General features: G+C 62.7%; 51 protein-coding genes and 2 pseudogenes (1 of these 53 cut by a window edge). 30 read left to right on the top strand and 23 right to left on the bottom strand.

What is annotated here, in order from left to right:
• On the top strand, positions 1-1,102 hold the 3' portion of the coding sequence (locus tag LHU53_RS01965; protein ID WP_227330399.1) for an OFA family MFS transporter. Its footprint begins 137 nt before the window's first position; the window shows 1,102 of its 1,239 coding nt (coding positions 138-1,239); the start codon falls outside the window, past its left edge; it ends in the stop codon at positions 1,100-1,102.
• Between the two features lie 111 nt (positions 1,103-1,213).
• Positions 1,214-2,044, top strand: coding sequence for a M90 family metallopeptidase (locus tag LHU53_RS01960; RefSeq protein WP_227330398.1), 831 nt, complete (start codon positions 1,214-1,216; stop codon positions 2,042-2,044).
• Between the two features lie 60 nt (positions 2,045-2,104).
• On the opposite strand, the gene ppk2 is transcribed toward LHU53_RS01960, so the two are convergent.
• Positions 2,105-2,905, bottom strand: coding sequence for a polyphosphate kinase 2 (gene ppk2, locus LHU53_RS01955; RefSeq protein ID WP_227330397.1), 801 nt, complete (start codon positions 2,903-2,905; stop codon positions 2,105-2,107).
• An 85-nt stretch (positions 2,906-2,990) separates the two neighbouring features.
• Between ppk2 and gpmI the strand changes: the two genes are divergently transcribed.
• Both gpmI and LHU53_RS01945 read left to right on the top strand, forming a co-directional pair.
• Positions 2,991-4,631, top strand: coding sequence for a 2,3-bisphosphoglycerate-independent phosphoglycerate mutase (gene gpmI / locus LHU53_RS01950; protein WP_227330396.1), 1,641 nt, complete (start codon positions 2,991-2,993; stop codon positions 4,629-4,631).
• Between the two features lie 215 nt (positions 4,632-4,846).
• Positions 4,847-5,938 carry a PHB depolymerase family esterase gene (locus LHU53_RS01945; protein ID WP_370632197.1) on the top strand — a complete coding sequence of 364 codons (1,092 nt, stop codon included), beginning with the start codon at positions 4,847-4,849 and terminating at the stop codon, positions 5,936-5,938.
• An 89-nt stretch (positions 5,939-6,027) separates the two neighbouring features.
• Here the strand turns inward: LHU53_RS01945 and LHU53_RS01940 are convergent, their stop codons facing one another.
• Positions 6,028-6,756: a Crp/Fnr family transcriptional regulator gene (locus LHU53_RS01940; protein ID WP_227330394.1), complete on the bottom strand. Its 729-nt coding sequence runs from the start codon at positions 6,754-6,756 to the stop codon at positions 6,028-6,030.
• 127 nt (positions 6,757-6,883) lie between these two features.
• Between LHU53_RS01940 and LHU53_RS01935 the strand changes: the two genes are divergently transcribed.
• Positions 6,884-7,771: a GGDEF domain-containing protein gene (locus tag LHU53_RS01935; protein ID WP_227330393.1), complete on the top strand. Its 888-nt coding sequence runs from the start codon at positions 6,884-6,886 to the stop codon at positions 7,769-7,771.
• Here LHU53_RS01935 and LHU53_RS01930 read toward each other — a convergent pair.
• The 3 genes from LHU53_RS01930 to LHU53_RS01920 form a co-directional block, all read right to left on the bottom strand.
• Positions 7,722-8,351 (bottom strand): alternative oxidase, encoded by a 630-nt coding sequence (locus LHU53_RS01930; protein ID WP_227330392.1) that lies wholly within the window; start codon positions 8,349-8,351, stop codon positions 7,722-7,724. The genes LHU53_RS01935 and LHU53_RS01930 overlap by 50 nt on opposite strands.
• Positions 8,352-8,426: 75 nt before the next feature.
• Positions 8,427-8,951: an Rrf2 family transcriptional regulator gene (locus LHU53_RS01925; RefSeq protein ID WP_227330391.1), complete on the bottom strand. Its 525-nt coding sequence runs from the start codon at positions 8,949-8,951 to the stop codon at positions 8,427-8,429.
• Positions 8,952-9,470: 519 nt separating this feature from the next.
• Positions 9,471-9,890 (bottom strand): response regulator, encoded by a 420-nt coding sequence (locus LHU53_RS01920; protein ID WP_227330390.1) that lies wholly within the window; start codon positions 9,888-9,890, stop codon positions 9,471-9,473.
• Between the two features lie 360 nt (positions 9,891-10,250).
• On the opposite strand from LHU53_RS01920, the gene LHU53_RS01915 reads away from it, so the two are divergent.
• Both LHU53_RS01915 and LHU53_RS01910 read left to right on the top strand, forming a co-directional pair.
• Positions 10,251-11,396, top strand: a complete 1,146-nt coding sequence (locus tag LHU53_RS01915; protein WP_227330389.1) for an alpha/beta fold hydrolase — start codon at positions 10,251-10,253, stop codon at positions 11,394-11,396.
• A 1,098-nt stretch (positions 11,397-12,494) separates the two neighbouring features.
• Entirely contained in the window at positions 12,495-14,699 is a 2,205-nt protein-coding gene (locus LHU53_RS01910) for an OsmC domain/YcaO domain-containing protein (protein WP_227330388.1), read from the top strand.
• Between the two features lie 121 nt (positions 14,700-14,820).
• On the opposite strand, the gene LHU53_RS01905 is transcribed toward LHU53_RS01910, so the two are convergent.
• Positions 14,821-15,870: an ABC transporter substrate-binding protein gene (locus tag LHU53_RS01905; RefSeq protein WP_227330637.1), complete on the bottom strand. Its 1,050-nt coding sequence runs from the start codon at positions 15,868-15,870 to the stop codon at positions 14,821-14,823.
• 15 nt (positions 15,871-15,885) lie between these two features.
• Here LHU53_RS01905 and istA point away from each other — a divergent pair.
• Positions 15,886-17,241 (top strand): annotated as a pseudogene (gene istA, locus LHU53_RS01900) (IS21 family transposase); the annotation flags it as partial.
• Positions 17,242-17,268: 27 nt separating this feature from the next.
• Here the strand turns inward: istA and LHU53_RS01895 are convergent.
• From LHU53_RS01895 to LHU53_RS01875, 5 genes and pseudogenes are all read right to left on the bottom strand, one after another.
• A pseudogene (locus LHU53_RS01895) lies at positions 17,269-17,379 on the bottom strand (transposase); the annotation flags it as partial.
• A 60-nt stretch (positions 17,380-17,439) separates the two neighbouring features.
• Positions 17,440-18,747, bottom strand: a complete 1,308-nt coding sequence (locus tag LHU53_RS01890; RefSeq protein ID WP_227330387.1) for a ferric reductase-like transmembrane domain-containing protein — start codon at positions 18,745-18,747, stop codon at positions 17,440-17,442.
• Between the two features lie 53 nt (positions 18,748-18,800).
• Entirely contained in the window at positions 18,801-19,241 is a 441-nt protein-coding gene (locus LHU53_RS01885; RefSeq protein WP_227330386.1) for a PepSY domain-containing protein, read from the bottom strand.
• A 54-nt stretch (positions 19,242-19,295) separates the two neighbouring features.
• Positions 19,296-19,787, bottom strand: a complete 492-nt coding sequence (locus LHU53_RS01880) for a diheme cytochrome c (protein ID WP_227330385.1) — start codon at positions 19,785-19,787, stop codon at positions 19,296-19,298.
• A gap of 31 nt (positions 19,788-19,818) precedes the next feature.
• Positions 19,819-20,241 (bottom strand): DUF1924 domain-containing protein, encoded by a 423-nt coding sequence (locus tag LHU53_RS01875; RefSeq protein WP_227330384.1) that lies wholly within the window; start codon positions 20,239-20,241, stop codon positions 19,819-19,821.
• A 143-nt stretch (positions 20,242-20,384) separates the two neighbouring features.
• Between LHU53_RS01875 and LHU53_RS01870 the strand changes: the two genes are divergently transcribed.
• The 6 genes from LHU53_RS01870 to fghA all read left to right on the top strand — a co-directional run bounded on the left by LHU53_RS01870 (position 20,385) and on the right by fghA (position 25,821).
• Entirely contained in the window at positions 20,385-20,765 is a 381-nt protein-coding gene (locus LHU53_RS01870) for a PepSY domain-containing protein (protein WP_227330383.1), read from the top strand.
• Positions 20,766-20,787: 22 nt separating this feature from the next.
• Positions 20,788-21,450 carry a response regulator transcription factor gene (locus tag LHU53_RS01865; RefSeq protein WP_227330382.1) on the top strand — a complete coding sequence of 221 codons (663 nt, stop codon included), beginning with the start codon at positions 20,788-20,790 and terminating at the stop codon, positions 21,448-21,450.
• Positions 21,447-22,856: a sensor histidine kinase gene (locus LHU53_RS01860; protein ID WP_227330381.1), complete on the top strand. Its 1,410-nt coding sequence runs from the start codon at positions 21,447-21,449 to the stop codon at positions 22,854-22,856. The genes LHU53_RS01865 and LHU53_RS01860 overlap by 4 nt, the downstream gene beginning before the upstream one ends.
• Positions 22,857-23,544: 688 nt before the next feature.
• Positions 23,545-23,799 (top strand): metal-sensing transcriptional repressor, encoded by a 255-nt coding sequence (locus tag LHU53_RS01855; protein WP_227330380.1) that lies wholly within the window; start codon positions 23,545-23,547, stop codon positions 23,797-23,799.
• Between the two features lie 56 nt (positions 23,800-23,855).
• Positions 23,856-24,965 carry an S-(hydroxymethyl)glutathione dehydrogenase/class III alcohol dehydrogenase gene (locus LHU53_RS01850; protein WP_227330379.1) on the top strand — a complete coding sequence of 370 codons (1,110 nt, stop codon included), beginning with the start codon at positions 23,856-23,858 and terminating at the stop codon, positions 24,963-24,965.
• A gap of 25 nt (positions 24,966-24,990) precedes the next feature.
• Positions 24,991-25,821: an S-formylglutathione hydrolase gene (fghA, locus tag LHU53_RS01845; protein ID WP_227330378.1), complete on the top strand. Its 831-nt coding sequence runs from the start codon at positions 24,991-24,993 to the stop codon at positions 25,819-25,821.
• Positions 25,822-26,237: 416 nt separating this feature from the next.
• Here fghA and glmS read toward each other — a convergent pair whose 3' ends face one another.
• Positions 26,238-28,103, bottom strand: a complete 1,866-nt coding sequence (glmS, locus tag LHU53_RS01840) for a glutamine--fructose-6-phosphate transaminase (isomerizing) (RefSeq protein WP_227330377.1) — start codon at positions 28,101-28,103, stop codon at positions 26,238-26,240.
• Positions 28,104-28,250: 147 nt separating this feature from the next.
• Between glmS and LHU53_RS01835 the strand changes: the two genes are divergently transcribed.
• On the top strand, positions 28,251-29,126 hold the full coding sequence (locus LHU53_RS01835; protein WP_227330636.1) for an EamA family transporter: 876 nt from the start codon (positions 28,251-28,253) through the stop codon (positions 29,124-29,126).
• Positions 29,127-29,183: 57 nt separating this feature from the next.
• Positions 29,184-29,675, top strand: a complete 492-nt coding sequence (locus LHU53_RS01830; RefSeq protein ID WP_227330376.1) for an Lrp/AsnC family transcriptional regulator — start codon at positions 29,184-29,186, stop codon at positions 29,673-29,675.
• A 17-nt stretch (positions 29,676-29,692) separates the two neighbouring features.
• On the opposite strand, the gene LHU53_RS01825 is transcribed toward LHU53_RS01830, so the two are convergent.
• Both LHU53_RS01825 and glmU read right to left on the bottom strand, forming a co-directional pair.
• The gene (locus LHU53_RS01825; RefSeq protein ID WP_227330375.1) at positions 29,693-30,469 is read right to left on the bottom strand and encodes an ATP-binding protein; all 777 of its coding nucleotides are present in this window, start codon (positions 30,467-30,469) and stop codon (positions 29,693-29,695) included.
• Positions 30,466-31,899 carry a bifunctional UDP-N-acetylglucosamine diphosphorylase/glucosamine-1-phosphate N-acetyltransferase GlmU gene (gene glmU, locus LHU53_RS01820; RefSeq protein WP_227330374.1) on the bottom strand — a complete coding sequence of 478 codons (1,434 nt, stop codon included), beginning with the start codon at positions 31,897-31,899 and terminating at the stop codon, positions 30,466-30,468. The genes LHU53_RS01825 and glmU overlap by 4 nt, the downstream gene beginning before the upstream one ends.
• Here glmU and LHU53_RS01815 point away from each other — a divergent pair.
• Together LHU53_RS01815 and LHU53_RS01810 are read left to right on the top strand one after the other, a co-directional pair.
• Positions 31,898-32,791, top strand: a complete 894-nt coding sequence (locus tag LHU53_RS01815; protein WP_227330373.1) for a DUF6279 family lipoprotein — start codon at positions 31,898-31,900, stop codon at positions 32,789-32,791. The genes glmU and LHU53_RS01815 overlap by 2 nt on opposite strands.
• A 33-nt stretch (positions 32,792-32,824) precedes the next feature.
• Complete coding sequence (locus LHU53_RS01810) at positions 32,825-34,225, top strand: L-serine ammonia-lyase (protein ID WP_227330372.1); 1,401 nt, start codon at positions 32,825-32,827, stop codon at positions 34,223-34,225.
• Positions 34,226-34,229: 4 nt separating this feature from the next.
• On the opposite strand, the gene LHU53_RS01805 is transcribed toward LHU53_RS01810, so the two are convergent.
• The 5 genes from LHU53_RS01805 to LHU53_RS01785 all read right to left on the bottom strand — a co-directional run bounded on the left by LHU53_RS01805 (position 34,230) and on the right by LHU53_RS01785 (position 37,695).
• Entirely contained in the window at positions 34,230-34,736 is a 507-nt protein-coding gene (locus tag LHU53_RS01805) for a GNAT family N-acetyltransferase (protein ID WP_227330371.1), read from the bottom strand.
• On the bottom strand, positions 34,733-35,011 hold the full coding sequence (locus tag LHU53_RS01800; protein WP_227330370.1) for a DUF1778 domain-containing protein: 279 nt from the start codon (positions 35,009-35,011) through the stop codon (positions 34,733-34,735). Before LHU53_RS01800 ends, LHU53_RS01805 begins: the two co-directional genes overlap by 4 nt.
• A gap of 131 nt (positions 35,012-35,142) precedes the next feature.
• Positions 35,143-35,601 carry a GNAT family acetyltransferase gene (locus tag LHU53_RS01795; RefSeq protein WP_227330369.1) on the bottom strand — a complete coding sequence of 153 codons (459 nt, stop codon included), beginning with the start codon at positions 35,599-35,601 and terminating at the stop codon, positions 35,143-35,145.
• A gap of 116 nt (positions 35,602-35,717) precedes the next feature.
• The gene (locus LHU53_RS01790; RefSeq protein WP_227330368.1) at positions 35,718-36,998 is read right to left on the bottom strand and encodes an amino acid deaminase; all 1,281 of its coding nucleotides are present in this window, start codon (positions 36,996-36,998) and stop codon (positions 35,718-35,720) included.
• A gap of 124 nt (positions 36,999-37,122) precedes the next feature.
• Complete coding sequence (locus LHU53_RS01785) at positions 37,123-37,695, bottom strand: 5-formyltetrahydrofolate cyclo-ligase (protein ID WP_227330635.1); 573 nt, start codon at positions 37,693-37,695, stop codon at positions 37,123-37,125.
• Positions 37,696-37,731: 36 nt separating this feature from the next.
• On the opposite strand from LHU53_RS01785, the gene LHU53_RS01780 reads away from it, so the two are divergent.
• Positions 37,732-39,705, top strand: a complete 1,974-nt coding sequence (locus LHU53_RS01780; RefSeq protein WP_227330367.1) for a lytic transglycosylase domain-containing protein — start codon at positions 37,732-37,734, stop codon at positions 39,703-39,705.
• On the top strand, positions 39,702-40,385 hold the full coding sequence (locus LHU53_RS01775; RefSeq protein ID WP_227330366.1) for a glutathione S-transferase family protein: 684 nt from the start codon (positions 39,702-39,704) through the stop codon (positions 40,383-40,385). The genes LHU53_RS01780 and LHU53_RS01775 overlap by 4 nt, the downstream gene beginning before the upstream one ends.
• Positions 40,386-40,406: 21 nt before the next feature.
• Here the strand turns inward: LHU53_RS01775 and LHU53_RS01770 are convergent, their stop codons facing one another.
• Positions 40,407-41,669, bottom strand: a complete 1,263-nt coding sequence (locus LHU53_RS01770) for a GGDEF domain-containing protein (RefSeq protein WP_227330365.1) — start codon at positions 41,667-41,669, stop codon at positions 40,407-40,409.
• 6 nt (positions 41,670-41,675) lie between these two features.
• Positions 41,676-42,305: a hypothetical protein gene (locus LHU53_RS01765; RefSeq protein WP_227330364.1), complete on the bottom strand. Its 630-nt coding sequence runs from the start codon at positions 42,303-42,305 to the stop codon at positions 41,676-41,678.
• Here LHU53_RS01765 and LHU53_RS01760 point away from each other — a divergent pair.
• The 4 genes from LHU53_RS01760 (at position 42,300) to LHU53_RS01745 (ending at position 48,538) form a co-directional block, all read left to right on the top strand.
• Positions 42,300-43,556: a multifunctional CCA addition/repair protein gene (locus tag LHU53_RS01760; protein ID WP_227330363.1), complete on the top strand. Its 1,257-nt coding sequence runs from the start codon at positions 42,300-42,302 to the stop codon at positions 43,554-43,556. The genes LHU53_RS01765 and LHU53_RS01760 overlap by 6 nt on opposite strands.
• Before the next feature lie 74 nt (positions 43,557-43,630).
• Positions 43,631-44,353: a response regulator transcription factor gene (locus LHU53_RS01755; protein ID WP_227330362.1), complete on the top strand. Its 723-nt coding sequence runs from the start codon at positions 43,631-43,633 to the stop codon at positions 44,351-44,353.
• A complete protein-coding gene (locus LHU53_RS01750) occupies positions 44,350-45,780 on the top strand; it encodes a sensor histidine kinase (protein WP_227330361.1) in 1,431 nt (476 codons plus the stop codon). The genes LHU53_RS01755 and LHU53_RS01750 overlap by 4 nt, the downstream gene beginning before the upstream one ends.
• Before the next feature lie 118 nt (positions 45,781-45,898).
• Positions 45,899-48,538, top strand: coding sequence for an EAL domain-containing protein (locus LHU53_RS01745; RefSeq protein WP_227330360.1), 2,640 nt, complete (start codon positions 45,899-45,901; stop codon positions 48,536-48,538).
• A gap of 24 nt (positions 48,539-48,562) precedes the next feature.
• Here LHU53_RS01745 and LHU53_RS01740 read toward each other — a convergent pair whose 3' ends face one another.
• Positions 48,563-49,813, bottom strand: a complete 1,251-nt coding sequence (locus tag LHU53_RS01740) for an ABC transporter substrate-binding protein (protein WP_227330359.1) — start codon at positions 49,811-49,813, stop codon at positions 48,563-48,565.
• A 105-nt stretch (positions 49,814-49,918) separates the two neighbouring features.
• On the bottom strand, positions 49,919-51,364 hold the full coding sequence (locus LHU53_RS01735; RefSeq protein WP_227330358.1) for a PLP-dependent aminotransferase family protein: 1,446 nt from the start codon (positions 51,362-51,364) through the stop codon (positions 49,919-49,921).
• 139 nt (positions 51,365-51,503) lie between these two features.
• On the opposite strand from LHU53_RS01735, the gene LHU53_RS01730 reads away from it, so the two are divergent.
• From LHU53_RS01730 to LHU53_RS01705, 6 genes are all read left to right on the top strand, one after another.
• Complete coding sequence (locus LHU53_RS01730) at positions 51,504-52,115, top strand: LysE family translocator (protein ID WP_227330357.1); 612 nt, start codon at positions 51,504-51,506, stop codon at positions 52,113-52,115.
• A gap of 262 nt (positions 52,116-52,377) precedes the next feature.
• Positions 52,378-53,094, top strand: coding sequence for an aspartate/glutamate racemase family protein (locus LHU53_RS01725; protein ID WP_227330356.1), 717 nt, complete (start codon positions 52,378-52,380; stop codon positions 53,092-53,094).
• Positions 53,095-53,161: 67 nt separating this feature from the next.
• Positions 53,162-54,088 (top strand): DMT family transporter, encoded by a 927-nt coding sequence (locus LHU53_RS01720; protein WP_227330355.1) that lies wholly within the window; start codon positions 53,162-53,164, stop codon positions 54,086-54,088.
• Complete coding sequence (locus LHU53_RS01715) at positions 54,085-55,356, top strand: PLP-dependent aminotransferase family protein (RefSeq protein WP_227330354.1); 1,272 nt, start codon at positions 54,085-54,087, stop codon at positions 55,354-55,356. The genes LHU53_RS01720 and LHU53_RS01715 overlap by 4 nt, the downstream gene beginning before the upstream one ends.
• Positions 55,357-55,403: 47 nt before the next feature.
• Positions 55,404-56,339, top strand: coding sequence for a PhzF family phenazine biosynthesis protein (locus tag LHU53_RS01710; RefSeq protein WP_227330353.1), 936 nt, complete (start codon positions 55,404-55,406; stop codon positions 56,337-56,339).
• A 37-nt stretch (positions 56,340-56,376) separates the two neighbouring features.
• A complete protein-coding gene (locus tag LHU53_RS01705) occupies positions 56,377-57,045 on the top strand; it encodes a histidine phosphatase family protein (RefSeq protein WP_227330352.1) in 669 nt (222 codons plus the stop codon).
• Positions 57,046-57,292 lie beyond the last annotated feature (247 nt).

Here is a 57,292-nt window from a genome sequence, read left to right as displayed (position 1 = left end):
CACCACCATCCTGTTTCTGAGCCTGGGCGCCGCCGTGGGCGGCACCAAGCTGCCCATTTATGGCCCGCGCAAACTGGCGGTGCTGGGCAGCGTGTTGTTTGGCAGCGGTTACCTGCTGGGCGCGCTGGCGCTGTATGTTGAGTCCTTGCCATTGCTGTATCTGGGTTACGGCGTGGTGGGTGGCACCGGCATCGGGCTGGCTTACGTGCCACCCGTGGCCACGGTCGCCAAATGGTTCCCTGACAAAAAGGGCCTGGCCACCGGCATGGTCATCATGGGCTTTGGCTTGGGCGCGATGGTGATGTCCAAACTGATCGCGCCGATGTTGTTGCAGGCCGCCGACCACCACTTTCCGAGCGTGTTTGCGGTGTTGGGTGTGATATTTTTGGTGTTGGCCACCCCGCTGGCCTGGGGTCTGCAAGACCCACCTAGCGGCAGCACCCAGGGTGGTGGCTACGGTTCGGGCGCGGGTGTCGTGCAGTACCCCAGCACACGTGCTTTGCTGACCTCCGGGCGCTTTGCCTTGATGTGGCTGGTGATGTTTTGCAACACGGTGGCGGGCATCATGTTCATCGGCTTTCAATCCCCCATGGTGCAGGAGTTGTGGCGCCGCCAGGACGCCAGCCTGACGGTGGAGCAACTGGCCAGTTATGGCGCCACGCTGATCGCTTTCAGCGCCTTGTTCAACGGGGTGGGCCGGTTTGCCTGGGGCAGCCTGTCGGACAAACTGGGGCGCGTTACCGTGTTTCGCATCATGTTGCTAAGCCAGTTTGCCGCGTTTGTGGGCCTGGGTTTTGTCGAGAGCCCGTGGGTGTTTGGCGTGCTGGTGTGTTACATCCTGCTGTGTTACGGCGGCGGTTTTGGCACCTTGCCTGCCTTTGTGTCGGACACCTTTGGCGCCAAGATGATGGCGGTGGCCTACGGCGCGCTGCTCACCACCTGGGGCTCGGCCGGTATTGTGGGGCCGCAATTGGTGGCCTGGCTGCGCGACAACTACCCGCAGAACGCCTCTACTTACGCGTTCTACGTCGGTGCGGCGTTTTTGCTGGCCGGTTTTCTGGTGTCATTGGGCCTGCGCAACCCAGCCACGCCAAAGGGTTGAGCGCCGCTGCACACGCTTTGTTGAAAGGGTTTCGCACCGCGCCGTATTGAAAAGCACGGAAACAGTCCCAGTTAGCGGGCTTGTGCATCAACCGGACCGGAAGGGAAACGCGTGGCCTTCGCTATCTTGTGCGCCGCGGCCTTGGGCCTGATTCTGGTGCTGCTGGTGCAACCGCACTGGCGCGCGTACCGCCAGCGTCGGGTCGCGATGCACCCCTTTCCCGCCGCTTGGCGCAAGGTGTTGCAGCGCCGTGTGCCCTTGCTGCGGCGTATGCCGGCAGATTTGCAGCTGCAGCTGAAAAAACGCATCCAGATCTTCATTGCTGAAAAAGCCTTCATCGGCTGCGCCGGTCTGCAAGTGACCGAAGAAATGCGTGTGGTCATCGCCGCGCAAGCCTGTTTGCTGGTGATGAACCGCTCCATGGCGCATTTCGCACATGTGCGCCAAATTTTGGTCTACCCCGGCACCTTCGTCACCCAGCGCACCGTCACCGATGAGTTGGGTTTGCAGCAGGACGAGCGGCAGGCCCTGTCGGGCGAATCCTGGGAGCAGGGGCAGGTGATCCTGTCATGGCAGGACGCACTGGAAGACGCGGCCTGGCCCGATGATGGGCATAACGTCGTGCTGCACGAGTTTGCCCACCAACTGGACCAGGAAAACGGCGCCGCCCAGGGCGCCCCGCCACCCGCCGCGGGCGACCGGCAACACAACCCCGAGCGCTGGAAACAAGTGTTCAGCCAGGCCTATCGCCAGTTGCAACGCCAGGCACGGCGCGGCGAACAGGGGTTGCTCAACCCCTACGGCGCCCAGAACCCGGCCGAGTTTTTTGCCGTGGCCACCGAGACATTTTTCGAGCGTGCCACCGAGATGGCAGAACACTACCCGGCGCTGTACCAGGAACTGTGTGGTTATTACAAGGTGGACCCGGCGAGCTGGCACTGAGCGGGCCACGACCCGCCAGCCATGTCCTCGAGTCCGGGATGACAGCCGAGGATCTTCCCGTTAAACCTGGGGCTTGATCGGCGCCAGCGCGGTGCCAAACTTCTCGCGCAGGGGGTCATGGCCCAGCGGCGGAAAGTCCAGCCGGGCCTCGGGCACCTTGCGGTCCGGGATGTGGTCCAGCAGGTGACGGATGAGCGTGAGGCGACCGGCGCGCTGGTCGTTGAAGTCGACCAGCGTCCAGGGGGCGTGTTTAGTGTGGGTGGCTTTGAGCATCGCGTCACGCGCCTGGCCGTACTCGGCGTATTTTTCCCGCGCTTGTCTGTCGATCGGGCTCAGTTTCCAGCGCTTGAGCGGGTCGGCCAGCCGTTCGGCAAAACGCTCTTCCTGCTGCGCCTGGTCCACCGTGAGCCAGTACTTGAAGAGCAAAATGCCGTCGTCCACCAGCATTTTTTCAAACACCGGCGCCTGCTTCAAAAAGGCTTGGGTCTGCGCCTCGGTGCAAAAGCCCATGACCCGCTCCACGCCCGCCCGGTTGTACCAACTGCGGTCAAACAGCACGATGTCACCTGCCGCTGGCAGGTGCGGCACGTAGCGCTGAAAGTACCACTGGCTCTGCTCGCGCTCGCCAGGTTTGCCCAGCGCCACCGTGCGGCATTGGCGCGGGTTCAAGGTGTCGGAGATGGCTGAAATCACGCCGCCCTTGCCGGCGGTGTCGCGCCCCTCGATCACCACCATCAGGCGCTTGCCGGTGTGCGCCAGCCAGCGCGCCAAGTCATTGAGCTCATGCTGCAGCGGCTCCAGCTTGTCAAAGTAATCACTTTTGCCCAAGGGACCGGGCTGGCCGTTTTTGGATTTTTTCATAACCCCATCGTAGCGCGACGCCAGCAGCTTGTGTGATATGGTGGAAAATCGAGTCTTACCCAACACTTACAAACCAGAACCCACCATGCTTCAAAAATCCCCTGCTTTTCCCGGTGTGCCCGGCCCGGTTGTTGTGATCGTCATGGACGGCTACGGCATTCCCAAGCTCGACGTGGGCAGCGCCATTGCCGCCGCGCGCAAACCGACGCTGGACCGCCTGTTTGCCGAGTGCCCGCACATCAGCCTGCGCGCCCACGGCACCGCGGTGGGCATGCCGTCAGATGACGACATGGGCAACTCCGAAGTCGGCCACAACGCCATTGGCGCCGGGCAGGTTTACAGCCAGGGCGCGGCACTGGTGGCCAACGCCATTGCCGACGGTTCCATCTGGCAGGGTGAAGCCTGGCAGCAGGTCGTGGCGGGTGCCAAAGCAGGCCGGGGTGTGGTGCACTTCATCGGCCTGTTTTCTGATGGCAACGTCCACAGCCACATTGACCACCTGAAAGCCATGGTGGCCCAGGCCAAGCTGGAGGGTGTGAAAACGGTGCGAGTCCACGCCCTGCTGGACGGCCGCGATGTGCCCGAAACCAGTGCGTTGGACTATGTGGTGCCTTTTGAGGCCTTTCTGACTGAGCTCAGCACCGACGGGTTCGATGCCCGCATCGCCTCGGGCGGTGGCCGCCAGAACATCACCATGGACCGTTACGACGCCAACTGGCCGATGGTCGAAAAGGGCTGGAAAACCCATGTGCTGGGCCAGGGCCCGCAGTTTGCCAACGCCACCGCCGCCGTGAATGGCCTGCGCGAGCGCCATCCGGGCACCATCGACCAGGATTTACCTGAATTTGTGATTGCCGAGAACGGCCAACCGATTGGCACCGTGGAGGACGGCGACTCGGTGGTGTTCTACAACTTCCGCGGTGACCGGGCCATCGAGATCACCCGCGCCTTTGTTGAGGCAGACTTCAGCCGCTTTGACCGGGTACGCACACCCCAAGTCACCTACGCCGGCATGCTGCAGTACGACGGTGACCTGCAACTGCCCAAGCGTTTTCTGGTGACACCTCCTGCCATCAAGGACACCTCGGGCGAGTGGTTCAGCAAGGCGGGATTAAGTCAGTTCGCCTGCTCAGAGACGCAGAAATTCGGTCACGTCACTTACTTCTGGAACGGCAACCGCTCCAACAAGTTTGAGGGTGAAAGCTGGCAAGAAGTGCCCAGCGATGTGGTGCCTTTTGAGCAGCGCCCCTGGATGAAGTCGGCTGAAATTGCCGACGCCATGATTGCCGCCATCCAAAGCGGCCAGTACAAGCTGCTTCGTTGCAACTTTGCCAACGGCGACATGGTCGGCCACACCGGCAACTTCCGCGCCGCCACCATGGCTGTGGAAGCCGTTGACCTGGCCCTGGCGCGCCTGCTGCCTGTCATTGAAGCCGCTGGCGGCGTCGCGCTGATCACCGCCGACCACGGCAACGCCGACGAGATGTACGAGCTGGACAAAAAAACCAAACAGCCTTCCCTGAACAAGGACGGTTCTTACAAGGCCAAAACCGCCCACACCCTGAACCCGGTGCCGCTGATCCTGTTTGACAAGGTCACGGGCGGCAAGCTGGGCTTGCAGCAAACCGCCACCGCCGGCCTGTCCAACATTGCCGCCACTGTGGCCAACCTGGCGGGGCTGGAGAAACACGCCAAGTGGGACGAGAGTCTGTTGCAGGTGGTGTGAGCTGACGCAGCCCGCCCGAAGCAACATCAGGGCGGGCTGGAACGTGAAGGTGCAAGAACGCACACGTTGGGCCTGAATGTGTGCCATCCAACGGACGCACAACCCACCCGGCCTGACACTTGACGGCACAAGCTGCCGGAGACCCCCTTGCCCATTTGTCATTCCCTTCACCCGCACACCCGCGGGCTGCGCTGGCCAGGCGTTCGTCCGCTGTCATGGTGAGCCGCACCCTCCAGCGCTCTTTCAATGCCATGGCGCGCTTGGCGCTTCGCAACGGCGCCAAAGCGATGAAGCTGGCCATGAAGCCCGCCAAAAAACAGCGCAAACCAGGCGTCATCAAGCCCAAGCTGTCTCGCCCCACCCCAACCAAGCGCGTTGCAACCGGCCGTGCGTCGGCTGCCGCGGCCCCCTCTGCCAGCAAGCTGGCGCGCACGTCACGGCTGCAGTGGACCACGGGCATGGCGACGGGTGCCGGTGGTGCCCGGCGCTACCGGCTTTTCAAACCAACGGGCGTGTTGCGTGGCGAACGCCTGCCGCTGGTGGTGATGCTGCATGGCTGTGCCCAGGACGCCCAGGCCATGGCAGCCAGCACCCAAATGAACCGGCTGGCGCAAGCTGAACGCTTCATGGTGCTGTACCCCGAGCAAGACCGGCTGGCCAATCTGCAAAACTGCTGGAACTGGTACGACACGCGCGCGGGCCGTGCGCAGCGCGAAGCCGACTCGGTGGCGTCTGCCGTTGACCAACTCTGTCTGACGCAGCCGGTGGACCCGCAGCGCGTGGCGGTGGTGGGCCTGTCAGCCGGGGCCGGTCTGGCCAGCTTGCTGGCGGTGCGCCAACCCGGGCGCTTTCAGGCGGTGGTGATGCACTCCGGTGTCGCTCCAGGCCTGGCCAGCTCGTCGGCTACCGCACTGGCGGCGATGCGCGGACGCCGGGTGGCGGTGCCGCTGGCGCCGCTGGCGGCGGGCTTGCACCTGCCCGCCCTGCTGGTGATCCAAGGCAGCGCCGACCCCATCGTGGCAGCGTCCAACGGCGCCCAGGCGGCCAAGCTGTGGGCAGATCGGGAAGGCGCGCAGGCGCGTTTGCCACGCACCGTGCAACGTGGCAAACGTTATTCGGCCACCGTCACGGACTACCGCCACCGGGGCCGGCTGGTGGCCACCCTGTGTTCGATCAGCGGGTTGGGTCACGCCTGGAGCGGTGGCGCACCGGGCGCGGCTTACAGCGACCCCAAGGGCCCCGATGCCTCGCGCATGGCCTGGTCATTCATGAAAAAACAGTTTGCCAACCGTACCGGCCTGGGTTAACGGGAAAGAAAAGAATTGTCATGCCGGGCTACGACCCGGCATCCAGGCGTTCGGGGAATGGATTGCGGGTCGTGGCCCGCAAAGACATCTTATTTGGGTTGTGGCAGCAGGCGCTCGCATTCCTCTTTGACCGCGGCATAACACTCGCAGGCGCGCTCCTCCAATTTGGCGCGGTCCAGCACGGTGATGCTGCCGCGCGCCTTGGCGATCAAGCCTTCTTTTTGCAGCTTGCCGGCCGTTTGGGTGACGCTTTCGCGGCGAACGCCCAGCAAGTGCGAAATCTGCTCCTGGGTGATGGTCATCTTGTCGCTGTGCAGACGGTCAAAACTCATCAGCAGCCAGCGGCAAAACTGTTGCTCCACGGCATGGTGCTGGTTGCACACGGCGGTCTGCGATGTCTGGCAAATCAGCGCCTGGGTGTAGAGCAGCGCCAGGTGCTGCAGCTTGCCACCCAGTTCAAACTCGCGCTTCATGATTTTGCGGCTGAGCCGATAGGCTTGGCCCGCGCTTTGCACCTCGGTGGCGCTGGGCATGCTTTCGCCCCCCATGTAAATCGAGATGCCGACCAGGCCTTCGTTGCCGACCAGGGCAATTTCGCTCGACGAGCCGTCTTCCAGGGCGTAGATCAGCGAGACGATGCCGGAAATCGGGAAATGCAGAAATTTGACATGGTCGCCAGACTCCGACAGGGTCCAGCCCAGCGGCATGGCCACCAGTTCCAGGTCGGGCAGCAGGCGTTCAAACTCCGTTTTGGGCAGCGCGGCCAGAATCTGGTTTTGCCTCGGGTCGGGCACGGAGGGCTTGGATGATTTCGGCATGGAACCTTATGGAGAATCTGGACGGGCCAAATGTAAGCTACCGCACAGAGCTTTTCCGGTGGAACGCCCAGAATAAGTGGATGGCTCGCGGCACGCGATCAGCACAACAGCGCCCTGGCGCCTCGTCATGACACATGAACCTCTCTCGACATTGCCCGAAGGCCCCCCCGCAGCCAAGTCCTTGAAAGGGGTGTTGAACGACAGCGAGCACGCCTGGGGCATGGTCAAAGAATCTGCCGAGGAACTGGCGTCCGTCAACCAGGTCCTCAGTGATGGATTGTCAGACGGGATCAGCCCGCATGAAATGGGGTCCGCCCTGGCCAAAAGCGAAGCCGTTGAGGTCAAAGTGCAAGACGCGTCAGAAAAACTGTCGCAGGTGAATCTGGCGTTGGAGAACGAGGTGCAAGAACGACACCTGCTGGAACAGGAACTGGCCCGCGTCACCGACCAACAACAGCAGGCGCATCATGCCTCGCTGCATGATGCGTTGACCGGCCTGCCCAATCGCGTGCTGTTCAACGATCGGCTGGAACATGGCATCGAGCAGGCCAAACGACAAGGCTGGACGCTGGCCGTGATGTTTCTGGACCTCGATCAATTCAAGGTCATCAACGACGCCCACGGCCACGACGTGGGTGATGCGGTGCTGCTGTCGATTGCCCAGCGGCTGACCGACACCACCCGTACGGACGACACGATCAGCCGCCATGGTGGCGACGAATTTTTGTACCTGCTGATGGACGTCAACGACAGGCAGGATGCCGCCATCGTGGCAGAAAAAATCATCCAGGCGGTGCACCTGCCTTGTGCCACCAGCGTCGGGGAGCTCAGCGTCAGCACCAGTGTTGGCATTGCGTTGTATCCCACCCATGGCAACACGGCAGCAGCCTTGATCGCCCATGCCGACGCTGCGATGTACCAGGCCAAGCAAACCCGCAGCGGTTATGCCTTTGCCAATGACAACGCTAAGTTGCCGCCGGCGCGTGGGTCAGCTCATCGGCAAACTGGTGGTTGACTTCGCGGTGGCGCGCCTCATCGGCGCGGATCACGACGATGACATCGCGCAGCAAGCTGCCAGGCGGCAACTGCCAGTAGTCCAGCGCGACCTGCGGTGCCGGCACATTCGCATAGGTGCCACGGTCGACGCCGGCCAAGTACTCGGTGTAACTGTAAACCGCCTCTTCTTCCAGGTAGCCCACCATCCGGTGCGCCGATTTGGGTGACAGCAGGTACAGCAGAAAAAACAGGTTGTAAAAAACCCCTTGCGCGAGAACGATCAGCAGCCGCTCCAGCCGCGACGGCTGCGCAATGGCGATGAAGGTCATCAAATGCATGCGTTCATTTTCAGCCTCGTCCAGCAGCACGCGGATCCAGCCCCCATCACTTTCCATACGGCGCAGTGCGCGCAAATGTTGCAGCGCACCCGCCACCATGCCCGGCACCGCTGCCACGGTTTCCAGCACCACCGCGCGATGGCCATACCGATTGGCAAACAATGTGTCGGCAAAAAATCGCATGAGCTTGACCAGCCGGTAGGCAAACCAATCACCCCAACCCGCAGGTTGCCGGTGTGGGCTGCGCTCAGCGTTGGTCACAGGGGGAGCGGTGAGGTGGGCTGCCCGGCACGGTCCACCGCGGCGCATCCCGTGCACCAGCCGCTGTGGCCAGGCTCAACCATAGGTTCTTGATATGTGCCCCAGAGCAAACACCGAATTGGGCACATTGGGCCGGGTGGACAAGGCCACCGGTTTCTTGAACACGCCGCGGTGGGGTGCCGTTTTTTGCTCAATCTTGAGCCCCAAGGCCAACTGGCCAAGCACCAGACTCTTCAAGGTGACAGAGTGGGTGAAGTCCAGCACGGTGGCATTCATGGCATCCCACAGGTCTTGCGTCATGTCATGCACCGGGGACGCGTCTTTCGGCCGGGCTTTGGGTGGGGCATCTTCGACCGCGCAGATGATGTCTGCCACTGTGATGCCCTCCACCTCACGGCTGATAGCGTAGCCGCCACCGGGTCCGCGCACACTGGTGACCAGCCCGTGCTGGCGCAGCTTGCTGAACAACTGCTCCAGGTAAGACATCGAGATGTGCTGGCGCGATGCGATGTCGACCAGCGATACCGGTCCGAGACCTTCACGCAAGGCGACGTCGATCATCGCGGTCACGGCAAAGCGGCTTTTGGTACTTAAACGCATGTTGAATACTCCTGCCAGGGCAACCAACCTCGATGGGATAAAGGCACATCCAGCCAGGCCAGCGTGACGAACCCGCTTGCCGGACACCCGCACCGTGCTACCGCTTTAACGCAAGCCAAAAAAAGACAAGACCGCAAGAATGATCACAACGGCGCCGACCAGATAAACGATGCTGCTCATAAGTTACCTCTTTGGTTGGAGATGAAAAATTTCAGGGTCGAATGGGTTACCTGAATCCATCCAGGCCATCCGGGTTGCCATTTCACCGCGCCAGGCAAGGGCTGTCGGTATGCCAACGAACATAAGAGGCAAATACAAAAAAGGCCCAGCACAAGGGCTGGGCCAAGTCTCTTTCGAGCCGTGAGTGAAGGGAGGAATTTCAGTCACGGGGGCGGTTGATGCCCGGTTGCACTTTAGGGGTTGCCACCCGCGTGGTTTGTTCGGTGTCGCACGAACGGGCGGAGGGGACTGTTACCAATCGCAACAAACTGACAAGTGCCGTGGACACCTGGGTCAGGGTCAGCAGGCGCCCACTTTTGTCTGGCGGTCACTCAGCAAACGGTCAATGGCCTCCAGCAGATCGGTCAATTTGTAGGGTTTGGTCAGGTACCGGGCAAACCCCGCTTGCAGCCCCGCCTGGATATGGGCCGCACAGGCGTCCGCCGACACGGCGATGACCGGGATATGGGATGTGTGCGGGTTGCGACGCAACCCCTTCAAGACCTCACTGGCGCGAAGGTCTGACAGCGAGGTGTCCAGAACAACCACCCCGGGCAAAGAGGTTTCCGCCAGGTTCAAGCCGTCCTGGCCGTTGTCGGCCGTCAACAGCGTCAAGTCATCGCGCCGGGAAATCAATTGCGTCATCAGCTGCATGTTGGCAGGGTCGCTGCCAATGACCAACAAAGTGTGCTCGGGGGAGGATGTTGAAATTTCGTGCACGGAATCTCCCTTTTTAACGTGACATTCATCGGCTGTCATCTATTCGGCGGTGGGGTGGCTCGGCCGCCAAGGAGGTCAGACCGGCTTCACGCCTTGCGCTGCAGACCATTATGTGCGGTACCGCACCGGCCCCGGGCAAGTCGGGGCCAAAAATGTAACCGTTTGTGACCGTCAACCTGCAACGTTTCACGCCCCGCCACAGCGCACGCGGCACGCCTTCATTTCCGGTGCGGCATCCCCAATGGGCCAAACGTACGCTGTCACACGGACACAGCAGTCATGGCGGGCCTATCGTCATTCGTCCCCTGACCGGCTGAGCAGCGGCTCATGCCATCTTTACACCTGCACCTGGAGAAGTTTATGAACCCATTGATCACCCCGCCGTCCCACACCGAACCGGTTGACGACGACATGGCCGAGCAGGCCAACCCCGGCCACGGAATTCCGTCACAAGACCCGGATGCCGCCGCGCAGACGCTGCTGGCCCCCGAGGACGCCGAACGCGAGGCCAACTCGGTGCTGATCGGCGGCGGCGTGATGGCGGGCGCTGCTGCAGGGGCAGCCGTTGGCATGGCGGTGGCCGGCCCGGTTGGCGTGCTGGTGGGTGCCTCGGTGGGTGCTGTTGCCGGTGCCATGGGCGGCGCGGCTGCGGGCGCCGCGGCGAATCCCGACGAGGCGATGCCCGCCGACCCGGGCACCGCAGAATCCGTGCGCCTGCACATCGACGACAGCGGCGGCAGCGGCCGGCCGGTGGTGCTGATCCATGGCTGGCCGCTGTCAGCCCAAGCGTGGGCGCCGCAAGTGTCGGTGCTTCAAGCGGCGGGCTACCGCGTGGTCACCTATGACCGCCGGGGCTTCGGGCGGTCTGACAAGCCGGAGTCCAGCTACAGCTACGACACGCTGGCCGACGACCTGCAACGCGTGCTGGCGCAGTGCGACCTGCAGGACGTGACGCTGGTGGGTTTCTCGATGGGCGGGGGCGAGGTGGCGCGCTACGTGGCCCGCCACGGCGAATCGCGCCTGCACAGCGTGGTGTTTGCCGCCGCCGTGCCGCCATATCTGATGAAGACCGCCGACAACCCCGACGGGCCGCTCACACAGCAGAACGCTCAGCAGATGACGATCGCGCTGGAGCAGGACCGCCAGGCCTTCTTTGAGCAATTCACCAAAGACTTCTTCTCGGCCAACGGTGTGTTGCAGGTCACCGAGTCGCAGCGCAGTCAGGCCGTCGCGCTGTGCCAGCAGTCAGCGCAACATGCCGCCTTGGCATGCATGGACGCGTTTGCCACCACCGATTTCCGTGAAGACCTGAAGCGGGTGACGGTGCCCACGCTGGTGATTCATGGCGATGCCGACAGCATTGTGCCCATCGAAGGCTCGGGCCTGCGCACCCACCGCGCCGTGCCGCACAGCCAGCTGGTGCGGGTGGCCGGTGCGCCGCACGGCTTGAACGTGTCGCACGCGCAGGCCTTCAACGATGCGCTGCTGACGTTTCTGCGGGTGTGAGGCGTTGTCGCGACCGGATCGGTATGGCCGGTGTTTATTCTGCGCAATTAAAGTCGTAAACAGGGGCTGAGCATTCATGCGGGTTTGCGGCGTCTCAAATTGACAACACCTCGAATTAAAGTCGTAAACAACCCTACACCACCGGCCTCAGCCATTCATTCATGCAATGGCTAAATTCGCCAAGGATGACTCTTGGTTCATCAAATTTGCCCATGGTGGCTAACTGACGCGCACCTCAGCCGGCCCCCAAAACTCATACTGTCACGATATTGACAGCGCAAATACAACATAAGCGCCAACTTTCCCATTCTGGCGCGGTGGGGGAACGACTGGGTGGGGCCAGTTGCTGCCACTCGCAAGTGACTGCTTTGGATCAGTAAATTCCAGTGCCATCGGTAAACCGAGTACCTGTCATTCGCAGCGGGCACCTTCGTGCCCATAGGAGTCAGTGGGCAAAGTGAGGACCGGACGTTCGCGGGTTCGGCCGGACAAGCCAAAGCAGTCATTCAAATTTCAGGATCAAATTTTCCGTTTGGCGGTCGGCAGGGCAGCGGTTCCTGACATAGGTTTCCCCGAAATGCTCGCTCCAGACCAGTCAGTCACCCCAGTAGCCTGACAGTCAGCAATGTGACGTCGATTTCGAGGGTCGCTGCACCCGCCAACGACCAGAAGCGGGTGCTCACCGGTGGCAGCTTACGGGAGGCAGAAAGCTATCACTGTGTAGACTTCAAAAACGGCCCATCATCTGACTCCGCCAGATATTCCAATGTCGACAATGCCGGCAGCGAATTCTGAGGCCGGTGTGCAGCGAGGGCTGCCTAAAATTACTTACGAGTGGCCTGCGTGATTTGTCCTTGACGAAGCGTTTGGGTAAATCACTTTTAGTCGTCAGTAACATGCAACGCAGTCGACCCACGACAATGAACGCCTCAGCCCACGACTTTTCATCGTGGGAACCTAGAGTAGATAACTATTTATTTACAGCGTCCTGGCCACGACCGCTAATGTTGATCGTCGAATCCTGTTTGGCTTCACGACAAAGACGACAGCACCGAAACGCAAGGCCAATCATCATCAGCACTATTTTGGAATTCATCGATGGAAATTAAGGTCAACTTTCTCGACAAGCTTCGTCTTGAGGCCAAATTCGATGACTTCACGGTTATCGCCGATCAACCGATTCGTTACAAGGGTGACGGCTCGGCGCCGGGCCCGTTCGATTACTTTCTGGCCTCATCGGCCCTGTGTGCAGCTTACTTCGTGAAGTTGTACTGCGACACACGCAATATCCCCACCGAGAACATCCGCTTGTCGCAGAACAACATCGTGGATCCGGAAAACCGCTACAAGCAGACGTTCAAGATCCAGGTTGAGTTGCCAGCGGATATTTCTGCCAAAGATCGCCAAGGCATTTTGCGTTCCATCGAACGTTGCACGGTCAAAAAAGTGGTGCAAACCGGGCCAGAATTTGTGATTGAAGAGGTCGAGAACCTGGACGCTGATGCGCAGTCCTTGCTGACCCTGAAGCCTTCCGCTGACACCCACACCTACATCGCGGGCAAAGACCTGCCCTTGGAGCAAACCATCGCCAACATGTCGGGCGTGTTGGCCAATCTGGGCATCAAGATTGAAATCGCTTCGTGGCGCAATCTGGTTCCCAATGTGTGGTCGCTGCATATCCGCGACGCACACTCGCCGATGTGTTTTACCAATGGCAAGGGTGCGACCAAGGAAAGCGCGTTGGCGTCGGCGTTGGGCGAATACATCGAGCGCCTGAACAACAACCACTTTTACGCGGGGTCGTACTGGGGCGAAGACATCGCCAACGCCGCGTTTGTGCACTACCCGAACGAGCGCTGGTTCAAGCCGGGCCGCAAAGATGCGTTGCCCGCCGGCATCCTGGATGACTACTGCCTGCAGATCTACAACCCCGACGGTGAATTGCGTGGCTCACACCTGATCGACACCAACTCCGGCCATGTCAAGCGTGGTATTTGTTCGCTGCCCTTTGTGCGGCAGTCGGACGGTGCGGTGGTGTATTTCCCGTCCAACCTGATCGAAAACCTGTTCGTCAGCAATGGCATGAGTGCTGGCAACACGCTGGCCGAGGCGCAGGTGCAATGCTTGTCTGAAATTTTTGAGCGGGCGGTCAAACGCGAGATTCTGGAAGGCGAAATCACCTTGCCTGATGTACCGCCCGAGGTGCTGGCGAGATACCCGGGCATCCTGGCGGGTATCCAAGCGTTGGAAGAGCAAGGTTTTCCGGTGCTGGTGAAAGACGCCTCGCTGGGTGGGGTGTACCCGGTGATGTGTGTCACCCTGATGAACCCGCGCACCGGCGGTGTGTTTGCCTCGTTCGGCGCGCACCCGAGTATGGAGGTTGCGCTGGAACGCAGCCTGACTGAGTTGCTGCAGGGCCGCAGTTTTGAAGGCCTGAACGATTTGCCGCAGCCCACCTTCACCAGCAACGCGGTGACCGAACCCAACAACTTTGTGGAGCACTTCATTGATTCCAGCGGTGTGGTGTCGTGGCGCTTTTTCAGCGCCAAATCCGATGTCGAGTTTGTCGCGTGGGATTTTTCCGGCCAAGGCGAGAACGCCAATGCCGAGGAAGCCGCGACCTTGTTCGGCATTCTGGAAGCCATGGGCAAAGAGGTCTACACGGCGGTGTACGACCAGCTGGGCGCCACCGCCTGCCGGATTCTGGTGCCCGGTTATTCGGAGGTGTATCCGGTCGAAGATCTGATCTGGGACAACACCAACAAAGCGCTCTTGTTCCGCGAAGACATCCTGAACCTGCACCAGCTGGACGACACGAGCCTGCAAGCGCTGCTGGAGCGTCTGGACAACAGTGAGCTGGACGACTACTCCGACATCGCCACGCTGATCGGTATCGAATTCGATGAGAACACCGCCTGGGGACAGTTGACCGTTCTTGAGCTCAAGCTGCTGATTCAACTCGCCTTGCGGCAATGGGATGAGGCGCATGAGTTGGTGGGCGCCTTCTTGCAATACAACGACAACTCGCGCGAGCGAGGTCTGTTTTACCAAGCCTTGAACGTGGTGCTGGAAGTGCAACTGGATGACGACCTGGAGCTGGAGGACTACCTTGTCAATTTCCGACGAATGTTTGGCAATGCACGCATGGACGCGGTGTTGGGGGCCGTGGACGGCAGCGTGCGCTTCTTCGGGTTGGCGCCCACCAGCATGAAGTTAGAGGGGCTTGAGCGGCACCACCGCTTGATCGACAGCTACAAAAAACTGCACATGGCGCGGGCCAATGCGGCAGCTATGGCCAGCTAGGGTTTCAAGATGTTCGTGTGATGATGACGTTCAGTCTTATGTTTCGGGGTGGTTCAAACCCGGCTAACACTTTGACCTGAAATGTACGTAAGGCATCGGTAGCGCCGAAATTGACCAAAACTTAACTTGGCCGACATTCCCTAAGTGCAAGAGCTTGGGCAAGCGGCTGGGGGTCGATAAAGTCATCGAAATCAAAGGTTTCTGCCAGTGCTCCGATGTCGAGCAGATGCTGGTATTTGCTGCGCAGCAGGGCGATGCGGTTGGGTGCCAGCGACAGGTCTGTTTGCGAAGCCAGGCGGCTAGAGTAGCCAAGTTGCAGCAGGTCTTCGGGTAGCCCGGTTTCCTGCGCAAACAGCCGGTGGGTCGCGTCCAGGTTGTCCAGCGCCCAGGCTTTCGCGTCGAGCAGCCGCCTGACCCAGCGGGCTACAAGATCGGGCCGTTGCTTGAGCAGACCGTTTGATACGGTCAGCACGCAGGGCGTGCCAAAGCCGGATTGGTCATCCTCGTTGCCAGCCAGCGCGGCCACCAGGACCGCGCCCGTCGTTGCCCGCAAGATCGCGCTCAGGGCGCCGTCGGCGTAAATGGCGTCAACTTCACCGCGGTACAGGGCCGCCACCTCTTCGCGCTGAACCGCGAACTGACTGACGGCGCCCCACAGAGACTGGCCGGCCTGGCTGCCGGTGCGTGCGTCGGCGATGTATTCGCGCTCGATCAGCACCTCGACGAGTTCCACATCACCTGCCGACAGGGCGCCTGATGATGTCCAAGCCTGAATACCGCCCAGCACGCTGGCGCGCCACCAGTCCACATCGTCATGGACCCGGCGCGGGACCGCCAGCCGCTTGCCCTTGAGGTCGGCCAGCTCGCGGATGCCCGAGCCGGGCAGGGCAAAGAAGCCGTGCACCCGGTCGTGCCAGCTGATGCCGATGACTTTCAACTCGGCACCGCGCGCCCGTGAGATCAGCGGCGGCACATAGCCGCCAAAGCGAAACGAGTTGGGCTGACTGTGCCGGTAATGCGACAGCTGGACTTCTTTGTCTGCGGACGAGGCCAGCGAGCGCACTTCAATGCCGTCGCCGGCGAATTCCTGCGCCAGCCAGCCCTGGCGGATGGCAATTGAGGCCGCCGTTGGCGCTGGGCAGCGGGTGTACCACAGGGTGTCGATGGCCATCTGATCCGGCCTTTCAGAGCCCGATCGAGGGCGACAGGTCCAGCAGCTCCAGCGGCACAGGCCCTCAAAGCCGATGCCCAGCGCCCCAAACACGCCCGACGCAGTGCCAAAGCATTGCTGGTGCAAATCCAGGGGCAAGGCTATCAAGGCGGCTACAGCGCAGTGACCGACTTCACACGGGCCTGGCGTGAGAGCGCGGGTCAATCGGTGACCAAGGCATTCGTACCACTGAACTTCGAACTCGGCGAAGCCTTCCAGTTTGACTGGAGCGATGAGGGACTCATCGTCGGTGGTGTGTTCTACAAGGTGCAAGTGGCCCATTTGAAACTGTGCGCCAGTCGCGCCTTCTGGCTGGTGGCCTACCCCAGCCAGGGTCATGAAATGCTGTTTGACGCCCACACCCGGTCCTTTCAGGCATTGGGAGGTGTCACCCGACGCGGCATCTACGACAACATGTGGACTTGGGGTTTTGCCAAGACAGCCGTGGATAAGGTCAAAAAGGGCAAAGGCCGCATCGTCAACGCCCGCTTTGCGGCCACGTGCAGCCATTATCTGTTCGATCCTGACTTCTGCAACGTCGCCTCCGGCCGGGAGAAAGGCGTGGTCGAGAAGAACGTGCAAGACAGCCGTCGTCGCATCTGGATCGAGGCTGGTACCCGTCGTTTTGGCTCCTTCATTGAACTCAACGCCTGGCTGGGTGAGCGTGTGCGTGCCATCTGGGCTGACACCCAACACCCGGTCCACAAACAATTCACCGTGGCCGAGATGCTGGAATTGGAGAGAGCGCATCTGATGTCCATGCCCGCGCCCTTTGACGCTTACGTGGAGAAGGTCGCCCGCGTGAGCAGCACCTGCCTGGTGGCCGTGGCACGCAACCGCTACTCCGTGCCCTGCGAATGGGCCGGCCACATGGTCAGCACCCGGCTGTATCCCAACCACGTAGAGGTGGCCGCCAACGACACCATTGTGGCCAGCCACGCCAGGATGGCCGGTGCCGCTCAAACCACCTACGACTGGCAACACTACATCGACCTGGTGCAACGCAAGCCCGGCGCATTGCGAAACGGTGCGCCGTTTCTGGACCTGCCCGCACCGCTGCTGCGTCTGCGCCAATCGCTGTTACGCCACGCGGGTGGGGATCGGCTCATGGCTGAGGTGCTGGCCGCGGTGCCGCAAGCCGGTCTTGAGGCGCTGTTGGTGGCTGTGGATCTGGTGCTTGACGGCACCACTCCCAACGGCAGCATCAGCATCGAGCATGTACGCAACGTGTTGGCGCGGCTCAACGCACCAGAACAACCCGAGCGGGCAGAAACAGCCCTGACGCTGACCAACGCTCCCAAGGCGGATACGGCGCGTTATGACCGCCTTCGTCCGACCCATCAGGATGTGTTGGAGGTGATCGAAGAACTTGCGCCGGGCGTGCGCCATGCAGCCCACCTCGGTGATGGCTGTGCCAAACCCGGCCTTGTATTCTGCGAAGTCGTCACACACCAGCCCACCGCTCCAGTCGTCCAGTGTTTGGACCAACCTACTCGCTGACCTGTCGAGACAGAATCACAGGTGGTAGCGCTATCGCATTTCGAACGCTTCTTGGTGAAAGCGGGGCAACAAGCCCAATGACTTGAGACCGTCGCGCAGCAAATTGGCCAGACCCGTTGGACCGCAGTACCAGATTTCGGTGTGACCCGAGACACCCAGGTTTTGGGCTTTCAGGTTGGCACCCTGTTTAGCGCCATGAATGTGCAGCTTGATGCCCGGCAGCCCCGCGCACAGCGCCTGCAGGCGCGGCACAAAGGCATCGGTGGCGTCGTCGCGGGTGCAGTAGTGCAGCTCGGCCGCCGGGGCGTTCGTGGGGTCGGTCTGCAGCGACTCCAGCCAGGCCAGAAACGGGGTGACCCCAATGCCAGCGGCGATCCAGATCTGTTTGGCCTGGGGGTTGCGCCGACTCAGGTCAAAGCGACCGTAAGGTCCCTCGACACGCACACTCTGCCCCACGCGCAGGCGTTGCCCCAGACCCCGGGTGTAGTCACCCAGACCCTTGATTTCAAAGCTGAGGGTGTGGTCGCCGCGGTCAGCACTGGCAATGGTGAAAGGGTGCGCGCCTTCTTTGTCGTCAAAGGTGACAAAGGCGAACTGGCCGGCCCGGTGCCCGCGCCATGCGGAACTGAGTCGGCAATGCACCGTGGTGATGTCGCCGCCCAACTGGCTGAGGCCCACCACTTCGCCAGCGGTCTCACGGGTTTTGCCAATGCCGTTGCGCAGTGATTCGATGGCACCATAGATGCCAGCGAGGAGCAGCCCCGCCATCAGCATGCCCACCGGCTGTGCCCAGTAGTTGGTGGGTGACAGCATCACGGCATGCAATGCCAGCATCAGGTACAGCACCGGCATGACGCGGTGCAGGAGGCTCCAGGCGCGGTACGGAAACTTCTTCCACAGCGTGATGACCAGCATGGCCAGCACGGCGTAGATGGCCCATTCACCCATGTCTTTGCCCAAGTCGCGCAGAACGTCCAGGAAACCGGTGAATTGTTCCTTGGGCACACGGCCTGTGCGGCCAAACATGGATTTGAGAATGTCGCCAGACAACTCTGTCAGCCAGTGCACCGCTGCAAACGCCACGGCCAGAATACCAGCCCATTTGTGCGTGCGGTAGATGCGGTCCATGCCGCCCAGGGGGGCCTCCAGCCAAGCCGGGCGTGTCGCCAGATACATCACCAGCGACATCATGGCCACCGACAGCAGTCCGCTCAGGTTCAACACCTCTTGGCGGGCGACCCACCAGATGGTGGCGCCAGCAGGTGTGGCTGTGGCAAACACATCCCACCCCCAGGCCAGGGTGACAAGGGACAACAGACTCAACAATAGGGTTTTCATGGCAGTTGGTTCATCAAGGGTCAAAATGGATCAGGGGTCAGGCGGCCAACAGGTTAGCGAGACGACTTGGCCGCAGCCGGGGGGCTGGCCGAACTGGGTGGGTTGACCGGGTTGGGCTGCAGGTCGTCGCGGCAGCGGCGCTTGTTGCACTCCAGCGCATTTCGTCGCGGTGAATTTTGGGCGTTGTTGGCGCGCGGGTCGGACGCACGACGGTCGGTGATGTCGCCCGTTTGCGGATTCACGGTAAGTTTGGTTCGCTCGCCCTGGCGGTTGGTGGCCCGGGCTTCATAGCCACCGCGCTCGCGTTCAATTTTTTCGACATCGCGGTAGCCCGCTGCTTCGAGGCGCTGGTGGACCTGTCCGATGGAGAGCCAGCCGCGTTGGCTGGATGGGTCAGTAGGCTTGTCCTTGGCCAGGGCGGGCGACAGCCAGGCGCTGCTCAAGAGGAGTGCGCTACCCAAAATGAGGGCGGTCAAGTAAGGTGTCAGCTTCATGGTGGATACCTTGGGTTGTTTGTGATTTGGAGAGCTGTTCAGGTCCATGGGAGATCACTCGTCGTAGTAGCCAAGCTCGGTGCTGGCATGGCAGGCGGCGCAATTGGCCTTGGTGCGCACATCCTTGTGCTGCCATTCCCAACCAGGGACCTTGCGGTGGGCACTCACCCATTTCGGCAACTCAGTGATGCGCAGGGGGGCGGCCGTTGCCGACACACCGCGCATCAGCTTGCCGCTGTAGGGCTTGCCACCGGTGTCTGCGGCGTTGGCGGCAAGGTAGTCGCCAATCTCTTTGGCCAGCGTTGCATCGACGCTGGCATCGTCGCCAAAGTGGTTCTTCAGGTCGCCCATCAGTCGCTTCCAGGAACTGGCAGGCAGCATCGATGGAGCAAAAGGCATATGGCAGCTGCCGCACTCTTCCTGGACCACCGGGTTGCTCACTGGAGCGAAGTAGTGGCCACTGCCCGCCTGGGCACGACTGAGCACCAAAGCAGAGAAACCTAGTGCCAACAAACCCAGGGTGATCGCACGAAACGGGATAGTCATGGTGGACTCCAATGTTGTGTAGCGTTTGGCGTTATTGACTCAGGACGAAGCTCAGCCAGTCGCCCTTTTCGGTGGCACTGCATTCGCGACCCAGCACTTCGGTGCAGTTGCGTTTGAACCATTTCTCGACCTTGGCGGAGTCGGTGTAGCGTGTGGGGGTGGCTGACACGGCCACCGCATCAATCACCTTGCCGGTGGCGTTTTTGCCTGCGGCGCGTGGGTTGGTGCCGTGGCAACTGGTGCAGCTAGGGGTGGCGGGCTTGCCGCCAGTGAAGGTCTGGGTGTGCAGGGTTTTGCCGCGTTCGGCTGAAAAGGCTTTGAAAGCCGGGTCGGCGGCCCGGGCGGCACTGGCGTAGTGGGCCAGCAGATCTTCGCGCGGGCCAGCCAGGCTGGCGGTCGAGAAGGTCATTGCCAGAGCTGCGGTGAGCAGCGGGGCGGTCAGGTAACGGTTCATGGTGAGCTCCTGGTGAAGTGGTGTATGGGCTCGACTATGCGCACGCTCAACTGAACGCAAGGTGAACCTGGCGTTCATCCCGCGTTCATGTTGGTCAGGCTATAAAGAAGACCTTTACCCCTGCACAGACACATCACCTGACCATGCTGAACCCAACCAAACCATCTTTCTGGCGCACGCGCTGGGCGCTGCTGGGTGCACTGGCCCTGTGGGGCGCCAGCGGGTTGTCTCTGGCGGACAATGACCACGACCGGGCCCGCCAAGCCCTTCAAGCCGGTGAAGTGCTGCCGCTGGGCACCGTTCTGCAGCGGCTGGAGCGCGAGGTGCCGGGCCAGATTCTGGACGTGGAGCTGGACCGCGAAACTGACCACGGCGTGGCGCGCTGGATGTACAAGATCAAGCTCCTGCGTAGTGATGGCAGGCTGGTCAAGCTCAAGGTGGACGCGCGCAGTGGCGCCCTGATCAGTCGCAAAGGCAAAGGCCAAGATGCCCAAGCCCCTGACAATGCGCCGCAGCCCAAATGACTTTTTGCAAAGAGAAACGCGCATGCGCATCCTGATCGTTGAAGACGAACCCACCTTGCTCCTCCAGCTCGCTGATGGCGTGGGTGCAGCTGGTTATGTGGTCGACCTGGCCGACAACGGGGTGGATGCCCACCACCTGGGCGACACCGAGCCCTATGACGCGGTGATTCTTGACCTGGGTTTGCCCCGGATGGATGGTCTGTCGGTGCTGCGCAAATGGCGCGCATCGCATCGCAACATGCCGGTGCTCATCCTGACAGCGCGCGATGGCTGGCACGAAAAGGTGGCGGGCATCGACGCCGGTGCCGATGATTACCTGGCCAAACCGTTTCACATGGAGGAGTTGCTGGCCCGGCTGCGGGCACTGATCAGGCGGTCGGTAGGGCAAGCCAGCGCCGAGCTGGTGTGTGGCCCGCTGAGCCTGGACACCCGCAACAGCCGGGTCACGGTTGCGGGCCAGGCACTCACCCTGACCAGCCACGAATACCGGGTGCTGGTGTACCTGATGCATCACCGTGACCAGGTGGTGTCGCGCAGCGCGCTGGTGGAGCACATTTATGCCCAGGACTTTGACCGCGACTCCAATACGGTCGAGGTGTTCATTGGCCGATTGCGCAAGAAATTGCCCGCGGGTCTGATTGAAACCGTGCGCGGCCTGGGTTACCGGCTGGCTGTCCCCGCATGAGCCTGCTGAAGCTGCGCAGTTCGCTGCGCATGCGCCTGCTGGTGGGCACCTTGTTCTGGATCGTGGCCTCCGTTCTGGTGGCGGGTTGGGGCCTGAGTGGTTTGTTTCACCAGCATGTGCAAGCCCAGTTTCAGGCCGAGCTGACCAGCCATCTAGACCAGTTGACAGCCCAGTTCACGCTGGATGAACAGAATCAGCCAAAGCTGCAGATCGCACTGAGCGACCCGCGCCTGACGCGACCGTTTTCGGGCTACTACTGGCAGATTGACCGGGTTGGTCCGACCCTGGCCTCGGGCAAGGTTGACGCCAACCCCCTGAGGTCCCGCTCGCTTTGGGACCATGTGCTGGTGTTGCCTGCACCGACCGCAGCCGACGGCAAGATTCATGTCGTACGCATCGCCGGGCCGCAGGGGCAGTGGTTGAGTGCCGTGGTGCGCAGCGTGCAGGTCGAGCGCCAGCAGGGCGAGCCAGCGACGAGTTTTCGGCTGATGGCGGCAGCCGATGAGCGTTTCATGCTGGAACCTGTGGCGCAGTTCAGCGGCACGATGTGGCTGGCGCTGGCGGCGCTGGCTGGCGGACTGGTGGTGGCCGCTGTGGTGCAGGTGCTGGTGGGGCTGGCACCGTTGCGTGCCTTGCGCCATGCGCTGGGCCGGGTGCGCAGCGCTGAAACCCAGCTGCTTGAAGGTGACTTTCCGCTGGAAGTCATGCCGCTGATTGACGATTTCAACAACGTGCTGGTGCAAAACGCCGAGGTGGTGGAGCGGGCCCGCACCCATGCAGGCAATTTGGCGCATGCGCTGAAAACCCCCTTGAGCGTGCTGGCCAACGCCGCCCAGGCCAACAAGGATGCACCGCGCCCGGCATCCGAACTGGCGCACCTGGTGACCGAGCAGGTGGCAATTGCACGCCAACAAGTCAACTATCACCTGACCCGCGCCCAGGCCGCTGCTACCAGCCGCATGCCCGGTGCCAAAACGGCTGTACTGCCTGTGGTGGATGGCTTGGTGCGGGTGATGCGGCGCATCCACGCCGAGCGCAACCTGGCGTTGACGTTGCAGCCCATTCCCGAGACGCTGGCTTTTCGGGGGGAGACGCAGGATTTGCAGGAAATGCTGGGCAATGTGCTGGACAACGCCTGCAAATGGGCCACGCATCAGGTCACCCTGAGCGCCCAAAGCCAGGCCAGAAATGTCATCATCACGGTGGATGACGATGGTCCGGGCTTGCCCCCCGACCAGCGCGAGGCCGTGCGCCAGCGTGGCGTGCGCGCGGATGAGCAGGTTCCCGGTTCGGGGCTCGGGCTGGCCATTGTGGATGACTTGGCGCGCCTGTATGGTGGCAAAGTTACGCTGATGGATTCACATTTGGGTGGCTTGCGCGCTGTGCTGATGCTGCCTGCAGCTTGAAAACATATGTTCGTTTGGCTGTGTGCCACCAAAAAGCCATACGTTTTTACCAAAGGTTCGCGGCGCGTCGAGTAACGTTGCAATGGGCGAGAAACACCGGCCAGTTCCGATTTCTGAATTCAGCAATTTGACAGGTTACTGCGGCACATCCGTGTGGGCCTGAACGTATTGCGCCTGTTTCCGGCCAGTGCAAGGGCTTGCGAAATCACTGCGATAAAACTGGCAGAAAAACTGTGGTTCGACTGTCGCCTTTAGAACCGTATTGTCGCAAATAGCTATTGCCGCATTGGGTCTTGACAAGCCCGCCACGGCCAAAACACCCATGACTTCAATCGCTGCACAAGAGCAATCCACGACCACCAGGGGAAATTTCACCGCGAGTGACCAGTATGGAGAATTCGGTTCGTCGAACGGCTGCTTTCGAGCACCACTCCCCAATAGCGGCTCCTGGTCGTCACGAGACGACCACTTTGAAGATGGGCAACCTCGGTAGCGGACATTGGCGGCAAAAAACTGTATACGCGTGAATGTCGGCTTTCGGGTATCAATTTGGACAGCCGCTATGACTCCAATGGGGTCGTAATCTGCCGCAAGCTGCTAAAAGGAATAACTTACCCTTATAACGCTATTGATACTGTCATACAGCATGGCTTAACATCCCACCTCACGGTATGTGAAGGCTTAAAGCGTGCCACATACTCCAGAAGAAAAGAAGCGTGTTCTTGCGCGGGTGCGTGGGCAGCTGGATGCTTTGGAAGAGGGGGCTGATTGCGGTCCTGTGCTTCAGCAAATCGCTGCCTTCCGAGGCGCAATCAATGGGCTGATGTCGGGTGTACTTGAAAACCATCTGCGTGAAGAGTTCCCGCCCCCGGGCGCAGGGAGTGAGACCTCGCAGGAGTCCATCGACGAAGTCATAACCCTGGTGCGCTCCTATCTGCGTTAACACTCATGAAGGAGCGCTGTTGTGGCCACACTCATCTCACTTTATTAAGGACTATCATGAAATCACGTGCTGCTGTAGCATTTGCCGCAGGCAAACCTCTCGAAATCGTCGAGATTGACGTCGAATCGCCCCGCAAAGGCGAGGTCTTGGTCAAAATCACGCATACCGGGGTGTGCCACACGGATGCGTTTACCCTTTCTGGAGACGATCCGGAGGGCCTGTTCCCTGTCGTGCTGGGACATGAAGGCGCCGGAATCGTCATCGAGGTCGGCGAAGGCGTCACAAGTGTCAAACCAGGTGACCACGTCATTCCGCTCTATACCGCCGAATGCGGTGAATGCCTGTTCTGCAAGAGCGGTAAAACCAACCTCTGTGTGGCTGTTCGTGCGACCCAAGGTAAGGGCGTGATGCCTGACGGCACAACTCGCTTCAGCTATAACGGCCAGCCCATCTACCACTATATGGGCTGCTCCACCTTCAGCGAGTACACCGTCGTGGCTGAAGTCTCGCTCGCCAAGATTGACCCTCACGCTAATCCCGAGCATGTCTGTTTGTTGGGCTGTGGCGTCACCACAGGCCTCGGTGCAGTCAAGAATACGGCCAAGGTCCAGGAAGGCGACTCAGTCGCGGTGTTCGGACTGGGTGGTATCGGTTTGGCGGTAGTCCAAGGCGCGGCACAAGCCAAGGCGGGCCGCATCATCGCGATTGACACCAATCCAGCTAAATTCGAACTGGCCAAGCTTTTCGGTGCCACCGATTTCGTCAACCCTCTCGACCATGACAAGCCTATTCAGCAAGTCATCATTGACATGACCGGATGGGGGGTCGATCACAGCTTCGAGTGCATCGGCAACGTCAACATCATGCGTGCCGCTCTGGAATGCGCGCATCGTGGCTGGGGCCAGTCTGTCGTGATCGGAGTGGCAGGAGCCGGTCAAGAAATCTCGACGCGCCCGTTCCAGCTCGTGACTGGCAGGCGCTGGCTTGGATCAGCCTTCGGAGGCGTCAAGGGCCGCACTGAGTTACCTAGCATGGTCAAGGATGCCATGGCTGGGAAGATTCAGCTCGAACCGTTCGTGACGCATACGATGCGCCTAGACGATATCAACGATGCCTTTGACCTGATGCACGAGGGCAAGTCGATTCGTACCGTTGTGCATTACTGAACCTTTTTGACGGAGACGTACCGGCATGGAGCGCATTGAGCGACACGCCAGCTACGGTGGATTTCAGGAGGTGTGGAAGCACACCTCTTGCACCGTTGGCTGTGAAATGAGATTTGGCATTTATCTGCCCAGTGCCACTATACGCGGCCAAAAATGTCCAGTGCTCTACTGGCTTTCGGGCCTGACCTGTTCCGAGCAGAATTTCATAACGAAAGCAGGGGCTCAGCGCTACGCCGACGCCCACAGCATCATCGTTGTCACGCCAGACACAAGTCCGCGCGGCCCGGATGTAGCCGACGATAAGGCCTACGACCTTGGTCAAGGTGCAGGGTTTTATCTTAATGCGACGCGGCAACCGTGGGAAAAGCACTATCGGATGTATGACTACATCGTCGATGAACTGCCTGAGCTGATCGAAACATATTTCCCGGCCAGCGGTGCGCGTTCGATGAGTGGCCACTCGATGGGTGGGCACGGCGCATTGACCATCGCACTGCGCAATCCTGGGCGCTACCGATGCGTATCTGCGTTTGCGCCAATCGTGGCACCCAGCCAGGTACCTTGGGGCGAGAAAGCATTTTCGATGTATCTGGGAGACGACCGTGAGGTGTGGAAACAATATGATGCGGTCGAGTTGGTGAAGTCACGGCCACAGGAACTGCCCTTGCTCGTTGACCAGGGTGAGGCAGACGAATTTCTCGAATCTCAATTGAAACCACACCTTCTTCGGGAGGCCTGTCAAGCTGCCGGATATTCATTACAACTCAACTTCCGCCCAGGCTTCGACCATAGCTACTATTTCATCGCGAGCTTTATCGGCGAGCACTTCAGGTTTCACGCCGATCATTTAGGGTAGACGTAGTCACCAAATCCCAGGACTCAGGCACTTTCGTCAAGTCGCGTGAGCGGCGGCAGAGTTCAGCAAGTCGCATAGCCAACCGAGTCACGACTGTCTCTTAAGGGTCGTCACCATCAGTGCGCAGCTTACGAGAGCTGCCATTCAGGTTGTATGGCGCGCTGCGATCCAGCAGTTTCCGGTTTGAGGCGGCGGTCCATCAGACTGCGGTGATGGCGCGGCAGCTGTGGCCCTGATCAGGCACCGCCGCCACCTGCTGAGCAAGTCAAAAAGTCGGTGTGTTTACGACTTTAAACAACGTCTCCAAAATCCAACATCCCGCAAACCCGCATGAATGCTAGGCCCGTGTTTACGACTTTAATGACCTGTTTACGACTTTAATTGCGCGGAATAGTGTTGACGCCGGCAGCAGACGGCTACTCCACCGTGACCGATTTGGCCAGGTTGCGGGGTTTGTCCACATCGGTGCCGCGTGCGCAGGCCGTGTGGTACGCCAGCAATTGCAGCGGCACCACGTGCAGCATGGGTGACAACTCACCGTAGTTTTCGGGCATACGGATCACATGCAGGCCGTCGCCGCTTTCGATATGGGAGTCAGCGTCAGCCAGCACATACAACACGCCGCCGCGCGCACGCACTTCGTGCATGTTGCTCTTGAGCTTTTCCAGCAGCGCGTCGTTCGGCGCCACGGTGACCACCGGCATGGCGCTGGTCACCAGCGCCAGCGGGCCGTGTTTGAGTTCACCGGCTGGGTAGGCTTCGGCGTGGATGTAGCTGATTTCCTTGAGTTTGAGGGCGCCTTCCAGCGCAATCGGGTAGTGCAAGCCCCGGCCCAGAAACAGCGCGTTTTCCTTGGCGGCAAAGTCTTGCGACCAGGCGATCACCTGCGGCTCCAGTGCCAGCACACTTTGCAGTGCGGCTGGCAAATGGCGCATGGCCTTGATGTGGCGCGCTTCCTCGGCATCACTCAGCAGACCGCGAGACTGCGCCAGCGCCAAGGTGAGCAAAAACAACCCGGCCAGCTGCGCGGTGAACGCCTTGGTGGAAGCGACACCAATCTCCACCCCGGCGCGGGTGATGTAGGCCAGCTCGCACTCACGCACCATGGCGCTGGTGGCCACGTTGCAGATGGTCAGCGTGTGGGTCATACCCAGGCCTTGGGCGTGGCGCAGCGCGGCCAGCGTGTCGGCGGTTTCGCCGCTTTGGGTGATGGTGACGACCAGCGTGCGGGGGTTGGGCACCGAGTCGCGGTAGCGGTATTCGCTGGCCACTTCCACTTGCGTGGGGATTTTGGCGATGCTTTCCAGCCAGTATTTGGCGGTGCAGCCGCTGTAGTAGCTGGTGCCGCAGGCCAGGATCAGCACCGAGTCGATGTCTTTGAAGACGCGCGCAGCGCTCACCTGGGCGCCGTCAAACAGCTCCGGCATGATGCTGTCCACGCCCTGCAGCGTGTCGGCAATGGCACGTGGTTGCTCAAAAATTTCTTTTTGCATGTAGTGGCGGTACGGGCCCAGCTCGGCTGCGCCACTGTGGGCGTGCACGGTTTTGACGGGGCGCTGCGTCGCGGTCAAAGGTTTGAACGCCTTGTCCACCAGCCAGTATTTGCCGAGCTGGATGTCGGCCACGTCGCCCTCTTCCAGATAAACGATCTGGTCGGTCACGCCAGCCAGCGCCATCGCATCACTGGCCAAATAGTGCGCGCCGTCGGCCCCGACACCCAGAATCAGCGGCGAACCGGCGCGCGCACCAATCAGGCGATGCGGTTCGTCCTTGCAAAACACGGCGATGGCGTAGGCGCCACGCAGCGAGCCCAGCGCGGCTTTGACCGCTTCAAACAGGTCGCCGTCGTACAGGCTGTCGATCAGGTGGGCGATGACCTCGGTGTCGGTCTGGCTCTGAAACACATAGCCCTTGGCCTGCAAGGCAGCGCGCAAGTCGTCGTGGTTTTCAATGATCCCGTTGTGCACCAGCGCCACGCGGCCCGGCTTGTCGTAGGCGTCCGTTCCGGGGCCGTGACTGAAATGCGGATGCGCGTTGTGCACCGCTGGCGCGCCGTGGGTGGCCCAGCGGGTGTGCGCGATGCCGGTGCTGCCTTGCAAATGGGTGGTGGTAATCTGGTCCATCAGCTCAGACACACGCGCCGTGCTGCGGGCGCGTTGCAGGCCGTTGGCGTAGACCGCCACGCCGCACGAGTCGTAACCTCGGTACTCCAGCCGGGCCAGGCCTTGCACCAGGATGGGGACGATGTTTTGATTCGATACCGCGCCGACAATGCCACACATAAGCTGCTCCGTTGAGTGAGGCTGCATCGTAGAAGTTCACGAGTGAAATTAGTGATCTATTTTTTATGACAAATAATCAAATATTTCATGCATGATGATCTGTGTTTAAATATTCCAAATAATTTAATTTTTTGAATGAAAACATCAATCTCACTGCGCCACTTTTTGCTCGCCCTGGCCGTGGTGGCCGTCTGGGGCAGCAACTTTGTGGTGATCAAGCTGGCTTTGGGCCAGATGCCGCCACTGCTGTTTGCCACGCTGCGCTTCTGCGTGGTGGTCTTCCCGATGGTGTTCTTTTTGCCGCGTCCAGCGGTGCCCTGGCACAACCTGGCGGGCTACGGGCTGCTGATTGGTGTCGGCCAGTTCGGCCTGCTGTTTGTGGCGATGAACGGGCACATTTCGCCCGGGCTGGCCTCGCTGGTGATCCAGGTGCAGGTGTTTTTCACCATCGGGCTGGCGATGATGCTGGCGGGCGAAACCCTGCAGCGGGTGCAGTGGCTGGCGCTGGCGCTGGCTGCGGGTGGTCTGGGTGTGATCGTGGCCCACACCGACGGCAGCACCACGCTGCTGGGCCTGGGGCTAGTGTTGCTGGCCGCGCTGTCCTGGGCCGGGGGCAACTTGGTGAGCCGCGCCGCCGGGCGCATCAACATGGTGGCGTATGTGGTGTGGTCCAGCCTGTTTGCCGTGCCGCCGCTGGCGTTGCTGTCACTTTGGGTGGAGGGCTGGTCTGCCCTGCAGGCCGGGCTGCAGCAGGCGGATGCGACGGCGTGGGCGGCAGTGGCCTGGCAGGCCTGGGGCAACTCGATTTTTGGTTACGCCGCCTGGGGCTGGCTGCTGAGCCGCTACAGCGCCGCCACCATCACGCCGATGGCGCTGCTGGTGCCGCTGTTTGGCATGGGCAGCTCGGCCTGGTGGCTGGGCGAGAGCCTGCCCGCCTGGAAACTGATTGCCGCCGCGCTGGTGATGACCGGGCTGGCACTCAACCTGCTGTGGCCGCTGCTGCGCAAGCGACTGAAGCGCTGAGCGGCACCACCGCGCCTGACGACCAACAACTGCCCCCCCGTTGACGCAGAGGCTGACATGACCCCCATCGCACTGGACACCATTGATCTGCTTTTGCTCAACCAACTGCAAACCGATGCCGCCCTGTCCAACCAGGACCTGGCCGAACGCGTGCACGTGTCGCCCCCGACCTGCCTGCGCCGGGTCAAGCGCCTCAAAGAGCTGGGCCTGATCGAGCGCGAGATTGCCGTGCTGAGCGTGGACACCCTGGCGGGCAGCATCGGCTACGGGCTGACCGCCGTGGTCGAAATCACGCTGGACCGGCAAGACCAGGCCGCACTCGTTGCTTTTGAGCAGCGCGTGCAGCATGAAGACGCGGTGCAGCAGTGTTACCGGGTGTCACCGGGGCCGGATTTTTGCCTGGTGGTGCACGCCGCCAACATGCCGGACTACCTGGCGCTCACCCAGCGGCTGTTCACGGCGGATGCCAATGTGCGCAATGTGAAGAGCTTTTTCAGCCTCAAACGCAGCAAGTTCGGGGCGCGGGTACCGCTGCCGACCCAGATCTGAAACTTTTGCCGTTGGCTTCAGGCGCTGGCCAGGGGCAGATGCAGCGTGACGCAGCACCCCTGATCCACCGCACCGCTGATGCTGATCGCGCCCGCCTGCCGCGCCATGAGCTTGCGGCACTGCAGCAGCCCCAGGCCCAGCCCCTCAAACTCGCGCGCCGGGTGCAGCTTGCCAAACACCTTGAACAGCTTGCCGGCTTGCTCGGGCCTGAAACCTATCCCCTGGTCGGTGATGCGGAGGCAGCAGGTGGGGCTGTCAGCCTCAGAGCCCAAAGCGTTTGACGGCTCTGACGGATGCGACTGACCGGCGGCTGTGCATTGCCAGCTCAGCGAAATCTGCGCCGTGTCCCGACCGCGGCTGAACTTGAGTGCATTGCCCAGCAGCTGCACCAGCACCTGACGCAACATTGTCTTGTCGGCCAGCACCGGGGGCACATCGCACGCCAGCTGCCAGTCCACCGCGGTGGTGGACGGGTGTTTCGCCAAATCATCCGCCACCTCCCGAACCAGCGTGCTCACATTCACCGGTTCCAGACTGACCGGCAACCCAGCCAGCCGCGAGAGCTGCGTCAAGCCGTCGAGCTGGCGGCTGAGCAACTGGGCTGACTCGCGGATGGTACTCAGGTGGTCCGCCATCTCGGCGGGCAGCTCGGGCCAGTCTTCGGCAATGACTTGTGCGTAGGCGTTGATGTGGCGCAAGGGCGCACGCAGGTCATGCGACACCGTGGAAACAAAGTCTTGCAGCTCGGCCCGGCTTGCCTCAAGCTGGCGCTGCAAATGCTCAAGCTCGCTCATTTTTTCGCGGGCCGCTTCCAGTTGGCCACACTCATCTGGCGCGCGCGCGCCACGGTGAGTGCCAGCGGCGGGGCGTCTTTGGACACGGTGGAACCACCGCCCACCGTGCCACCGGCGCCAATGGTCACCGGCGCCACCAGCACGCAGTTGCTGCCAATGTGCACGTCCGCCTCGATGATGGTGCGGTGTTTGTTGGCGCCGTCGTAATTGGCGGTGATGCTGCCGGCACCGTAGTTGACGCGTTCACCCACGGTGGCGTCACCCAGGTAGGCCAGGTGGTTGGCCTTGGCACCCTTGGCCAGGGTGGAGTTTTTGACCTCGACAAAGTTGCCGATGTGCACCTCGGCGCCCAGCTTGGCGCCGGGGCGCAGGCGGGCAAACGGGCCAATCAGCGCGCCCGGACCCACTTCCACCGCGTTTTTGCTACCCGGCTCGCCACCTTCAATGTGGGTGAACGGGTGAATCACCGCGCCCGCAGCAATGCTGGCGTTTTTGATCACACAGTTGGGGCCGATCTTGACACCCTCGCCCAGGCTGACCACGCCTTCAAACACGCAGTTCACGTCAATAAACACGTCTTGCGCGCAGCTGAGTTTGCCGCGCACGTCCAGCCGCGCCGGGTCAGTCAGGCGCACGCCTTGCTCCATCAGCTGCAGCGCCACCCGCTTCTGGTAGGCGCGCTCCAGGTCGGCCAGCTGCACCGGGCTGTTGACACCAGCCACCTGAGCGGCGTCTATGATTTTGTGTGCCACCACCGGAAAGCCGTCCGCCACGGCAAATTTGACGATGTCGGTCAGGTAGTACTCGCCCTGGGCATTTTTGTTGTCGAGGCGCGCCAGCCAGGTTTTGAGCTGTTTGGCAGGCACGGCCATGATGCCGCTGTAGACCTCGGTGATTTTCAGTTGCGCCGGTGTGGCGTCTTTTTGCTCAACGATGGCCTGCACCGCGTCGCCCGTGCGCACGATGCGCCCGTAACCGGTGGGGTTGGCAAAGTCGATGGTCAGCAGCGCCAGCTTGTCACCGGCGCAGCTGGTAATCAATTGCGTCAGCGTGTCGGCTTGGGTCAGCGGCACGTCGCCCGAGAGCACCACCACCAGCCCGTCGTCACGCAGCACCGGCACGGCCTGCTGCACCGCGTGGCCGGTGCCCAGCTGCGGCTCCTGGCGCACAAAGTTCAGATCAAACTGGCTGCCAGCCTGGGTTGAAGCGGTGATGGCGGCTTCCACTTCTGGCGCACCGTGCCCGGTGATCACGGTCACCTGGCGGGCTGACAACACGGCCGCTGTGTCTATCACATGCTGCACCAAGGCGCGCCCAGCCAAAAGGTGCAACACTTTGGGCAGTTTGCTTTTCATGCGGGTGCCCTTGCCCGCCGCCATGATCAGCACATCCAGCGGTGCCTCTGAAAAAAGTTTGTGAGATTCCGACATGCCTCGCTCCCGGTTGAATCAAGATGTTGTCTGGCGCATTATCCGTGCGCTGCTGTGGCCGCTGCTGACGGCCGCGCTGCTGGGCGGCTGCAGCATGGTGAGGCTGGGCTACGGCCAGCTGCCCAATCTGAGCCACTGGTGGGTGGACGGCTATCTGGACCTGAGCACGCCTCAAAGTGAGGCGCTGCGGGCAGACCTGCAGGCGCTGCACAGCTGGCACCGGCGCCAGGAATTGCCCCTGCTGGCACGCGATTTGGCCGAACTGCGCGCCCAGGCCGGGCAAGACACCACCGCGGTCCAGGTGTGCCAGATGGCCGAACGCTTCAAGGCGCGGCTGGAGGTGGTGCTGACCCAAGCCGAGCCCGCTTTTGCCCGCCTGGCCATGAGCATCAAGCCCGAGCAGCTACAGCACTTGAAGCACCAGCTGGACAAGCGCGAACAAACATGGCGCGATGAGTGGCTCAACGCCCCACCCGCCGAGATTCAGGCACGCCGCCTGGAGCGCCTGGTGGAACGCAGCGAAAGCTTTTACGGCCCGCTGACCGACGCACAAACCAAGCTGCTGCGCGCGGGTGTGATGGCCACGCCTTACGACACGGCGCTGGCCGAGCAAGAGTCGCTGCGCCGCCACCAGGACCTGCAACACACCCTGCGCACCCTGGCAGGCGGCACCCCAACGCTGGCACAAGCGCAAGACAGCATCCGCGCCCTGCTGGTGCGCACCCTGCAGTCGCCCAACACCAGTTACCGCGCCCAGATCGACCAGCTGGTCCAAGCCAACTGCGACACCTTTGCCCAGCTGCACAACAGCGCATCCCCCGAGCAGCGGCAAAAAATGGCGACCAAGCTCAAAGGCTTGGAGGACGACGCCCGCGCGCTGATGGCACACTGAGCCCCCCGCTCTTCAACCCCTCACACACCGTTTATGGCCATCAGCGTTTTTGACTTGTTCAAAGTGGGTATCGGTCCCAGCAGTTCCCACACCGTGGGGCCGATGCGCGCCGCACGGCTGTTTGCGCTGGCGCTGCAGCGCGACGGCCTGCTGGCGTCCACCGCCCAGATCACCTGCGAACTTTATGGCTCGCTCGGCGCCACCGGCAAAGGCCACGGCTCCGACGTGGCAGTAGTACTTGGACTGATGGGCCACGCGCCTGACACGGTGGATGTGGACGCCGTGCCCGGCCTGATGGCGGACGTGCGCGCCACACGGCGGCTCAATGTGCTGGGCAAGCACCTGATCGGTTTTGTGGAGCGTGACCACGTGCTGATGTACCGGCGCGAAGCCCTGGCCGAACACCCCAACGGCATGCAGTTCAGCGCCTTCGACGCGCAGGGTCAGACCCTCAAGGTCGCCAAGTATCTGAGCGTGGGTGGCGGCTTTGTGGTGACCGCGGGCGCCGCCAATGAAGCGGTGCTAACCGAGTATCAAAAAGTACCCTACCCGTTTACCAGCGGTTCTGAGCTGCTACACCTATGCAAGCAGACCGGCAAAAGCATCAGCCAGCTCATGTGGGCCAACGAACGCACCTGGCGCAGCGACGACGACATTCACACGGGTCTGGCCAACATCTGGCAGGTGATGCGCGAGTGTGTGCAGCGCGGCCTGAGCCACCCCGGCACCCTGCCCGGCCCGTACAAGGTGCAACGCCGCGCGCCCGTGCTGGCCGCGCAGTTACGCGAACGTGCCGAGCGCACCCTGGCCGACCCGCTGAGTGTGCTGGACTGGGTCAACGTCTATGCTTTTGCCGTGAACGAGGAAAACGCCGCCGGTGGCCGGGTGGTGACCGCACCGACCAACGGTGCGGCGGGGGTGATCCCCGCCGTGCTGCACTATTGCGACCGCTTTGTGGCACCGTTTCATGGCCGCGACCCGGCGGGGGACGCGCAGCGTGGTGTGAATGACTTTCTGATGACCGCCGCCGCCATCGGCATCCTCTACAAGCTCAACGCATCCATCAGCGGTGCCGAGGTCGGCTGCCAGGGCGAGGTCGGCGTGGCCTGCTCGATGGCCGCCGCGGGCCTGGCGGCGGTGATGGGCGGCAGCCCCGAGCAGGTGGAAAACGCCGCTGAAATTGGCATGGAGCACAACCTGGGCCTGACCTGCGACCCGGTCGGCGGGCTGGTGCAGGTGCCGTGTATCGAACGCAACGCCATGGGCGCGGTCAAAGCCATCAACGCCGCCCGCATGGCGCTGCAGGGTGACGGCCAGCACGTGGTCTCGCTCGACAAGGTCATCAAAACCATGCGCGAGACCGGCGCCGACATGAAAACCAAATACAAGGAAACCTCACGCGGCGGGCTGGCGGTGAATATCGTCGAGTGTTGAGAAATCAGTCCGCCAGCAAGCTCTTGAGGTCTTTGATCAGCAGAAACAAGTGGTAGGGGTCAGACGGGCTCGGCTCAAACTCCCAGGACTGGTACCACTGCCGCGCCGCATCGTCTTTGGCGTGCACCAGCAGGCAGCGAATACCGGCAATGTCTGCGGCACGTGCCGTGCGAAGCAGCGCATCTTTCAGCAGCGCCCGGCCCAGCCCCTGGCCCTGGTGCTGCGCATCCACCGCCAACCTAGCCAGAACCATCACCGGCACCGGGTGGCGCGCCAGCCCTTGGGTCACCCGCTTTGATGCCACGTCCACATCAACACCACCCACCGCCAAACTGTAGAAACCCCTCACCTCGCCCGATTGGCAGCACACGTAAGTTTGTGCACTGTTGGCTTTTTGGTTGACCAGCGCATACCGCTGCAAAAACTGGTTCAGGGCTGGCTGCCCACAATCGAACGCATCAACACCATCGGTCGCGGTCAGTTTGCGAACTGGCTCGTAGGCTGGGCTCAATCCAGCACCCCGGGTTCAGTCAGCAGTTTTTTCAGACGTGGCTTGGGCTGAATCGGTGCATCCAGCGCCGCCTGGAAGGCCTGCCACTGCGCCTCATCCAGCGAAAATTGCCGACGGTCTGCCAACGCCTGGTTGGCGGCCAACACGCCTGCATCGAGCAAAAACTCGCTGACGTTCTTGTGGCAGGCACGCGAGGCCTCCTGCAGCAGTAACTTCACGGTCAGGCTGGCGCGGACATCGATGCGTTCGGACTTGGAAGTATTCAATGTGCTCATGGTGGCTTTCGTTGAGAGCAAGCTTTGATCATACCAGTCCGGACAATATACTGACACTTTTGTTTACATAGGCTGCCAGCCTTTGACGGATAAGCGCGGCTAGCTATTTATTTTGATCGCCGTCGGGCGAATCAGGTGTTCTGGGGCACCGGTTTCCCCATGCTGACGCGCTTCTCCACCACATAACCCAACGACTCGTAAAACGGCGCCACCGCCTCATTGCCGCCCGCAATCTGCAGGTTGATCTTGACGCTGCCCAGCGCCACCAAGGCCTGCTCGGCATGGCGCACCAATGCGGCGCCCACACCCCGATGGCGATGCGCTGGATGCACCGCCACCGAATACAGCCAGCCACGGCGGCCGTCATAACCCGCCATCACAGTGCCCACCACGGTCGCACCGTCCAGGGCCACAAACAGCAGATCATCCTGAACCGCCAATTTTTTGTCGATGACCAGGTCAGGCCGGTTGTGTGCGGCGTCATACGCAAACACCGTGGTCCACAGCGCCACCACCTGCTGGCGGTGGAAGGGGTCAACGTAGTCAACGATAGTGGACAGGTCGGGTAACGCAGTTTGCAAGGGGCTCATAGTTCTTCAACAACAACAGGTTGATCGGGCCATGCACACGCCAAAACGTTTTTATTTGATCATCCAGCATGAAACAACCCGGGGCAAATGGAGCTGGCAAACCTCATCCGATTTTTCTAAAAACACGTTGCCACCGCATCCACCACGTTGTAATCACCATCCACCAGCGGCAGCCAGCGCCATTTGTCAAACGTGGTGCAAGGGTGCGAGATGCCCAGGCAGACGGTGTCGCCCACCTGCAGGGCGGCGTGCTCTGGCCCGATGCCTTGTAAATAAGCATGTTGGTCGTTGAGTTGGATGATGGACCAGTCGGCCGGGGCGGCTTGTAACTCACACGTGCCGCGCGGGTTGACGTGCAACGGCGTCGGCAAAGCCCAGTCATAAGAGATGTCGCGTTTGCCCACCGCCAAAATGGCCAGCCCGGGCTCGGGGCAGGACTGCACATAGGCCCAGACTTCCAACGCCGCCTCCAGAGCGGCGCCGCAGCCGGTGCGCTGGCTCACCGCACTCATCATGCGTTGGTAGCTGCCCTGGTCGTGGGTGACGTAGCAGCCGCTGCGCAGCAGGCCGGTCACCGGGCGGCTCAGTTCCAGCTTCAGGGCGGGCGCCACCAAGTCAAAAATGGCGGAGCCACCGGCGGTCAGCAGCACCTCTTCACCATGAAACAGGTTTTGCGCGTCGCAGGCGCGGGCCACGTTTTGCACCAACGCCATCAGGGCGTTGGCAGTGGGGGCGTCTTTGGCGGTGTCACCGGACGCACCCAGGCCTTCGTAACATGCCACCCCCACCAGGCGCACGGCGGCGCTGTCGTGTAACCATTCGGCGAGATTCATGGCCTGATCGAACGTGCGGCAGCCGGTGCGGCCACCGGGCACGCCGATTTCGAGCAGCACCTCATGGGCCAGCGGCGCCGGGTGGCGCTGGTGCCACCCTTCAATCAGCATCAGTTGCGCCACCGAGTCCACCCAAAAGATCACCCGCAGGCCCGGATGGGTGCGTTTGAGGTCGTCAATGGCGGCCAGGTCGCCGTCGGCAAAGACCTGGTTGGCAATCAGGCAGGCGCGGGTGCCCGCCGCCACGCCAATGCGCGCCTGCGTGACCGTGGCAAAGGTCATGCCCCAGGCCCCGGCGTCGAGCTGGCGGCGAAACAGTTGCGGCGACATGCTGGTTTTGCCGTGCGGCGCCAGGCCCAGGCCGCGGCTTTGGGCAAACTGCTGCATCCAGGCCAGGTTGTGCTGCAGGCGGTCCTGGCGGATCACGGCCAAGGGCAGCGGCAGGTCGCCCCGCAGCACATTCCAGCGCTGCGCGCCGATTTGAGACAGGCGCAACGCAGCGCTGGCGTGGGGAAAACCTTTGTGAGAGGCGTCGATGAGGGGGTCAAGAAGGGTGTCAAACATGGGCGGCCCAGTCAAAAAATGCGGCACGCCAAGTCTGCGGCGCAATGCTTGTCACGGCGGGCCCGAGCTGCCATCGCATGCGGCCCAAAATCAGGGACCAGGATGACATGCCCCGAGGTTCGGGTCACACCGGCCAGACGACACCGTGGTCGTTCAGGATGGCGTCGAGCGGCATGTCGTGGGGTTCGGGCTCGAAATCAGGCAAAAAATCGGTGCCAAAACCCAAGCCCACGGTGAACGGTTTGGGGTCCAGCGTGGCCAGCATGCGATCGTAAAAACCACCGCCATAACCCAGCCGGTAGCCACCCGGCGCGTAGCCCACGCAGGCCACAAACAGCAGCGTGGGCGTGATCACCTCGGTGTCTTTGGGTTTGGGAATGCCGTAGGCGTCGTCTTCCATCGGGCAGCCGGGGTACCAGGCGTGAAAGGTCATGGTCTTGTTGACCTTGTCCACCACCGGCAGGCCGATCTTGCGCAACTGCGGGCGCTCCACCAGCTCGCCGTCTTCCTTCCAGCGGTGCAACGCGGGCAGCGGGTTGAACTCGCCCTTGATCGGCCAATAGGCGCCAATCACCGTGTCCGGGCGCCCCACCAGCCAGATGCGCATGACGCGGCGCAGCAGATCGACACGCCGCTCGCGGTCTGGCAGGCGAAGGCGCTGCGCCAGCAGCTGTTGACGCAAGGCTTTTTTGTCCAGCGCACGTTGTTCATCAGAGTTATTCATAATCTCCACATGCAGTTCAGAACGATTTTGACATTGATTGGCCTGGCCGTAGCGCTTGTCGCACCGCCAGTGGGGGCGCAGTCGGCGTCAGACACCGTGTTGCTGGAAATGAACCAGGCGTTTAAGAAGGGCGACAGCGCCCGCCTGACCGCCCTGTTGCCCGAAACCCGTGGCCACTTGCTGGCGCCCTGGGCCGCCTACTGGGAGTTGCGCGCCCGCCTTGAGACCGCCAGCCCGGACGAGGTAGCCGCGTTTTTCAGCCGCTACCGCAACACCTACCAGGAAGACCGCCTGCGCAACGACTGGTTGCTGTTGCTGGGCCAGCGCCGCGACTGGGCCGCCTATGCGGGTGTGGCCAACGACTTCCGCATGAACGACGACCGCGAGGTGCGTTGCTACACCCTGGCCATGGAACACATCCTGGCCCGGGTCGACTCGGCCGACGAGGTCAAAACCCAGTGGTATGCCCAAAAAGACGCCGGTGACGGCTGCACCCTGGCGGCGCAAAGCCACCTGGCCGCCGGTCAGCTGGCTGAGGCCGACATCTGGCGCAAGGCACGCCTGACCACCGAGGCCCGCCAACTCAACAGCACCCGGCAGGTGGTGGCCCTGGTCGCCCCGGATGCGGCCGTGGCGCTGGACGAAGCGCTGAAACAACCCGCACGTTTTTTGCTCAAACGCACGCCGTCCAACCAGCGCCAGACGCAAGAGCTGGCCGTGCTGGCCTTGATCCGCTGGGCAGATAGCGACCCTGACGCTGCCGCGCAGGCGCTGGGCGAACGCTGGGGCAAACACCTCAGCAACGCCCAGCGCGGCTGGGCTTGGGGCGCCATTGGCAAACAGGCGGCGCTCAAGCTTTCCGACAGTGCTTTGAGGTACTTTCAAAGCGCCAGCCACAAGGGCATGAGTGATGACCAACTGGCCTGGCGTGCCCGTGCCGCGCTGCGCCAGCACCAGTGGCAGGACGCGCTGGACAGCATCGACGCCATGAGCCCGGACGCCGCCAGCGACAGCACCTGGGTTTACTGGCGGGCCCGTGCCTTGCTGCAACCCGGTCGCACCGAGACCGAACGCCAAAACGCCCGCCAGGCGCTGCAGGATGTGGCCAGTGTGCGCGGCTTCTACCCGATGCTGGCGCTGGAAGAACTGGGCCAGCCGATCGACCCGCCTGCCGCGCCCGCGCCACTCACCGCGCTGGAAAAAGAGCGTGCCCGCAGCAACCCGGGCCTGCAGCGCGCCCTGGCCGCCATCGCGCTGGGCCTGCGCAGCGAGGGCGTGAAAGAGTGGAACTACACCACCAACCTGCACAGCCCCGGCGGCATGAATGACCGCGAACTGCTGGCCGCCGCAGACCTGGCCTGCCAGCAAGCCGTGTGGGACCGCTGCATCAACACCAGCGAGCGCACCCGAAGCGTCATCGACCTGGTGCAACGCTTCCCCATGCCACACCGCCAGGCGGTGATTGAGCGCAGCCGCAGCATTGACCTGGACCCGGCCTATGTGTACGGACTCATCCGCCAGGAAAGCCGCTTTATCGTGGATGCGCGCTCGGTGGTGGGGGCTGCCGGGCTGATGCAGGTGATGCCTGCCACCGCCCGCTGGACCGCCAAAAAGATCGGCCTGACCGACTTCAAGCCCGACCAGCTGCATGACCGCGACACCAACATCGCCATTGGCACCGGTTACCTCAAACTCGTACTGGACGACTTTGCCGGCTCCATGCCCTTGGCCGCAGCCGCCTACAACGCCGGCCCCGGGCGCCCACGTGCCTGGCGCGGCCAAGTCGGTGACCCGTCGCTGGAAGCCGCCATCTGGGCCGAAAACATCCCGTTCACGGAAACCCGCGACTACGTGAAAAAAGTACTGGCCAACACCACCATTTATGCCGCCCTGATCACCGGGCAAACCCAGTCGCTCAAAGGCCGCCTGGGACAGGTTGGCCCGCGCGACGTGAGCGCCCTCACCAACCGAGAGCTGCCATGATCAAGCTCTACATTGGCAACAAAAACTATTCCTCGTGGTCGATGCGGCCCTGGGTGCTGCTCAAACACGCCGGTATTGCGTTTGAGGAAATCATGGTCCGGTTTGACGCCTTCACGCCCGACTCGCAGTTCAAAGCCGCGCTCAAACCCATTTCCCCCACCGGCAAGGTGCCCGTGCTGGTGGACGGTGAGCTGGTGGTGTGGGACACGCTGGCGATTGCCGAGTATGTGGCCGAGCAGTTTCCCGACAAACAGCTGTGGCCCGCTGACAAAGTAGCACGGGCTCGTGCGCGCAGCATCTGCGCCGAGATGCACAGCGGCTTCACCAGCCTGCGCAACCATTGCCCGATGAACATCGAAGCCCACCTGCCCGACACCGGCGCCCTGCTCTGGCGCGACCAGCCCGGTGTACGTGCCGATGTGGCGCGCCTGATTGAGATGTGGCGCCCGCTGCTGCAAGCCCACGGCCGCCCGATGCTATTTGGTGACTTCTCGGTGGCCGACGCCTACTTTGCCCCGATTTGCACACGACTTGTCACCTATGCGCTGCCGTTGCCAGAGGACATCGCCGCCTATGTGCAGCGTGTCTGCGCCTTGCCAGGTGTCAAAGCCTGGATTGATGGTGCCTGCGCGGAGCAGGATTTTCTTGACTTTGAAGAGCCCTACCGCCTGCGCCGCTGAACGCGATGCCAGGCGGCCAACCTACACCGCCACTTCCACCCGGCCACCGCCTCCTTGCTTGGCGAGGTACATGGCCGCATCGGCCCGCCTGAGAAGTTCATCCGCGTCGGTGGTGTCTTTGGAAAAGATGGACACCCCCATGCTGGCGGTGCAGTGACAGGTCACAACGTTGGCGTCACCCGGGTGGCCCGAGGGTGCCAACACCAAGGGCACCGCCACCGCCGCCAGCAGCTTGCGGGCAACCGTTTCAGCCACCTGACCTGCGCCGTCGGGCTGGCCATCCACCTGGCTGAGCAGCACGACAAACTCGTCACCCCCCACGCGCGCCACGGTATCCACATCACGCACGCCATCTTTGATGCGTCTGGCCACCTCTACCAGCAGCAAGTCACCCGTGTTGTGGCCATAACGATCGTTGACAGGTTTGAAGTTGTCCAAGTCCATCATGATGATGGCGCCAATGGTGTTGTGGCGCTTGCAACTGGCCATGGCATGGTCCAGTTGATCAAGCAGCAGCCGGCGGTTGGCCAGGCCGGTCAAAAAGTCGTGCGAAGCGTTGAAACTGTTTTCCTCCACCTGTCTGGCCAGCGCTTCCTGACGGGCTGCAGACAACTTGAGGTTACGCATGGCCGACAGTGCCCAGCCCGCGCCCAAAACCACCCCAAACCCCGACAGCACCGCAAAGTACAAATTGAGCCGCGCCACCTCGTCAATGAACTGCTTGGAGCGCTCCAGGCGCAGGTCATGCGCGGCCACCAGCAACTGGTACATCTGCGTGCGCAAGGCCTCGGCTTGCGGCAAAAGCGCCTGCAATGCCTGGCCGTTGGCCTGGGTCGACACCTCTTCCAGCAGGGGATCAGCCTGACGCATGAAGGCGCCCGCGTGCGACAGGCCAATTTTGAAACTTGGCTCGTCGTCCACCCCCTGAACAGGTGCACGCTGCGTCATCAACTGCACCTGCGCAACCATCAGGTTGTATTGCATGCTGGCCTGAGTGAGGGCGTCAATGGACTGCGGGTGTTGCACGGCCTCGCGTAGCGCACTGTGCATCTGCAAACTGCGAAATTGCAGCTTGACGGCATCCCACTCAAAGCCGGTGAAATCCTGCGAGGTCAGCCGCTCCAGGTTTTGCGCCTGTCGGTATTGCACCCAGGCAAAGGCCGGTACCCCCAGCACGGCCACAAACAACACCAGCATCAGCACACGCTGAAATACTGAGCTCTGCGGCTGCTCTGGCGTGATCACGCCCAGGTCAAGCAACCAGGACTTGAAAGGTGTGCGCATGTCGGCTTACTCGACCACGATGCGCGTCAGATGCCAGATCGAGCGGTTGTAGTACAACTCGTCTCTCAAAGCAGGCCGGTCGTCAAAAGGATAAATCAGGAAGATCGGACCACGGTCTCTGACCTTCAGCACCACGCCGTTCATTCGGCGCGAGAGCACCGGATTGAACTGGGCCGCATCACTGACCGGGACCCGTACAAAATAGTCGTCCAGCGCCACCATCCGCAGCCTCTGGCCCCGGGCCCCCACCGCGTCGAGCACGGCTTTGAGAGACGGACCTGTGAAAGTGACAACGCCTTTTTGCCAGGGCGTGGCGGTGACGATCTCCGCTACGGGCAGAGCATCCAGCATGGCGGCGTCAAATTCAGCCAAACCCGGCGCATTGGTCTGGGCAATTTTCCCGCTGACCTGCAACACCACCGGTCCCACAGGCTTGCTCAAGGCCTGTGCCACCGAAGCCAGGGGCGCCAAGACCAATAGCCCGAGCACCCACACCATGGGGCGTATCCGCAAAACGGTGCTCAACATCATGTCCTCCTGGCGGGCTAACGCCGAATTGATATGTTCTTGTTTATGTCCGGCAAATTGTAGGCTGTGGGCTGAAAGGTCGGTTTTCAGTAAACTGCGGGCATGCAAACTTACCTGGTTGGTGGTGCGGTACGCGATGCCCTGTTGGGTTTGCCGGTGAGTGACCGCGACTGGGTGGTGGTGGGCGCTACACCGCAGGCCATGCTTGACCTGGGCTATGTGCCCGTGGGCAAAGACTTCCCGGTATTCCTGCACCCGAAAACCCATGAGGAATACGCGCTGGCGCGCACCGAACGCAAAACCGCGCCGGGTTACCACGGCTTTGCCATCCATGCCGCGCCCGATGTGACGCTACAGGACGACCTGGCGCGGCGCGACATCACCATCAACGCCATCGCCGCCCGGCCCGGCTGGCTCCAGGCCGGCTGCCCAAGCGACTCGCAAGACTTGATTGACCCGTTCCACGGCCAGCAGGACCTGGCCAACAAGGTGTTTCGGCATGTCAGCCCGGCGTTTCGTGAAGACCCGGTGCGCATCCTGCGTGTGGCGCGTTTTGCCGCGCGGTTTGCCGACTTCAGCGTGGCGAGCGACACGCTGGCGCTGATGCGCGAGATGGTGGATAACGGCGAGGTGGATCACCTGGTGCCGGAGCGCGTTTGGCAGGAGCTTAGCCGCGGCCTGATGGAAGCCACCCCGTCGCGCCTGTTTGCCGTGCTGCGCGACTGCGGCGCACTCCAACGACTGCTGCCCGAGTTGGACCGCCTGTGGGGCGTGCCGCAGCGCGCCGACTACCACCCCGAGGTGGACACCGGCGTGCACGTGATGATGGTGCTGGACATGGCGGCCCGCCTGCAGGCCCCGCTGCCGGTGCGTTTTGCCTGCCTGGGCCATGACCTGGGCAAGGGCAACACCCCGCCAGACGTGTTGCCGCGCCACCTGGGCCATGAGGAACGCAGCGCCAAGCTGCTCAAAAGTGTGTGCGAACGCCTGCGCGTGCCGGTGGCCTGCCGCGAACTGGCCGACGTGGTGGCGCGTGAACACAGCAACATCCACCGCTGTCTGGACTTCGGCGCTAGCGCCCTGACACGCCTGCTGGAGCGCTGCGACGCGCTGCGCAAACCGCAGCGCATGCATGACATCCTGCGGGCCTGCGAAGCGGATGTGCGCGGCAGGCTGGGCCATTCTGAGACCGCCTACCCGCAGCGCCAGCGCCTGCTGACGGCCTTGGCGGCCATGCAGGCGGTGGACACCCAAACCATCGCCTCGGAAGCCATGGCGAGCGGAGCTGGCGGGCAAAAGGTAGGCGAACTGATTCACCAGGCGCGGGTGGCGGCGGTGCAAGCCGCGCCGTTGTGCTGAAGCCGCATCAAAAGAATATGTAAGAGCCACGTCAGAACGGCGTGGGAACCCGGCGCTCAGGTATGCTTGCCGACATGTCAAGTTTGCTCATTATTGAAGACGATGATCTGCTGCGCGATGGCCTGAGTGCCCAGCTGTCGCACCTGGGCCACACGGTGACGGCAGCCTCGGATGGCGAGTCGGCGCAGCGTTTGCTGGAGGTCAACCGCTTTGACGGGGTGGTGCTTGATCTGGGCTTGCCCCGCATCAGCGGCATGGAGGTGCTGCGCTGGATCCGCAAGCGGCTGCCGGCGCTGCCGGTGCTGATCCTGACCGCGCGCGACGGCGTCGATGACCGGGTACAGGGCCTCAACGCCGGGGCCGACGATTACCTGACCAAACCTTTCGAGATGGCCGAATTGCAAGCGCGCGTGGGGGCCCTGCTGCGCCGCGCCCGCCTGCCCGCCTTTGGTGGCAGTCTGGAAGTGGCCAGCCATGCCACCCGGCGCCTGCGGGTGGACGCCACCTTGCCGCAAGCCTGGCTGGGTGACGAGGCACTGGAACTCACCCAGCGCGAATGGGCCCTGCTGTCCTTGCTGGTGACCCACGCCGGGCGTGTGGTCAGCCGAGAAGACGTGCTGGAAACCTGGCAGGCCGAGCCGGGTGACAGCGCGGCGGGCACCGCCGCGGCCACCGGCGTGGCATCGAATGCGCTGGAGGTCTATATCCACCGCCTGCGCCGCAAGCTGGTGGACTCGGGGTTGAACATTCGCAACGTACGCGGCCTGGGTTACATGCTGGAAACCACCCCGTCATGACCGACACGGACAGCCCGGCACCGGCGGCACCCGGGGGCCAGGGGCTGTCGCTCAAGCGCCAGTTGCTGATCTGGCTGCTGCTGCCCCAACTGGTGCTGCTGCTGGTGGGCGGGGCGCTGGCGTACCGGGTGGCGCAGAGTTATGCCAACAAGGCCATTGACCAGTCGCTGACCCAGTTGGTCCGCTCGCTGTCGCGGCAGGTCAAGCCGATTGGCTCCGGCCTGCTGATCGACTTTCCGCGCGCCGCCCAGGACATCATCGAACAGGACCCGGACGACCGGGTCAGCTACATGGTGTCGTCGCCGCCCGGCAGTTTTCTGCTGGGCAACGCCAAGCTGCCCGATGCGGCGGCAGACACCCGCAACGACCAGGTTCTGCTCTACACCACGGCCGTCGATGGCAAACCGATGCGCCTGGCCCTGCTGGAGCTGGACTACGGCGAGGCCAACGCGCCCCAGCGCCTGCGGGTGCAGGTGGCCAAAGGCCTGGCGGTGCAACAGCGCCTGACCAACGAGCTCATCGCTGACATGCTGGCGCCCTTGCTGCTGCTGGCTGCCCTGTTGAGCATGCTGGTGTATGGCGGCATCACACGCGGGCTGCAGCCGCTGATTCGACTGCAGGCGCAACTGGGCAGTCGGCACACCCCCAGCGTGTCCGCGCTGTCGCCCATCGAGCTGACGCAGGCGCCGCAAGAGGTACACGCACTGGCCACCGCCGTGAACCAGCTGCTGTCGGCGGTGCGGCGCAGTCTGGGCCAGGAAAAACGCTTTTTGAACGACGCCGCACACCAATTGCGCACGCCGCTGGCCGGGCTCATCAGCCAGACCGAGCTGGCCTTGACCGAGACCGACCCGCAAGCCCTGCGCGCGCGGCTGAACAAGGTGCTCTCGGGCGCGCAGCGCAGCGCCCACCTGGTGCACCAGCTGCTGTCGCTGGCGCGCAACGAGGTGGAAGTCAAGCTGCAGCCGCTGGACGTGGCCGCGCTGGCGCGCGAGGTCGCGCGCGAGTGGACGCCGCGCGCGGTGACGCAGAAGATCGACCTGGGGTTTGAAGGTGCTGACCATCTGATGGTGGACGGCGCGCCCCTGCTGCTGCGCGAGGCGCTCAGCAACCTGATCGACAACGCATTGACCTACGCCGGCCCCGGCACGGAGGTGACGCTGATGGCCCATCTGCTCGAAGGCCAGGTGGTGCTGGAGGTGCAGGACAACGGCGTGGGCCTGTCGGCACAGGACATGACGCGGGTGTTTGAGCGCTTCTGGCGCGCCAGTGAGCTGCCCGGCGGCTGCGGCCTGGGCCTGGCCATTGTGAAAGAGATCGCGCTGCGCCACGGTGGCCAGGCAGCGGTGTTGCCCAACGTGCCGCACGGGCTGCGGGTGCAACTGCGGTTGCCGCCCCTGGGCACGACCGCCGCGCCGCCCGGCTGAACCACGCGCCAAAGTGCTGCCCGGGGTGCAGCGCCAGCCGCTGCCGTGCGATACTGAATCATCGCCTCGCTCACGCTGGTCTTGCCCCCTTGGCGGACAGCCGCAGCAACGCTTTCAAGTGAAACAAGCAGCCCACACCGCCCACCTGCCCACCACCGCCAGTGACCCCACCACGGCGGCGAACGACAGCGCGCCTGCTGGCGTGAGCCGCCCCGCCCCTGCTGACGAGGCTGACAACCCCTGGCGGCTGGCACTGGAAGGCTCGGGCGCAGGCATCTGGGAATGGGATTTGCTCACCGGTGCGCAGCGCCACTCGGCGCGCTGGGACGAGATCCTGGGCTTTGATGCCGGGCAGCCTACCCCGAGCTTTACCGAGTTTCTGACGCACGTGCATCCGGATGATGTGGCCCCCTTGCAAGACGCCATCGCGGCATACCTGGCCGGGGATTCGCCCGATTACGTGATTGAACTGCGCATGCGGAGCCAAGACGGCCGCTGGAAGTGGCTTTTGTCCACCGGCACCATCGTCAGCCGCGATGCCCAGGGCCGACCCTTGCGCATGATCGGCACCCACACCGACATCTCCGAGCGCAAGGCGGCCGAACAAGCGCTGGTCCAGCTCAATGCCCACCTGCAGGAAAAGACCCGCCTGCTGCGCACCACGATGGACCACATCAGCCAGGGCATCCTGCTGTTTGATGCGGACAAACGCATCATTGGTTTCAACCCGCGCGTGTGTGAGCTGCTGGAGGTGAGTGCCGAGTTTCTGGCCGCCCGACCGCTGCTGGCAGAGCTCAACGCGCTGCAACACAGCAAAGGCGATTTTGGCCCGCAGACCACCCGGGTGGCGGAACACGCCCGCGACTACGTCAACAGCACCGGCATGGGCGAGCCACCGCCGCACTATCTGCGCGAAACCCCGCAGGGGCGCATCCTGGAGGTCAAAAGCAAACTGCTCGACGATGGCACCATGGTGCGCACCTTCGCCGATGTCACCGACTACATCCTGATTAAGCAGGCGCTGCAGAGCAATGAAGAGCGCTGGAAACTGGCCCTGGAGAGCACGGGCGACGGCGTCTGGGACTGGCACATTCCCAGCGGTGAGGCGTTTTTTTCCAAAAGTCTGCTCGACATGTACGGCCTGAGCGAAGACGACATCGCCAACCACCCAGGGGGAATAGACCAGCGCACCCACCCCGATGACATCGCGCAGATGGAGCAGGCGCGCCAGGCCCACTTTGATGGCCTGAGCCCAACCTATGTCAACGAGCACCGGGTGCGCTGCCAGGACGGCTCTTGGAAATGGGTGCTGACCCGCGGCATGGTGATCAGCCGCGACCCGCAAGGCCAGCCGCTGCGCATGATCGGCACCCACACCGACATCAGCGAACGCAAGGCGACGGAGGCGACCATCTGGCAACACGCCCACTTCGACACCCTGACCGGCCTGCCCAACCGCCGCCTGATGCGCGAGCGCCTGGCCCAGGAGATCAAGAAATGCCGCCGTGACGAACAGCAACTGGCGCTGCTGTTCATCGATCTGGACCGCTTCAAGGAGGTCAACGACACGCTGGGCCACGACCGCGGCGACCAACTGCTGATGGATGCGGCGCGACGCATCACCGCCTGCCTGCGCGAGGTCGACACGGTGGCGCGCATGGGCGGCGACGAGTTCATGGTGATCGTGACCGAGTTGACGCAGGTGACCGACCTGGAGGGGGTGTTGCACAAACTGCTGGCCTCGCTGGGGGCGGTGTTCCAGCTCGGGCTGGACCAGGTGTTCATCTCGGCCAGCATCGGTGTGACCCTCTACCCGGGCGATGCCCAGGAAATCGAAGACCTGTTGAAAAACGCCGACCAGGCCTTGTACGTGGCCAAAGGCGGCGGGCGCAACCGTTTCAGTTTTTTCACCCAGGCGCTGCAGGAAGCCGCACAGTGGCGGGCCCAGCTCACCCGCGACTTGCGCACCGCGTTGACCGAGCAACAGTTCCGTGTGGTGTATCAGCCCATTGTGGAACTGGCCACCGGCGCCATCCACAAGGCCGAGGCGCTGGTGCGCTGGCAGCACCCCACACGCGGGCTGATCAGCCCGGGTGAGTTCATCCCGGTGGCTGAGAGCAGCGGGCTGATCGTGGCGCTGGGCGAATGGGTGTTCCAGCAGGTGGCCGAGCAGGTGCGCCAGTGGCGCCAGACCTTGCATCCGCAGTTCCAGATCAGCATCAACAAGTCGCCGGTACAGTTTGAAAACCCCAATCCTCAGGCCACCCCCTGGATTGAGCAGTTGCGCACGCGCGGGCTGGGCGGCGACAGCATCGTGGTGGAAATCACCGAAGGCCTGTTGCTGTCCACCAGCGAGGGCGTGGTGGAACAGCTGCTGACCATGCGCGACGACGGCATCAAGGTGTCGCTGGACGACTTTGGCACCGGCTATTCGTCGCTGGCGTATCTGCAGAAGTTTGACATTGACTTCATCAAGATCGACCAGTCGTTTGTGCGGCAACTGGTACCCGGCTCGACCGACCTGGCCTTGTGCCAGGCCATCATCGTGATGGCGCATGCGCTGGGCATCCAGGTGATTGCCGAAGGCATCGAGACCGAACACCAGCGCGCGCTGCTGGCTGCTGCGGGCTGTGACTATGGCCAGGGTTACCTGTTCTCGCGCCCGGTGTCGGTGGCCGACTTTGTGTGGACACGCCAGCTGCTGCTGGAGGCCGCCGCGCAGGTGGACGCCGCCGCACAGCCGGAATGGTCGATTTAGTCAGACCGCGACGATCTCCCCGGCTCACCGCACTTCAGCCGCCTGGGCGATGCGCGTCAGGCCATCGGCCACACGGAGGGTGTCGTCGTTCCAGAACTGACTGACAGCCGCCCTGATGGCGATTTCGGCTGCGGGCCTGATGGCCATGCCGTGCGCCACCGACGGCAACAGGCTGCCGGCCTTGCTGGCGGCCATGAAGTCCTGGCTGGACAGCTTGGCGCAATCATCAAACTTGGCCATGTCCATGGCCAGGCGCACCGGGATCGACCCCTTGTTCAGGTTGAACACCTCCTGGAACTCCGCCCCCATGATGGCTGCAGCCAGGTCGCTTTGGGCTTTTTGGGCCTTGGCATCTTTCAGCTTGAACATGGCAAACGAATCCACGTTGAAGGTGTAAGCGTTGCCGGTGCCAGGTGCCGCCGCGCAGAGATAGTGCTTGCCCGGCACCTTGCCAGCGGCGGTGAACTCACCCTTGGCCCAGTCGCCCATGAACTGAAAGGCGGACTTTTCCTGGATCACCATCGCGGTGGCCAGGTTCCAGTCGCGCCCTAGGGAAGCGGCGTCGGTGTAACGCTTGACCTTGCGGAAGGTTGCCAGCGCCTGGGCCATGGTCTGGCTGGTCAGCGCTTTGGGGTCCAGCTTGACCAATGCGTCCTGGTAAAACCTGGCGCCCCCCACACCCAGCACCACCGACTCGAACGTGGTGAAGTCCTGCCAGTCCTGGCCGCCGTGGGCGACCGGGATAAAACCCGCCTTCCTGATTTTTTCGGCATCGGCAAAAAACGCCTCCCAGGTCTTGGGCACGCCCGTCACACCGGCTTGTTTCAGCACCGCGACGTTGACCCACATCCAGTTCACGCGGTGCACATTCACCGGCGCGGCAACATAACGGCCCTTGTACTTCATGCTGTCCGCCACCGCCTTGGGCAGCAGTCTGTCCCACTTCTCGGCCCGGGCGGTGGCATCCAGATTGGCCAGCACCCCTTCACTGGCCCACGCCTGAATGGCCGGGCCTTTGATCTGGGCGGCCGCGGGCGGGTTGCCGGCCATCACCCGGCTCTTGAGCACGGTCATGGCGTTGTCACCACCCCCACCGGTCACCGCAAAATCTTTCCAGGTGTGGCCTTTTCTCTGCATGATTTTTTTCAGCTCACCGACCGATCTGGCCTCGCCACCCGATGTCCACCAGTGCAAAACCTCCACCTCGCCGGCCATGGCTGTTGACACCGCCACCACACAGACCACGGCGCTTGCCCATTGAGAGAGTGTGACCATGAGAACTCCTGATTGCGTTGATACGGACCGATGCGGCGTTGCACGCCTGGCTGGCCGGTGAACCCTGAGGGTTGTACCTCAGATTGGGCCGCGCCGGTCTGCTAGTCAGATCGAGGCGCAAACCTTTTGAAAGACCTGCCAAAACGGTGCCTCCTGCGTGGTGCAGAAGTTGATGCGCATCAGCGTGCCCGGTGTGCGGTTGGCATGAAACAGCGAACCGGGCGCCAGCAAATACCCCACATCCAGCATGCGCTGGGCCAGCGTGTCGGTATCTACCCCGGTATCCACCCAACCAAACAGGCCCGCCGGGGGCGCAGCAAAGGTACAGCCTGCCGCCAACGCCAGTTTGACACTGCGACCCCGCGCCTGGTCCAGTCGGGTGCGCACCTGCTGGGCGTGCCGGCGCAACTGGCCTTGTTCCATGCACCAGGCCAGCGCCTTTTCCAGCAAGGCCGGGGTGGTCAGGGTGGCCAGCAGCTTGGTGTCAAGCAAGGACTCAAACAGGTGCGTGGGCGCCGCCAAAAAGCCAACGCGCCAGCCTGGCACCAGAATTTTGGAGAACCCGCTGACATACAGGGTGCGTTGCAGCCCGTCCAGCGCGCTCAGGCGGGTGGCGTGCTCGGGCGCGAGGTGGCTGTAGGTGTCGTCTTCCACGATAAGGAAGTTGTGCGCATGGGCCAACTGCAGCAAGCGGTGGGCGCTGCCCGGGCTCAGGCAGTAGCCGGTGGGGTTGTGCAGCACACTCACACTCACAAACAGCTTCGGGCTATGCAGCTCGCAGTAGCGCGCCATCACCGCCAGGTCCGGCCCGTCGGGCCCGCGTGGCACCGGCAGGATGCGCATGCCCAAAGCGTCCAGCCGGGCAAATTCGATGGCCCAGCCGGGCTCTTCCACCATCACGCAGTCACCGGCGCGCAGCAGCGTGCGGCTGACAATGTCCAGCGCGTGGGTGGCCCCCACGGTGGTGATGATTTGCTGGGCAGATGCCGGAATGGCCAAGGCCTGCAGCCGCACTGACAGCGCCTGGCGCAGACCCAGGTCGCCTTCGGGCTCACCATATTGGAGCGAGAACGCCTTGAGTTGCGCACCACTGGTGACGCGGCGGATGGCGGCGGGCAAAAAAGGCGTGTCCAGCCAGTCCGGCGGAAAAGCACCCAGACCCGGTTGTGGTTTGTCGCTGCCGCCCTGGAACATGCCCCGGATCAAGGCGGTGGCGTTGACCGGCACATGCTGTGGCACAACCCCCGCCAAGGGTGCGGTGCCCAGGCTGCGCGAGGCCACGCCTTGAACGGCGTCCGGCCGTTGATCCATCGCCGCAACCGCCCGGTTCCTGATGAAAAACCCGCGGTTGCGCTGCGCCTCCACCAGGCCCTGTGCCAGCAGTTGGTCGTAAGCTGCCACCACCGTGCTGGGGCTCACCCCCTGCTGCTGGGCACACAAGCGCACCGAGGGCAAGCGGCTGCCCGGTGCCAGCAAGCCGGTGGCGATGCGCTCAGCAAAACGCGCCGCCAGTTGCCCGGACAGTGACTGGGTGAGGGTTTTGACCAACATGGGCGGCTTTCTGTGAAGGCGGTGGCGGCTGTGTGGTTCAACAGAACAATACAGATTCGTTCAATGTTTCTTAAAGTGTACTGCAGCTGTATTGTCTTTAAAGCTACAGTCAAGGCCATGACACGCCACCACCGCCACCATGACTGCTGCTGAATTGACCGCCCTGCTGGTGTTGTGCACGGCCGCCAGCTTCACGCCCGGCCCCAACACCACGCTTTCAACCGCGCTGGCGGCCAACCTGGGCCTGAAGCGCGCGCTACGTTTTGTGCTCTCGGTGCCGGTGGGCTGGGGCCTGTTGTTCAGCCTGTGCGCGGCGGGTGTGGGCGCGCTGGTGATGGCGGTGCCCGCGCTGCGCATCGGCGTCCAAATCGTGGGTGTGGGGTATTTGTTGTGGCTGGCCAGCAAGCTGTACCGCGCCAACACGCTGGCACAGGCCGATGCCGGGCAACTGAAGGTGACCTTCTGGCAGGGCGTGATGCTGCAGTTTCTGAACATCAAGGCCTGGATGCTGGCACTGACCGTGGTGGCGGGCTGGCTGGCCGGGCGCGACGATGCGCTGCTGCGTTTTGCCATGGTGCTGCCCATCTTGCTGCTGTTTGGCCTGGCCAGCAACCTCACGTACGCGCTGATCGGCACCCTGCTGCGCCGCTGGCTGGCCGACGCAGCGCATGGCGGGCGACGCCTGCGCTGGTTCAACCGCAGCATGGCGGCGGTGCTGGTGGCGACAGCAGCATGGATGAGTACCTTCTGATGCCTTGTGTGACAGATCAAGATTTGCGGAGCAAATTTGCTCTGTTACCAACTGATCAGAGGATGTCCGGCTGTTTGCCTTGTGTGACAGACCAAGATTTGCGGAGCAAATTTGCTCTGTTACCAACTGATCAGAGGATGTCCGGCTGTTTGCCTTGTGTGACAGACCAAGATTTGCGGAGCAAATTTGCTCTGTTACCAACTGATCAATGGCTGTCCGGCTGTTGGCCTTGTGTGACAGATCAAGACTTACGGAGTACACCATGAAGACACTGGGCCTGATAGGCGGCATGAGCTGGGAGTCCACCGTGCCGTATTACCAGCAGATCAACCAAACGGTTCGCCAGCAACTGGGCGGGCTGCATTCGGCCAAGATCATCCTCTACAGCGTCGACTTTGCCGAGGTGGAGCAGTTGCAGATGACCGGCCAGTGGGACGCCGCAGGCAGCCTGCTTGTCAACATCGCCCGCAAGTTGGAAGCTGCCGGTGCCGACGCGCTGGTGATCTGCACCAACACCATGCACAAGGTGGCCGACGCCGTGCAAAGCGCGGTGACCATCCCGCTGCTGCACATCGCCGACCCGACCGCGCAGGCCATCCGGCAGGCGGGGTTCGACACCGTGGGCCTGCTCGGCACCCGTTTCACCATGGCGCAAGACTTTTACCGCAGCCGCCTGGAAGACCAGCACGGCTTGACGGTACTCACACCCCCTGCCGACGACCAGGCGTTGGTGCATCAGATCATCTTCAACGAGCTGTGCCTGGGCCAGGTGCTGGATGCCTCGCGCCAGACCTACCAACGCATCATCCAAGACCTTCAGACCCAAGGCGCTCAAGCCATCATCCTGGGTTGCACCGAGATCGCCATGTTGATCGGGCCACAGCACTGCGATTTGCCGCTGTTTGACACCACCGCATTGCACGCCCAAAGCGCCGCGCTGTGGGCGCTGTCGGATGGGTCGGCGAAAGGCAGGCCATGAGGCACGGCCAGCGGATGCGCCAACACCTGGTTTTGCCAGGCCGCCGGGGGTCTGCGCTTTGAAGTCCATGCCACACGAAACGCTGGGCATGTGGCTGGGCGTGCTGGGGGTCGCCATGTTTGCGGTGACGTTGCCGATGACGCGCCTGGCCACCGGCACGGCCGAGGCACCGCAGTTGTCGCCGTGGTTTGTCACGTTTGGCCGGGCCGCGCTGGCGGGCGCGTTGTCGGTGGTGTTTCTGTGGGTCACCCGTTCTGCCCTGCCCACCCCGGCGCAGCGCAAGCCGCTGGCCATGGCGCTGCTGGGCAATGCCCTGGGTTACCCGCTGCTGCTGGGGTTTGCGCTGCGCCACGTCAGCTCGGGCCACGCAGCGGTGATCACCGCGCTGCTGCCGCTCACCACGGCGGCCATTGCGGCGCTGGTGCTGCACCAGCGGGCGCGGCTGGGGTTTTGGGTGTTTGCCGGGCTGGGCAGCGCGCTGGTGGTGGTGTTTTCACTGTATCGCGCGGTCCAACAGGGGCATGGTTTTGGCCTGGAATGGGCTGACTTGCTGTTGCTGGGTGCGGTGCTGGCCGCCTCCATCGGCTACGTGTACGGCGCGCAAGTGACCCACGCGCTGGGCGCCGAGCGGGTGATTTGCTGGGTGTGTGTGATGGCGCTGCCGCTGAGTGTGCCCGGCGCGCTGCTGACCTGGCCCGCGCACAGCGTGGCCATGTCGGCCTGGCTGGGCCTGGTGTACGTGGGCGTGTTTTCCATGTGGGCCGGCTTTTTTGCCTGGTACCGCGGCATGGCGATGGGCGGCGCGCTGCGTGTCAGCCAGACCCAGTTGCTGCAGCCGTTTTTGAGTATTCTGGCCGCCGTCCCGCTGCTGGGCGAGCCGTTGGAGATCGTCACACTGGGCTTTGCCCTGGCCGTGATGGCCACCGTTTTTCTGGGCAAACGTTTTTCGACGCCCGCGCCTGTTTTCATCGTTGTATCAAAGGAAACTGTATGACCGCCTCCTTGCCCCCGGGCGCCCCTCACTCCCCCTGGCAGCTGTCCCGCCGCGCCGGGCGCATGAACCCCTCGGTGATCCGCGAAATCCTCAAGGTCACGGAAAAGCCCGGCATCATCAGTTTTGCCGGGGGTCTGCCCTCGCCCAAGACCTTTCCGGTAGTCGAGTTTGAGGCGGCCTGCGCCAAAGTGCTCAAAGACGACCCGCAAGGTGCGCTGCAATACGCCGCCAGCGAAGGTTTTGCCCCACTGCGCCAGATGGTGGCCAAGCAGTTGCGCGCCCAAGCCGCTGCGGCTGGCCTGACCTGGGCCGTGGACCCGGCGCAGGTGCTGATCACCACCGGCAGCCAGCAGGGCCTGGACCTGGTGGCCAAGGTGCTGGTGGATGCGGGCAGCAAGATTCTGGTCGAGTCGCCGACCTACCTGGGCGCGGTGATGGCCTTCATGCCGATGGAGCCCGAGGTGGTGAGTGTGGCCAGCGATGACGAGGGGGTGGACATGGCCGACTTGCGGGCCAAGGCCGAGGGCGCACGTTTCTTGTATGTGCTGCCCAACTTCCAGAACCCCACCGGCAACAGCCTGAGCGAAGCACGCCGCGCGGCCTTGAGCACAGTAGCTGCCGAGCTGAACCTGCCGCTGATCGAAGACAACCCCTACGGTGACCTGTGGTTTGACACGCCACCACCGGCCCCCCTGAGCGCCCGCAACCCCGAGGGCTGCATTTACCTGGGCTCGTTTTCCAAAGTGCTGGCGCCGGGCCTGCGGCTGGGCTTTCTGGTGGCGCCCAAAGCGGTGTTCCCCAAACTCCTGCAAGCCAAGCAGGCGGCTGACCTGCACAGCCCCGGTTTCAACCAGCGCATGGTGGCCGAGGTGATGAAAGACGGTTTTCTGGACCGCCACGTCCCCACCATCCGCGCACTCTACAAGGCCCAGCGTGATGCGATGCTGGACGCACTGGCGCACAACTTTGGCGCCCTGCCCGCCGCGGATGCGCCCCTTGACGAACGGGATGCGCGTCTGGTCTGGAACCAACCGGCGGGCGGCATGTTTTTGTGGGCACGCCTGCCCAAGGGCATGAACGCCGAGGCGCTGCTGCCGCTGGCGGTGGACCACGGCGTGGCCTTTGTGCCCGGCGCACCGTTTTACGCCGACCACGGCGATGAGCGCACGCTGCGCCTGAGTTTTGTCACCCCCAGCGTGGCCGAAATTCACCGGGGCGTGGCGGCGCTCGCGCTGGCGATCAGCCAATACGCCGCGCTCTGCCGTTGACAAAGCGCGCGACGAGTTCAAACCGCATCGAGCAAGGAGCTATCACCATGCCACAACGCCCCTTCAACCAAGTCGACGTCTTCACCGACACCCCTTATCTGGGCAACCCGCTGGCCGTGGTGCTGGACGGCACCGGGCTGGACAGCGACGACATGCAGCACTTTGCCCGCTGGACCAACCTGTCTGAGACCACCTTTGTGTTGCCGCCCAGCGACGAAGCACGTGCGCAAGGTGCCGACTACCGCGTGCGCATCTTCACGCCTGGCGGGGAGCTACCGTTTGCCGGTCACCCCACGCTGGGCAGCTGCCACGCCTGGCTGCAGGCGGGTGGTGTCCCGCAAGCCCACACCCACATCGTGCAGGAATGTGCCAAAGGCCTGGTCACCCTGCGTCGCGACGGCAGCCAGCTTGCCTTTGCCGCCCCACCCTTGCAACGCAGCCAGCCTGACCCGGCGCTGGTGGGCCAGGTGGCGGCCGCGCTCGGGCTGGAGGCGCAGCACATCCTGGCCAGCCAACTGCTGGACAACGGGCCGGTCTGGCTCGGCTTGCAGATCAACAGCCTGGAGGTGCTGCTGGCCCTGCAGCCCGACCACCAGCGCCTCAAGGCCTTGGGGCAAAAAGTGGGGCTGGTCCATGTTGATCCAGGTCACACCGCCACAACGCTAGTCGCCCGGTCCAACCGCGAGGCACGCGCTTTTGGCCAGCGATCGGGCACGGTCGGCCACCCGGTTGACGCGCCCGGCCTGACCGTGCGTGCCTTTGCCGCACCGATTGGTGTGCCGGAAGACCCGGTCACCGGCAGTCTGAACGCCAGTCTGGCGCAGTGGCTGATCGCGGAAGGCGTCGCCCCCACCCGCTACATCGCCACCCAGGGCACCTGCCTGGGCCGCCACGGCCAGGTGTTTATTTCGCAGGACAACACCGGCCAGGTGTGGGTGGGTGGCGACTCGGTGACGTGTATTGCGGGCTTTGTTCACCTCTGACGCGCCAAACAAGCACGACCGTGCTTAAATCTGCGGCATGGCCACCCTGTTCCTTGTTCGTCACGCCCAGGCATCGTTTGGCACGGCCGCGGACGGTGCGCTCAGCCCCTTGGGGCAGAGGCAAAGTGTGCAGCTGGGTCGCCACTTTGCGGCTAGGCAACAGCGGTTTGACCTGATCCTGAGTGGCACCCGGCACCGCCATACCCAGACCCTGGCCGGTGTGAGCGAGGGCATGGGCACCGCGCTCGAAGCCCAAACCTGGCCAGGTCTGGATGGTTACGACAGCCAGAAGCTGATGGCGACGGTGCACCCCGAGCCCCTGCCAGACGCCAGCCCCGCCGGTCTCTTCGGCCAGCAGGCCCGGCTGTTGCGCCAGGTCTTGCTGCAATGGATGCTGGGTCGCGACCAACCCGTCGGCTTGCCACCCTGGGCGGATTTTCGTCAGGGGGTGATGGAGGTGCTCACCCAGGTGCAGGCCAGCGGCGCTGACAACGTGTTGCTGGTCTCAAGCGGCGGCCCGATCGCCTGTGCCATCGGCCAGGTGCTGGCCACACCGCCCGCCGCCACGGTGGAACTCAACCTGCGCCTGCGCCACACCTCGGTCACCGAATTCGCCTTCGATCCCGGACATCTCGCGTTGCAAACCTACAACACCCTGCCGCATATGGACAGCATCGAATTTGACAGCTGGATCACCCACGGCTGAAACGGCTGCAACAACCGCTCTGCAGTATCAGGAACCGATGACAGGGGGGCGAAACTGTGGATGGGCCGAGACTGAATTCTTCACACTTCGCACTTTGTTGGCTGACTCAGGACGGCGTGGCATGACCCGTCCTGAATTGCGTTGACACTCAGAACGGTTGAAAAGTGCCGGGGTTAACCGGCGATAGACGCCCGATGCACCACATCGGGCGTTTGCATTTTCAGCGATAAATGCGGTCGTTCCGTGT

Source organism: Rhodoferax sp. U2-2l (genome assembly GCF_020594515.1).
Classification (GTDB): domain Bacteria; phylum Pseudomonadota; class Gammaproteobacteria; order Burkholderiales; family Burkholderiaceae_C; genus Rhodoferax.
Note: the sequence above shows the minus strand (reverse complement) of the source record. Positions and strands in the feature narration are given on the sequence as shown.

Bases quoted from the DNA above. Each gene is read 5' to 3' on its own strand.
- ppk2 (WP_227330397.1), bottom strand. From the start codon at position 2,905: ATGAAAAAATCCAAAAACGGCCAGCCCGGTCCCTTGGGCAAAAGTGAT.
- LHU53_RS01760 (WP_227330363.1), top strand. From the start codon at position 42,300: ATGCAAACTTACCTGGTTGGTGGTGCGGTACGCGATGCCCTGTTGGGT.
- LHU53_RS01705 (WP_227330352.1), top strand. From the start codon at position 56,377: ATGGCCACCCTGTTCCTTGTTCGTCACGCCCAGGCATCGTTTGGCACG.
- LHU53_RS01710 (WP_227330353.1), top strand. From the start codon at position 55,404: ATGCCACAACGCCCCTTCAACCAAGTCGACGTCTTCACCGACACCCCT.
- LHU53_RS01830 (WP_227330376.1), top strand. From the start codon at position 29,184: ATGACCCCCATCGCACTGGACACCATTGATCTGCTTTTGCTCAACCAA.
- LHU53_RS01875 (WP_227330384.1), bottom strand. From the start codon at position 20,241: ATGAACCGTTACCTGACCGCCCCGCTGCTCACCGCAGCTCTGGCAATG.
- gpmI (WP_227330396.1), top strand. From the start codon at position 2,991: ATGCTTCAAAAATCCCCTGCTTTTCCCGGTGTGCCCGGCCCGGTTGTT.
- LHU53_RS01880 (WP_227330385.1), bottom strand. From the start codon at position 19,787: ATGACTATCCCGTTTCGTGCGATCACCCTGGGTTTGTTGGCACTAGGT.
- LHU53_RS01800 (WP_227330370.1), bottom strand. From the start codon at position 35,011: ATGAGCACATTGAATACTTCCAAGTCCGAACGCATCGATGTCCGCGCC.
- LHU53_RS01825 (WP_227330375.1), bottom strand. From the start codon at position 30,469: ATGAGCGAGCTTGAGCATTTGCAGCGCCAGCTTGAGGCAAGCCGGGCC.
- LHU53_RS01775 (WP_227330366.1), top strand. From the start codon at position 39,702: ATGATCAAGCTCTACATTGGCAACAAAAACTATTCCTCGTGGTCGATG.
- LHU53_RS01795 (WP_227330369.1), bottom strand. From the start codon at position 35,601: ATGAGCCCCTTGCAAACTGCGTTACCCGACCTGTCCACTATCGTTGAC.
- LHU53_RS01850 (WP_227330379.1), top strand. From the start codon at position 23,856: ATGAAATCACGTGCTGCTGTAGCATTTGCCGCAGGCAAACCTCTCGAA.
- LHU53_RS01940 (WP_227330394.1), bottom strand. From the start codon at position 6,756: ATGCCGAAATCATCCAAGCCCTCCGTGCCCGACCCGAGGCAAAACCAG.
- LHU53_RS01755 (WP_227330362.1), top strand. From the start codon at position 43,631: ATGTCAAGTTTGCTCATTATTGAAGACGATGATCTGCTGCGCGATGGC.
- LHU53_RS01865 (WP_227330382.1), top strand. From the start codon at position 20,788: ATGCGCATCCTGATCGTTGAAGACGAACCCACCTTGCTCCTCCAGCTC.
- LHU53_RS01925 (WP_227330391.1), bottom strand. From the start codon at position 8,951: ATGCGTTTAAGTACCAAAAGCCGCTTTGCCGTGACCGCGATGATCGAC.
- LHU53_RS01725 (WP_227330356.1), top strand. From the start codon at position 52,378: ATGAAGACACTGGGCCTGATAGGCGGCATGAGCTGGGAGTCCACCGTG.
- LHU53_RS01780 (WP_227330367.1), top strand. From the start codon at position 37,732: ATGCAGTTCAGAACGATTTTGACATTGATTGGCCTGGCCGTAGCGCTT.
- LHU53_RS01720 (WP_227330355.1), top strand. From the start codon at position 53,162: ATGCCACACGAAACGCTGGGCATGTGGCTGGGCGTGCTGGGGGTCGCC.
- LHU53_RS01870 (WP_227330383.1), top strand. From the start codon at position 20,385: ATGCTGAACCCAACCAAACCATCTTTCTGGCGCACGCGCTGGGCGCTG.
- LHU53_RS01935 (WP_227330393.1), top strand. From the start codon at position 6,884: ATGACACATGAACCTCTCTCGACATTGCCCGAAGGCCCCCCCGCAGCC.
- LHU53_RS01790 (WP_227330368.1), bottom strand. From the start codon at position 36,998: ATGTTTGACACCCTTCTTGACCCCCTCATCGACGCCTCTCACAAAGGT.
- LHU53_RS01945 (WP_370632197.1), top strand. From the start codon at position 4,847: ATGGTGAGCCGCACCCTCCAGCGCTCTTTCAATGCCATGGCGCGCTTG.
- LHU53_RS01905 (WP_227330637.1), bottom strand. From the start codon at position 15,870: ATGGCCATCGACACCCTGTGGTACACCCGCTGCCCAGCGCCAACGGCG.
- LHU53_RS01915 (WP_227330389.1), top strand. From the start codon at position 10,251: ATGAACCCATTGATCACCCCGCCGTCCCACACCGAACCGGTTGACGAC.
- LHU53_RS01910 (WP_227330388.1), top strand. From the start codon at position 12,495: ATGGAAATTAAGGTCAACTTTCTCGACAAGCTTCGTCTTGAGGCCAAA.
- LHU53_RS01815 (WP_227330373.1), top strand. From the start codon at position 31,898: ATGCCTCGCTCCCGGTTGAATCAAGATGTTGTCTGGCGCATTATCCGT.
- glmU (WP_227330374.1), bottom strand. From the start codon at position 31,899: ATGTCGGAATCTCACAAACTTTTTTCAGAGGCACCGCTGGATGTGCTG.
- LHU53_RS01735 (WP_227330358.1), bottom strand. From the start codon at position 51,364: ATGTTGGTCAAAACCCTCACCCAGTCACTGTCCGGGCAACTGGCGGCG.
- LHU53_RS01750 (WP_227330361.1), top strand. From the start codon at position 44,350: ATGACCGACACGGACAGCCCGGCACCGGCGGCACCCGGGGGCCAGGGG.
- glmS (WP_227330377.1), bottom strand. From the start codon at position 28,103: ATGTGTGGCATTGTCGGCGCGGTATCGAATCAAAACATCGTCCCCATC.
- LHU53_RS01740 (WP_227330359.1), bottom strand. From the start codon at position 49,813: ATGGTCACACTCTCTCAATGGGCAAGCGCCGTGGTCTGTGTGGTGGCG.
- LHU53_RS01770 (WP_227330365.1), bottom strand. From the start codon at position 41,669: ATGCGCACACCTTTCAAGTCCTGGTTGCTTGACCTGGGCGTGATCACG.
- LHU53_RS01860 (WP_227330381.1), top strand. From the start codon at position 21,447: ATGAGCCTGCTGAAGCTGCGCAGTTCGCTGCGCATGCGCCTGCTGGTG.
- LHU53_RS01885 (WP_227330386.1), bottom strand. From the start codon at position 19,241: ATGAAGCTGACACCTTACTTGACCGCCCTCATTTTGGGTAGCGCACTC.
- LHU53_RS01715 (WP_227330354.1), top strand. From the start codon at position 54,085: ATGACCGCCTCCTTGCCCCCGGGCGCCCCTCACTCCCCCTGGCAGCTG.
- LHU53_RS01810 (WP_227330372.1), top strand. From the start codon at position 32,825: ATGGCCATCAGCGTTTTTGACTTGTTCAAAGTGGGTATCGGTCCCAGC.
- LHU53_RS01730 (WP_227330357.1), top strand. From the start codon at position 51,504: ATGACTGCTGCTGAATTGACCGCCCTGCTGGTGTTGTGCACGGCCGCC.
- fghA (WP_227330378.1), top strand. From the start codon at position 24,991: ATGGAGCGCATTGAGCGACACGCCAGCTACGGTGGATTTCAGGAGGTG.
- LHU53_RS01890 (WP_227330387.1), bottom strand. From the start codon at position 18,747: ATGAAAACCCTATTGTTGAGTCTGTTGTCCCTTGTCACCCTGGCCTGG.